This is a genomic window from Streptomyces sp. NPDC059224, assembly GCF_042754285.1.
Classification (GTDB): domain Bacteria; phylum Actinomycetota; class Actinomycetes; order Streptomycetales; family Streptomycetaceae; genus Streptomyces.
Genome location: NZ_JBHZAN010000025.1, coordinates 56,388 through 114,058, shown reverse-complemented (window position 1 = coordinate 114,058; position 57,671 = coordinate 56,388). Strand labels below are relative to the sequence as shown.

Annotated in this window: 53 protein-coding genes (1 of these 53 only partly in view); 46 read left to right on the top strand and 7 right to left on the bottom strand. The window is 69.5% G+C overall.

What is annotated here, in order from left to right; all coding sequences use genetic code 11:
• Positions 1 to 287 precede the first annotated feature (287 nt).
• The 8 genes from ACFXI4_RS27495 to ACFXI4_RS27460 all read left to right on the top strand — a co-directional run bounded on the left by ACFXI4_RS27495 (position 288) and on the right by ACFXI4_RS27460 (position 5,000).
• Positions 288 to 737: a hypothetical protein gene (locus ACFXI4_RS27495; protein WP_384995770.1), complete on the top strand. Its 450-nt coding sequence runs from the start codon at positions 288 to 290 to the stop codon at positions 735 to 737.
• Positions 734 to 1,096, top strand: coding sequence for a hypothetical protein (locus ACFXI4_RS27490; RefSeq protein WP_384995767.1), 363 nt, complete (start codon positions 734 to 736; stop codon positions 1,094 to 1,096). Before ACFXI4_RS27495 ends, ACFXI4_RS27490 begins: the two co-directional genes overlap by 4 nt.
• Entirely contained in the window at positions 1,093 to 1,851 is a 759-nt protein-coding gene (locus tag ACFXI4_RS27485; RefSeq protein ID WP_384995765.1) for a DUF6884 domain-containing protein, read from the top strand. Before ACFXI4_RS27490 ends, ACFXI4_RS27485 begins: the two co-directional genes overlap by 4 nt.
• Before the next feature lie 38 nt (positions 1,852 to 1,889).
• Complete coding sequence (locus ACFXI4_RS27480) at positions 1,890 to 2,780, top strand: hypothetical protein (protein WP_384995762.1); 891 nt, start codon at positions 1,890 to 1,892, stop codon at positions 2,778 to 2,780.
• A gap of 109 nt (positions 2,781 to 2,889) precedes the next feature.
• Positions 2,890 to 3,462, top strand: coding sequence for a hypothetical protein (locus ACFXI4_RS27475; RefSeq protein ID WP_384995759.1), 573 nt, complete (start codon positions 2,890 to 2,892; stop codon positions 3,460 to 3,462).
• 75 nt (positions 3,463 to 3,537) lie between these two features.
• Positions 3,538 to 3,900 carry a hypothetical protein gene (locus ACFXI4_RS27470; protein ID WP_384995757.1) on the top strand — a complete coding sequence of 121 codons (363 nt, stop codon included), beginning with the start codon at positions 3,538 to 3,540 and terminating at the stop codon, positions 3,898 to 3,900.
• A 51-nt stretch (positions 3,901 to 3,951) separates the two neighbouring features.
• A complete protein-coding gene (locus ACFXI4_RS27465; protein ID WP_384995754.1) occupies positions 3,952 to 4,509 on the top strand; it encodes a hypothetical protein in 558 nt (185 codons plus the stop codon).
• Positions 4,506 to 5,000 (top strand): hypothetical protein, encoded by a 495-nt coding sequence (locus ACFXI4_RS27460; RefSeq protein WP_384995752.1) that lies wholly within the window; start codon positions 4,506 to 4,508, stop codon positions 4,998 to 5,000. Before ACFXI4_RS27465 ends, ACFXI4_RS27460 begins: the two co-directional genes overlap by 4 nt.
• Here the strand turns inward: ACFXI4_RS27460 and ACFXI4_RS27455 are convergent.
• A complete protein-coding gene (locus tag ACFXI4_RS27455; protein WP_384995749.1) occupies positions 4,927 to 5,436 on the bottom strand; it encodes a hypothetical protein in 510 nt (169 codons plus the stop codon). The genes ACFXI4_RS27460 and ACFXI4_RS27455 overlap by 74 nt on opposite strands.
• A gap of 75 nt (positions 5,437 to 5,511) precedes the next feature.
• Here ACFXI4_RS27455 and ACFXI4_RS27450 point away from each other — a divergent pair, with 75 nt between their 5' ends.
• From ACFXI4_RS27450 to ACFXI4_RS27435, 4 genes are all read left to right on the top strand, one after another.
• On the top strand, positions 5,512 to 6,273 hold the full coding sequence (locus ACFXI4_RS27450) for a hypothetical protein (RefSeq protein WP_384995746.1): 762 nt from the start codon (positions 5,512 to 5,514) through the stop codon (positions 6,271 to 6,273).
• A 63-nt stretch (positions 6,274 to 6,336) separates the two neighbouring features.
• Positions 6,337 to 6,903 carry a hypothetical protein gene (locus ACFXI4_RS27445; protein WP_384995744.1) on the top strand — a complete coding sequence of 189 codons (567 nt, stop codon included), beginning with the start codon at positions 6,337 to 6,339 and terminating at the stop codon, positions 6,901 to 6,903.
• Between the two features lie 85 nt (positions 6,904 to 6,988).
• Positions 6,989 to 7,543, top strand: a complete 555-nt coding sequence (locus tag ACFXI4_RS27440) for a hypothetical protein (RefSeq protein ID WP_384995741.1) — start codon at positions 6,989 to 6,991, stop codon at positions 7,541 to 7,543.
• A gap of 152 nt (positions 7,544 to 7,695) precedes the next feature.
• Positions 7,696 to 8,208 carry a hypothetical protein gene (locus ACFXI4_RS27435; RefSeq protein ID WP_384995738.1) on the top strand — a complete coding sequence of 171 codons (513 nt, stop codon included), beginning with the start codon at positions 7,696 to 7,698 and terminating at the stop codon, positions 8,206 to 8,208.
• 53 nt (positions 8,209 to 8,261) lie between these two features.
• On the opposite strand, the gene ACFXI4_RS27430 is transcribed toward ACFXI4_RS27435, so the two are convergent.
• Positions 8,262 to 12,353, bottom strand: coding sequence for a CHAT domain-containing protein (locus tag ACFXI4_RS27430; RefSeq protein WP_384995735.1), 4,092 nt, complete (start codon positions 12,351 to 12,353; stop codon positions 8,262 to 8,264).
• A gap of 37 nt (positions 12,354 to 12,390) precedes the next feature.
• Entirely contained in the window at positions 12,391 to 13,290 is a 900-nt protein-coding gene (locus ACFXI4_RS27425) for a hypothetical protein (protein WP_384995732.1), read from the bottom strand.
• 782 nt (positions 13,291 to 14,072) lie between these two features.
• Here ACFXI4_RS27425 and ACFXI4_RS27420 point away from each other — a divergent pair.
• The 8 genes from ACFXI4_RS27420 to ACFXI4_RS27385 all read left to right on the top strand — a co-directional run bounded on the left by ACFXI4_RS27420 (position 14,073) and on the right by ACFXI4_RS27385 (position 20,455).
• A complete protein-coding gene (locus ACFXI4_RS27420; protein WP_384995730.1) occupies positions 14,073 to 14,270 on the top strand; it encodes a hypothetical protein in 198 nt (65 codons plus the stop codon).
• Positions 14,271 to 14,613: 343 nt separating this feature from the next.
• Positions 14,614 to 15,567: an SAV_2336 N-terminal domain-related protein gene (locus tag ACFXI4_RS27415; protein ID WP_384995729.1), complete on the top strand. Its 954-nt coding sequence runs from the start codon at positions 14,614 to 14,616 to the stop codon at positions 15,565 to 15,567.
• A 329-nt stretch (positions 15,568 to 15,896) separates the two neighbouring features.
• On the top strand, positions 15,897 to 17,657 hold the full coding sequence (locus ACFXI4_RS27410; protein ID WP_384995726.1) for a hypothetical protein: 1,761 nt from the start codon (positions 15,897 to 15,899) through the stop codon (positions 17,655 to 17,657).
• A gap of 102 nt (positions 17,658 to 17,759) precedes the next feature.
• Positions 17,760 to 18,221: a hypothetical protein gene (locus ACFXI4_RS27405; protein WP_384995724.1), complete on the top strand. Its 462-nt coding sequence runs from the start codon at positions 17,760 to 17,762 to the stop codon at positions 18,219 to 18,221.
• A 76-nt stretch (positions 18,222 to 18,297) separates the two neighbouring features.
• Positions 18,298 to 18,552: a hypothetical protein gene (locus tag ACFXI4_RS27400; RefSeq protein ID WP_384995722.1), complete on the top strand. Its 255-nt coding sequence runs from the start codon at positions 18,298 to 18,300 to the stop codon at positions 18,550 to 18,552.
• Positions 18,553 to 18,830: 278 nt separating this feature from the next.
• Complete coding sequence (locus ACFXI4_RS27395; RefSeq protein ID WP_384995719.1) at positions 18,831 to 19,457, top strand: TetR/AcrR family transcriptional regulator; 627 nt, start codon at positions 18,831 to 18,833, stop codon at positions 19,455 to 19,457.
• Positions 19,458 to 19,506: 49 nt separating this feature from the next.
• The gene (locus tag ACFXI4_RS27390; RefSeq protein WP_365129096.1) at positions 19,507 to 19,896 is read left to right on the top strand and encodes a hypothetical protein; all 390 of its coding nucleotides are present in this window, start codon (positions 19,507 to 19,509) and stop codon (positions 19,894 to 19,896) included.
• A 109-nt stretch (positions 19,897 to 20,005) separates the two neighbouring features.
• Positions 20,006 to 20,455 (top strand): hypothetical protein, encoded by a 450-nt coding sequence (locus ACFXI4_RS27385; protein ID WP_384995717.1) that lies wholly within the window; start codon positions 20,006 to 20,008, stop codon positions 20,453 to 20,455.
• 22 nt (positions 20,456 to 20,477) lie between these two features.
• On the opposite strand, the gene ACFXI4_RS27380 is transcribed toward ACFXI4_RS27385, so the two are convergent.
• Positions 20,478 to 20,600 (bottom strand): hypothetical protein, encoded by a 123-nt coding sequence (locus ACFXI4_RS27380; RefSeq protein ID WP_384995715.1) that lies wholly within the window; start codon positions 20,598 to 20,600, stop codon positions 20,478 to 20,480.
• A 168-nt stretch (positions 20,601 to 20,768) separates the two neighbouring features.
• Between ACFXI4_RS27380 and ACFXI4_RS27375 the strand changes: the two genes are divergently transcribed.
• From ACFXI4_RS27375 to ACFXI4_RS27360, 4 genes are read left to right on the top strand one after another with little or no spacing between them, the layout of a single operon-like run.
• Positions 20,769 to 21,938 carry a site-specific integrase gene (locus tag ACFXI4_RS27375; RefSeq protein ID WP_384995712.1) on the top strand — a complete coding sequence of 390 codons (1,170 nt, stop codon included), beginning with the start codon at positions 20,769 to 20,771 and terminating at the stop codon, positions 21,936 to 21,938.
• 45 nt (positions 21,939 to 21,983) lie between these two features.
• The gene (locus ACFXI4_RS27370; protein WP_384995709.1) at positions 21,984 to 23,330 is read left to right on the top strand and encodes a site-specific integrase; all 1,347 of its coding nucleotides are present in this window, start codon (positions 21,984 to 21,986) and stop codon (positions 23,328 to 23,330) included.
• Positions 23,284 to 24,051, top strand: a complete 768-nt coding sequence (locus ACFXI4_RS27365; protein ID WP_384995706.1) for a hypothetical protein — start codon at positions 23,284 to 23,286, stop codon at positions 24,049 to 24,051. Before ACFXI4_RS27370 ends, ACFXI4_RS27365 begins: the two co-directional genes overlap by 47 nt.
• Positions 24,048 to 24,464 (top strand): hypothetical protein, encoded by a 417-nt coding sequence (locus ACFXI4_RS27360; protein ID WP_384995703.1) that lies wholly within the window; start codon positions 24,048 to 24,050, stop codon positions 24,462 to 24,464. The genes ACFXI4_RS27365 and ACFXI4_RS27360 overlap by 4 nt, the downstream gene beginning before the upstream one ends.
• On the opposite strand, the gene ACFXI4_RS27355 is transcribed toward ACFXI4_RS27360, so the two are convergent.
• Positions 24,461 to 25,111: a hypothetical protein gene (locus ACFXI4_RS27355; RefSeq protein ID WP_384995701.1), complete on the bottom strand. Its 651-nt coding sequence runs from the start codon at positions 25,109 to 25,111 to the stop codon at positions 24,461 to 24,463. The genes ACFXI4_RS27360 and ACFXI4_RS27355 overlap by 4 nt on opposite strands.
• Before the next feature lie 574 nt (positions 25,112 to 25,685).
• Here ACFXI4_RS27355 and ACFXI4_RS27350 point away from each other — a divergent pair.
• Both ACFXI4_RS27350 and ACFXI4_RS27345 read left to right on the top strand, forming a co-directional pair.
• Positions 25,686 to 26,666 (top strand): hypothetical protein, encoded by a 981-nt coding sequence (locus ACFXI4_RS27350; RefSeq protein ID WP_384995699.1) that lies wholly within the window; start codon positions 25,686 to 25,688, stop codon positions 26,664 to 26,666.
• A gap of 248 nt (positions 26,667 to 26,914) precedes the next feature.
• Positions 26,915 to 27,082 (top strand): hypothetical protein, encoded by a 168-nt coding sequence (locus ACFXI4_RS27345; RefSeq protein ID WP_384995697.1) that lies wholly within the window; start codon positions 26,915 to 26,917, stop codon positions 27,080 to 27,082.
• Between the two features lie 99 nt (positions 27,083 to 27,181).
• Here ACFXI4_RS27345 and ACFXI4_RS27340 read toward each other — a convergent pair whose 3' ends face one another.
• The gene (locus ACFXI4_RS27340) at positions 27,182 to 27,991 is read right to left on the bottom strand and encodes a helix-turn-helix domain-containing protein (RefSeq protein ID WP_384995694.1); all 810 of its coding nucleotides are present in this window, start codon (positions 27,989 to 27,991) and stop codon (positions 27,182 to 27,184) included.
• A gap of 149 nt (positions 27,992 to 28,140) precedes the next feature.
• Here ACFXI4_RS27340 and ACFXI4_RS27335 point away from each other — a divergent pair, with 149 nt between their 5' ends.
• The 15 genes from ACFXI4_RS27335 to ACFXI4_RS27265 all read left to right on the top strand — a co-directional run bounded on the left by ACFXI4_RS27335 (position 28,141) and on the right by ACFXI4_RS27265 (position 44,116).
• Positions 28,141 to 29,013: a helix-turn-helix domain-containing protein gene (locus ACFXI4_RS27335; protein WP_384995692.1), complete on the top strand. Its 873-nt coding sequence runs from the start codon at positions 28,141 to 28,143 to the stop codon at positions 29,011 to 29,013.
• 717 nt (positions 29,014 to 29,730) lie between these two features.
• Positions 29,731 to 30,234 carry a hypothetical protein gene (locus ACFXI4_RS27330; RefSeq protein WP_384995689.1) on the top strand — a complete coding sequence of 168 codons (504 nt, stop codon included), beginning with the start codon at positions 29,731 to 29,733 and terminating at the stop codon, positions 30,232 to 30,234.
• 518 nt (positions 30,235 to 30,752) lie between these two features.
• On the top strand, positions 30,753 to 31,328 hold the full coding sequence (locus ACFXI4_RS27325; RefSeq protein ID WP_384995686.1) for a hypothetical protein: 576 nt from the start codon (positions 30,753 to 30,755) through the stop codon (positions 31,326 to 31,328).
• A complete protein-coding gene (locus tag ACFXI4_RS27320; RefSeq protein WP_384995684.1) occupies positions 31,283 to 32,242 on the top strand; it encodes an ATP-binding protein in 960 nt (319 codons plus the stop codon). The genes ACFXI4_RS27325 and ACFXI4_RS27320 overlap by 46 nt, the downstream gene beginning before the upstream one ends.
• A 19-nt stretch (positions 32,243 to 32,261) precedes the next feature.
• Complete coding sequence (locus tag ACFXI4_RS27315; RefSeq protein ID WP_384995682.1) at positions 32,262 to 32,948, top strand: flagella basal body P-ring formation protein FlgA; 687 nt, start codon at positions 32,262 to 32,264, stop codon at positions 32,946 to 32,948.
• On the top strand, positions 32,948 to 33,769 hold the full coding sequence (locus tag ACFXI4_RS27310; protein WP_384995679.1) for a hypothetical protein: 822 nt from the start codon (positions 32,948 to 32,950) through the stop codon (positions 33,767 to 33,769). The genes ACFXI4_RS27315 and ACFXI4_RS27310 overlap by 1 nt, the downstream gene beginning before the upstream one ends.
• The gene (locus ACFXI4_RS27305) at positions 33,766 to 35,331 is read left to right on the top strand and encodes a CpaF family protein (RefSeq protein WP_384995677.1); all 1,566 of its coding nucleotides are present in this window, start codon (positions 33,766 to 33,768) and stop codon (positions 35,329 to 35,331) included. Before ACFXI4_RS27310 ends, ACFXI4_RS27305 begins: the two co-directional genes overlap by 4 nt.
• The gene (locus tag ACFXI4_RS27300) at positions 35,328 to 36,257 is read left to right on the top strand and encodes a type II secretion system F family protein (RefSeq protein ID WP_384995674.1); all 930 of its coding nucleotides are present in this window, start codon (positions 35,328 to 35,330) and stop codon (positions 36,255 to 36,257) included. The genes ACFXI4_RS27305 and ACFXI4_RS27300 overlap by 4 nt, the downstream gene beginning before the upstream one ends.
• Positions 36,254 to 37,153: a type II secretion system F family protein gene (locus tag ACFXI4_RS27295; RefSeq protein WP_384995672.1), complete on the top strand. Its 900-nt coding sequence runs from the start codon at positions 36,254 to 36,256 to the stop codon at positions 37,151 to 37,153. Before ACFXI4_RS27300 ends, ACFXI4_RS27295 begins: the two co-directional genes overlap by 4 nt.
• Positions 37,154 to 37,180: 27 nt before the next feature.
• On the top strand, positions 37,181 to 37,378 hold the full coding sequence (locus ACFXI4_RS27290; protein ID WP_384995670.1) for a hypothetical protein: 198 nt from the start codon (positions 37,181 to 37,183) through the stop codon (positions 37,376 to 37,378).
• A 71-nt stretch (positions 37,379 to 37,449) separates the two neighbouring features.
• Complete coding sequence (locus tag ACFXI4_RS27285) at positions 37,450 to 37,797, top strand: TadE/TadG family type IV pilus assembly protein (protein ID WP_384995667.1); 348 nt, start codon at positions 37,450 to 37,452, stop codon at positions 37,795 to 37,797.
• A complete protein-coding gene (locus ACFXI4_RS27280) occupies positions 37,794 to 38,231 on the top strand; it encodes a TadE/TadG family type IV pilus assembly protein (RefSeq protein ID WP_384995665.1) in 438 nt (145 codons plus the stop codon). Before ACFXI4_RS27285 ends, ACFXI4_RS27280 begins: the two co-directional genes overlap by 4 nt.
• 12 nt (positions 38,232 to 38,243) lie before the next feature.
• Positions 38,244 to 38,681, top strand: a complete 438-nt coding sequence (locus ACFXI4_RS27275) for a hypothetical protein (protein WP_384995662.1) — start codon at positions 38,244 to 38,246, stop codon at positions 38,679 to 38,681.
• A gap of 5 nt (positions 38,682 to 38,686) precedes the next feature.
• Positions 38,687 to 42,505, top strand: a complete 3,819-nt coding sequence (locus ACFXI4_RS27270) for a LysM peptidoglycan-binding domain-containing protein (RefSeq protein WP_384995660.1) — start codon at positions 38,687 to 38,689, stop codon at positions 42,503 to 42,505.
• Between the two features lie 195 nt (positions 42,506 to 42,700).
• Positions 42,701 to 44,116, top strand: a complete 1,416-nt coding sequence (locus tag ACFXI4_RS27265; protein ID WP_384995657.1) for a DUF2637 domain-containing protein — start codon at positions 42,701 to 42,703, stop codon at positions 44,114 to 44,116.
• A 541-nt stretch (positions 44,117 to 44,657) separates the two neighbouring features.
• On the opposite strand, the gene ACFXI4_RS27260 is transcribed toward ACFXI4_RS27265, so the two are convergent.
• The gene (locus tag ACFXI4_RS27260) at positions 44,658 to 47,501 is read right to left on the bottom strand and encodes an amino acid adenylation domain-containing protein (protein ID WP_384995654.1); all 2,844 of its coding nucleotides are present in this window, start codon (positions 47,499 to 47,501) and stop codon (positions 44,658 to 44,660) included.
• A gap of 571 nt (positions 47,502 to 48,072) precedes the next feature.
• Between ACFXI4_RS27260 and ACFXI4_RS27255 the strand changes: the two genes are divergently transcribed.
• From ACFXI4_RS27255 to ACFXI4_RS27235, 5 genes are all read left to right on the top strand, one after another.
• Positions 48,073 to 48,285 (top strand): MbtH family protein, encoded by a 213-nt coding sequence (locus ACFXI4_RS27255; protein WP_384995651.1) that lies wholly within the window; start codon positions 48,073 to 48,075, stop codon positions 48,283 to 48,285.
• 125 nt (positions 48,286 to 48,410) lie between these two features.
• On the top strand, positions 48,411 to 49,430 hold the full coding sequence (locus ACFXI4_RS27250) for a class I SAM-dependent methyltransferase (protein WP_384995648.1): 1,020 nt from the start codon (positions 48,411 to 48,413) through the stop codon (positions 49,428 to 49,430).
• Positions 49,431 to 49,432: 2 nt separating this feature from the next.
• A complete protein-coding gene (locus ACFXI4_RS27245) occupies positions 49,433 to 52,087 on the top strand; it encodes an amino acid adenylation domain-containing protein (protein WP_384995921.1) in 2,655 nt (884 codons plus the stop codon).
• A gap of 3 nt (positions 52,088 to 52,090) precedes the next feature.
• Positions 52,091 to 53,338, top strand: coding sequence for a condensation domain-containing protein (locus ACFXI4_RS27240; protein ID WP_384995646.1), 1,248 nt, complete (start codon positions 52,091 to 52,093; stop codon positions 53,336 to 53,338).
• Between the two features lie 36 nt (positions 53,339 to 53,374).
• On the top strand, positions 53,375 to 57,671 hold the 5' portion of the coding sequence (locus ACFXI4_RS27235) for an amino acid adenylation domain-containing protein (protein ID WP_384995643.1). Its footprint extends 3,164 nt past the window's final position; 4,297 of the gene's 7,461 nt are visible here — the first part of the coding sequence; its start codon is at positions 53,375 to 53,377; the stop codon falls past the right edge of the window.

The window sequence follows — 57,671 nt, the reverse complement described above, 5'->3', positions numbered from 1 at the left end:
AACCGTCCTGGGCAGGCCGGGCACGTACCGTCGCGGCTGATACTGCCCCCATCCGCAGGTGTGCGCCGGGATAGCGCTCGTCTCTCGCGGCCAGTTCCCCACCGCGATGGCGTCGGCCAGTTCAGGTCTTCTCACCCGCGTCCCGTGCCGGGAATCCCCTTGGCCCCAGCACCGCGGCGGATGCGCCCCACCACCGTCCTGCCGCCCAACTGCCCCTCTCCTTTCAGGATGCTGCGCCGCGCCGTCGCCGCGCCGCCGCCTCACCCGACTCCGGAGGCGCCCACACCATGACCACCGACAGTCCGCACGTCGCCTACCTGGCCCCTTCCGATCCTGCCCGCCCCGAGCCCGGCCGAGACAACGACGGCGAGGCCGACCGCTTCGAGGACTCGGTCCTGACCGCCTACCTCTTCCACCTGACGGCCAAGGGACACCGTGTCCTGCGGCACCGCGTCGTCACGGATCCCGTCCTGGCGTCCACCGACCTCTTCGACGCGACTGCCGGAGAGGTGGTGATGGCCTGTCACCGATCGCACTACCGCGCGCTCATCGCCGCGTACGGAGTGATCAGCGACTGCGCGCGATTCTTCTCCCCGGCCCGCCGCGCACTGCTGTTCACCGCCGAGCCGGGCTCGGTCGCCAAGGAGTTCCTGTCCCACCACAAGATCATCGCGATCTGGCCCGAGGGCGAGTCCTTCGTCCGCGCGGATCCGGCAGCCGAGACAGGCGGAGCGTGAACCGCCAGAGCTTCGGGCCGCCGTCGACGAGAGCCGAGGAACGCGCCTGGCGCGCGGCCGGTCTCCTCGTCGATGTGGCCGGGCGCGTACTGCCGGCCACGGCGCCGCCCTGCGGCTTCTGCGACGGCGAGGACATCGGCGACACCTGCCCGGCGTCCCTGACCTGCCCCACGTGCAAGGCCACGCCCCGACAAAGGTGCCGCCGGCCGAGCGGCCACACCGCCGAGCAGTGGCACCGCAGCCGCGTCCGCGCCGCCGACCTGGAAGACCAGCGCCGCGAGGAAGACGGCGACACCACCCTGCCCACCCGCTGGGCCGACACCCCGACGGCTCCGACCCCATCACGAGGAACACGATGACCATCGACCACCCCCGCAACAGCGCCACGGCCACGCCAGGCGCCGCGGACCGGCCGCGTACGGCCGGATCCTTCACACCCCGCATCACCCCCGCCCAGCGCCGCGCCCTCCTCGCCGGGGCCAGGGACCCGATCGGGCTGCTACCCAAGTCCGTCAACCTGCGGACCCTGGCGTCCCTCGCCGACATCGGCTACGTCGGCCTGGACCAGAGCCGCGACGTCCTTCGTGGACAGGAGGCGACGCGGGACGCGCTGGACGTCTGGGGCGGTGCTCTGACCGAGGACGGCTGGCAGCGGGCCCGCGCCGAGGGCGCGGGCCGGTTCCGAATCGTCGTCGTCGGCTGCGGAAAGGCCAAGCAGGACCGCCGCGTGACCGCCGGCGCGATGTACGTCGGCACCTTCCACGGCTCCTGCCGGGAGACGGCCAAAGCCCTGCTCCAGGACGGCGGCCGCCAGTACATCCTCTCCGCCGCCCACGGGCTCCTCGACCTGTCCACGCAGATCGACCCGTACGACATCACCGTGGGCGATCCCGGCAGCGTCAGCGCGGACTTCGTGCAGGCGCAGGTTCGGGAACGCGGCATCGAGTCGGCGGAGGTGACGGTGCTGGCCGGCAGCAAGTACGTGGCCCTCGCCCGGCACTCCTGGCCGGACCTTCAGGCGCCGCTCGCCGGAGCCGGCGGGATCGGGGAGATGAAGCAACGTCTCTCCCAGATCCGTCTCGCCGCGCGGGCCGAAGCCGGGCAGGAGCGGTGAGCGCGCCGCTCGGGCCCGCTCCGGCTCGGTGGGAGGCCATGGCTGCCGGCAGCGCCGAGGGCTGGGCTCAGCGGTGGAGCCGCGGTGTGCCGACGTGGGTCCATACGTCGCAGGGCGGCTTCGACCGGCGCCGCTACGAGGTGGTCGAGCTGGCGGAGGCGCCCGCCCGGGAGTACATCCAGGCCAACCACTACCTGTCGGGGTGGCCGCCGGCAGTCCACCGGTTCGGGCTGGTGGACCTCGAGCCCGCAGGGGGCGACGACGGCCAGGTGGTCGACGGCCAACTGCTGGTGGGTGTCGTCGTCCTGGGCGTCCCGATGAGCCGCCGTGCTTTGACCAGGGTTTTCCCGTCGCTGGAGCCGTATACGGAGGCACTGGAAATGTCGAGGGTGTGCCTGTCCCCCTCGGTGGCGAGCAACGGGGAGAGCTTCACGGTCGCGGGGGCTCTGCGTCTGGCCGCGGGCCACGGTGTGCGGGGAGTGGTCACCTACGCGGACCCCGTCGCCCGGCTTCGGACCCTGCCGGACGGGCGCATGGCCGGCTCGCCCCGAGGGCACCTAGGGGTCATCTACCAGGCCCTTTCCGCAACTTATACGGGCCGCAGCACGGCGAGGACGATCGTCGTGCTGCCGGACGGCCAGGTGCTCCCGGCGCGGTCGATCGCCAAGTTCGTTGCCGGAGACCGTGGTGCCGACGGGTTCGAGCGGCGCATCGCGGCGCTGGGCGCATCGCCGCGCCCTGCGGGGTCCGACCGGCGCGCCTGGCTGCGCACCGCACTGGAGCAGATCGGGGCCAGGCGCCAGCGGCACCCGGGGACCCACAGGTACGCCCTGCCCGTTGGCCGTACGCGGGCCGAGCGGTCGAGGGCGGTCTTCGGCATGCCCGCACTCCCCTACCCGAAGTGGGCAGATGCCTTTCCCCGCGTCTAGCGTGTTGCGTATTCCAGTATCAATATGTAGTGTGGTGTTCGTGATCGAGCGGCGTGCCGCTGCTCTCACGGCCACCACCATCTTGGAAACCTCACCCAGAGGAACGACCGTGGACACGTCCATCCCCGACCGCAAGGCTGCGCGCTTCACCGCAGCCGCGGAATCCGGCGTCAACATGACCCCCGCACGTGAGTGCACCCTCGCGGACCGCGCCGCATGGGCCGACGCGGCGCTGGAGGCCTACAACAGGCAGGCTCCCAAGGCTCTGTTGCCCGTTCCCGAGCTGGCCGAGCGCGTACGGCTCGGCGTCCTCGCGGCCGAGGCCATGGCCCAGATCGCCTTCAACCTGCCCGGCGACCAGGTCGTGGACGACCAGGAAAGCGCCGATCGCGTAATCGGTGATCTGGTCGCTCAGGTCTTCTGCCTGACGGACGGCCGGGTCACCGCCCATGAACTCCACCAGGCCGCCGAGGGACTTCGCAGCGAGGCGTACCCCGTGAAGCTCGATGTCCTGTGCGCCGTCGCCGCCGCCGGGGCTGAGCGCGAGGCCGCCATGCTCGCGGCGCTCCTGGACGCGGCCGAGTCCTTCGGGTGCGACGTCCCCGGCATGGTCGAAAGCGCTCGCGACTACTTCGAAGAGCTCAAGGCCGAGGACGAGGAGGCCGAGGCGGCGCGCGCCTGAGCCCCGCCCGGGAGCGAGGAGTTCGGCCCCGGTGGCCGCGCTCGCTCCCGGCCGGGTCGCCACGGAGCACACCTGATGAAACTGATCGTCCCCGCCTTCGACCAGCGCTACCGCATGTCCGCCACGGACTACAACTGGACCAACCCGGACGAGATCCTCACCATCGGCACCGACGAGGCCTTCGTCGGCCTCGACAGCCGCCGTTACACCACGCACGGCCGGGTCGCCGCACTCGACGTCACCCGAGCCGAGGTCACCGCCAAGATCATCAGCCTCCTCGCCCGGGACGGCTCCTACGTACCCGGACGTGAGCGGCAGAGCACCGAGACCCGCAGGCGTATGGGCGAAGTCTTCGGCCTGGCACGCGGCTTCGAGACCGGCACCGTCATCGTCCTTCACCGCGGTCGGCCCCGCCGCCACGCCGCACCCCCGAACTGACCCGCCCGGCGCGGAACATCCGCCAGCGCCCACCGCCACAGGAAGAGCCCCATGGACACCATGCCCCCGGACACCCATGCCCAGCAGCACTGGTACCTCGCCACCCTCGGTCACGAGGCGCTGTTGCGAGAGCTCGCACCGCTGGAGCTCCCCGCCTCCGCCACCCAGGATCCGCTCGCCCTCGCCGCACGGTGCCTGATCGCCGACCCGATCGGCTACCCCGAAGCCCACCAGGCCGCTGAACGGGTTCTGGCCCCGCTGCACGCCGCCCGGACGTTCACCACCACCGTCCCGGACGAGGACAACTCCTTGGAGCACACCGGCGTCGTGCCGGTCCTTGAGCAGCGCCAAGCCGGAGCCGTCACCGGGTGGTACGCCGAGCTCCTCCTCTTCGAGCACAGCACGCTGCTCAACAAGGCTGCCTACCGCCTGTCCCGGATGCCCGGAGACCCGACCTGGATCATCGACAGTGACTTCCAGCCCAGCGGCCACGCCGGGACGCTGCGGCCCTTCGGCTCCCGGCGGCCGGGCCGCAAGCGGACCCTCCTGCCGCCGTTCGTCGCCGAGCTCGACCGCCTCATCGCGCAGGGGCCGGGGAGCGCGACGTGACCCTGTTCGGCATCCCGCCCGCCGGAATGCGCCGCGCCATGGCGCCCGAAAGCGGGCGGGACCACGCCCACGCCATCGCCGAGGCCGCACACGCCTGGTGGACGGCCAACCGCGGAGGCTCCAGCGACCGGGCCATCGCGGTCGGCACCCTAGCCGCCCTCGCCCTCTCCGCGCCCTCACGGCCGGACGGCCCCGACTACGGCCCGCTCCTTCTCCCCCTCGACGACGAACAGGTCGTCGACACGTTGCGAGCCGGCTGGAACTCGTTCTGGACCTACGACCCGGACCTGACCGAGGCCGCCCGCCCGCTCCACGACTGGCTCTCCCACCCCAACGTGCAGCATCTGCGGCAAGGAGAAACCCTGCGGCACCTCCCGCACCACAGGCCGGCCGTGGTGCCCGGACTGCCAGCGCCGCTCAGCACCATGCTCGGTCTGCCGAGGTGTTGCAGCGGTCGTCTCCGGGACCCTCGACCAGCCTCTTTGCGCTGACTGCACAGCCCCTGAGGTCTGGCACACCTGTCCCACCTGCAGCGATCCCGACTACCCACACCCCGGCCAGTGCGCCCGCTGTCTCATCAACCGGCGCCTGGGCGAGCTGCTGGGGCCCCCGTCCGATGCACTCCACCCTGGCCTCGAAGCCCTCCGGCACAACATCGCCACCACCGAGCACCCCATCACCGCCAGGCGGTGGCTGAACAAGCCGTCCGTCTCCCCGGTCCTGTCCGACCTCGCGTCCGGCCGGCGAGCCCTGACCCACGAGGCCCTCGACGAACTGCCCGACAGCCCACCCCTCGCCCACCTCCGCCAAGTCCTCGTCGGCGTCGGCGCCCTGCCTGAGCGCGACGAGTACATGGTCCGCCTCGAACGCTTCCTCACCGGCCTCCTCGCATCCCAGCCGGACCCCGAACATCGCAAAGTTCTGCACCGGTACACGGTCTGGCACCTGGTCCGGCGGCTTCGTCAACGTAACAACGGCCGCCCTCTTACCCCGCAGCAGTTCATGTCCGCACGTCAACGCACCCACGCGGCCGTCGCCTTCCTGAACTGGCTCACAGCCCACAACCTCACCCTGGCCACCTGCCGGCAGGCCGACCTCGACCAGTGGCTCACCGACGACTTGGCCACCTACCGCCAAACGGCCGGGCACTTCATCCGCTGGGCCCGCACCAACAAACTCGCCACCGTCCACGTCCCCGCCGTCCGCTGGAACGGCCCCACCCAGCCACTCGACGACGAACACCGCTGGAACACCGCACGCCGGCTCCTGCACGACGACACCCTCAAGCCAGAAGACCGCCTCGCCGGGCTGCTTCTCCTCCTCTATGCCCAAGCACCGTCGGCGATCCACCGGTTGACCACCGAGGACGTCGAGGCCGGCGCTCGGGAAGTACGTCTCCACCTCGGCAATGCACCCGTTCAGCTGCCCGAGCCCGTCGCCCAGCTGGCCCGCACCGTTGCCGCGAACCGCAAGGGACACGCGACCATCGGCGCCCTGACACCGTCTCCATGGCTCTTCCCCGGCGGCCAGCCCGGACGGCCGATCAGCACCACACAGCTGACGCAACGTCTGAACAACCTCGGCATCCGACCCAACCAGGCCCGCAGCACCGCTCTCTTCCAGCTCGCCACCGAGATCCCCGCCGCGATCCTCGCCCGCACCCTCGGCATCCACACCGACGTCGCCGTCGCCTGGCAGCGACTCTCCGCGGGCGACTGGGCCACCTACGCCGCCGAGATCAGCCAGCGGGCGAGGTCGACGTGACCTTCCCGGAAGGCCACTGAAATGTGCTGGCAGGGAGAAAGAAGCCGCTGAGAAGCTGTCGTCATGATGGACAAAGCTGGCGGGGTTCAAGGTCAGACGGTTCACCCGGGAAAGTACGCGCACGTCGAGCGGGAACGGCGGTTCTTGCTGGCTGAAGCGCCGGCACTGTCAGCGGTGACGGTCACCCGGATGATCACCGACCGGTATTTGGTCGGGACGCGCCTGCGTCTGCGACGCGCACAGCGGTCAGATGGCGGCTGCGAGCTCAAGCTCACCCAGAAGGTGCCGGTCGCTCTGCCGGGCGCGGTTCAGGGGCTGATCACGAATACGTACTTGTCGTCGGCCGAGTACGACGTGCTTGCTTCCCTGCCGGCCGCAGTGCTGTCCAAGACGCGTTTCAGCGTGCCTCCCTTGGGCGTTGACGTCTTCGACGGTCCTCTGCAGGGCCTGGTCCTAGCGGAGGCCGAGTTCACCACCGACGAGGAGGCCCAGTCCTTCGTGCCCCCTCCAGAGTGCGTGGCAGAGGTGACCGACGACGCCCGCTTCACTGGAGGCCGCCTTGTCGAGACCTCCCGCCCAGACCTACTCCGATGGCTGGCTGAGTACGGGCTCCAACCAGCGACTCCCTAGCAGCCGAAGCCTCTCGGACCAGGCATTCGGACAGTTCCAATACCCGACGTCACCATTACCCTCGCACCCCCGGCGGGTGGAAGCGGTGCGCGCCATCGCCGCCAAGTACCAGTTCGACCTCACCGGCGGCCGGATCCGCGCCCGCACCCCCGACGACGACCTTGCCGACCGGATCCGGGCGGGCGTCGGCTCGGTGCCCGTCCCCGCGGGACGCTGCCACGAGATGAACAACGTCCGCGCCGACGGGCACGGCTGCCCGGTGTACAACCGCTGCTTCTCCTGCACCTTCTACACCACCGATTTCACCCACCTCCCCGAGCTGCGCCAACTACGCGCCGGAAAGGCGGAGCAGCTCGCCGCGCTGGAGAGCGCCTACGGCAGCGTGCTCACCGCGGGACCCTTGAGCGCGGCGAACCTGGAACTGCTACGCCAGGAGATCCAGCAGATCGACGAACTCGTCGGCAAATGTGAAGCCGACATCGGCTCCCTGACCCCCGAGGAACGGACCACGGTGGACTCCTGGCTCCACACCAGGGACCGTTTCCTCACCGTCATCCCCGTAGCGGCAGTTCTGGCCGGACGGCAGCGTCTGGACCAGCCGACCGTCGACCCGATCGTCACCGAAGGGACGACCGGATGACGCGCCCGGCCGCTCCGCGCAAGCAGCCAGGCCAGGCGACTATCCCCGCCGCTCGGGTCGAGGTCCTCGATGCCGGCAGGGCGGCCGCCGTTCAACGGCGCCGTGCCGACAGCGAACAGTGCCGACAGCGAGTCCTTAGCGTCCTGGCCGCGATGCGCAAGAGCCGCCAGGCCCTCTCCGACGCGGAGATCACCCGGCGGGCCGCCGTCAACCCTCAGTACCTTCAACGCCACCGCGACCTCAAAGCGGAAGCCGAGACCATCCGCGCCCACCTCGCCCAAGACGCGCCGCGGGCGGCGGCGGCAGCGACCGCCCGCAAAGAAGCGGCCCTCGAAGTCGAGAACCGCATGCTCCTGGAACAGAACGCCGCCCTGCAACGAACCCTTCACGAAGTCCAGAACGAGCTGCGCACGCTACGCGCCCACGAACTGGGCGCCCGCCTCCGTAACGGCCTGGACGCCCGCTCGCCGCGCGACACGGAAATGGAGGAACTGCGCGAGCAACGAGACGCAGCACTCGCAGCCGGCCGCCAAGCAGAGACCGCCATGCAGGCACTCCGCAACGTCAACCAGCGGCTGATGGTCGAAAACAGTCGACTGATCGCCGCAGATGCTCCGGACCCAGCCCGGACAGCCGCGGCCGCCCGCAAGCCGCCCGGCCCTTGAGGAGCCTGCCGCCGACCGGCCTATGACGTTCCTGGCGCCACGCGCCCACCTGGTTAGACTCCCATGTGTAGATGGCTCGCCCACAGTGCCGGCACCCGTGGGTAGCGCGCACGGAGGGCACGCACCATGTGGGTAACCGCCTCGGCGGGGTCCGGCGAGGGCTGCTCGCCGAGCCGTCGGTAGAAGTCTGTGGCCGCCTCGACGGCCACGTCGTCGCTGATCGGCCACAGGGTGCTGATCACGTTTCGGAAGCCGGCCAGCTGGAAGGCACCGGCGAGGTGCAGTGCCTCGTCCGGCAGGTTGACCATTCCCTGGGCAGTGCTGCATGCCGACAGGTAGGCCATCCCGGACCCGCGTGTGCGTAGCCGCGAGATCTCTCGGGCGGGCAGCAACCCGTCGTGCAGCAGGAGGGCGTTGCGCGACGCGTCCAGAGGATCAGCGCTCGCATGGCAGGCGAAGTGGGCCACTCGGACTCCTATAGCGAGCCACCGCATCACCTCGGCACGCGTGGCAGCCGCCCCGTGCACGATCAGGGCGTCGGACATCTCTCCCACGGCCTGGGCCTCCTGTAAGGCCCACGCGAGCGGTTTGGCTCCGGGCGTGTCCGGGACCGCCACGGCGAGCGAGGGGCCTCCGGGTATTTGTTGGCTGCGCGCCTGTTCCAGGGCGCGCAGCGTCGGCGTATAGGAGCATACGGCCAGGTCTGGCAGGAATCCTGCCCCGTCGCGGTCGGATGCGGCGTGCAGGGGGAGGAAGGACAGCAGGCCGGTCGGACACCACCACAGCCGAGGTGGTGCCCCGCCGGCCAGCGTCGTGAGGTCCAGGGCATGCAGCACCGGTCGGGCCACCGCGTGCCACAGCCAGTGCAGGACATCGCGGAGGTCGTCGCCGGCCGACGCCTGCTCCACGGCGTCCACCGAGGCCATCCCCGTGTGGAGCGCCGAGCGCAGGGCCAGGAACTGCTCAGTGACATGCTCCTGGGACACGTCGGGGAGCGGCACCGCGGTGACCCCTGAGGTGGTGACGACGAGGGCGTCGGAGCGGTAGCGGCTGACGTTGAGGATGATCACGGGACCGTCGCCTGCGGCGCGCCGCAGCCGGTCCGCGGCCGGGGCCCGGAAGAAGTCGGCGTATCCAGGAAGGTGCCGGATCTCGGCAAGGATCTGATGGAAGGCGCTGTCGGTCTCGTGACGGAGGTCGGGGCGCTCGGCCGTCGAGGCGCGCACGTACGGCTCCCACGCGGTGTCCCGCCGGTGGAGGATGGCGATGAACCGGCGTGCTATATCGGGGTGTTCGGCTTCGAGACGCCCTTGCTCGTCGCCCATGGCGCGGCTCTCCATGGCCCGGGACAACAGAATGCCGCGGCCTTGCTCGAGGAGTTCCAGGGCGGTGTCCGGGCGGTCGGCCGCGACGGCGCAGGCGGCCGCGTCGGCGACCAGACCGGCTTGGTCGATCAACTGGCGCTGCTGGTCCCGATGATGGCCTCGGCCCGACACGGACTCCGGCAGGAGCTGCACGGCCTTCCGGAACGCCACGAGTGCGGTGTGCCAGTCGCCGTCGTCGGCGGCGAGCCGGCCCCAGCGGTCGGCCGCGCCCATGCGGTCCGAGGGAGTGGCGTCCTGGACGTCGGCCGCCGTGGCCAGCGCGGCGCAGGCGTCGGTCAGGTCGGCACGGTCGCGGCTTTGCTCGTACCGGCGTTTCAGGGCGATGCCCAGAATGGTCCAGCGACGGGCGAAGGAGTGGTGGGCGCGTGCAGTCGACTCGACGGCCTGCCGGGCGATGCAGACCGCCCGGTCGACGTCGCCGATGCCGTCCTCGCGACCTTTGAGGAGCAGTTCGGCCAGGCCGGCCAGATGGTCGGCGCGCTGAGCCCCGTGCGTGCCGGAGCGCTCGACGAGGTCCTCGACGAGGGCGATGGCCTCGCGCAGTGCGGCATGGCCGGTGTCCGGGCTACTGAGGTTGCTGAGGGAGACCGCCAGGTTGTTCCGGGCGGTGGCGCCGACGGCGGTGTCCGGATCAGTGCGTTCGGTGATAGTGCGCTCCGCTGCCACGGCCTCTTCAAGGTGGGCGCGGTCTTTGGTGACGCTCCACAGACGATCGAGACAGTGCGCCCGCTGGCCGAAGAACACAGGGTCGAGATAGCCGTCGGTGTCCTGTATCGCACGCTGGATCCGGTCAGCCTCGTACAGCGAGTCGGAGTCCCCGGTGAGGTCGAATCGCGTGACCAGGCAGGCGGCCAGGTTGTCCTCCGCGGCATCCCGCTCCCTGTCGCCGGGCAGACGGCACGCCTCGCGGCCGACGCGGATCATCCGGTCGATCGTCTCGAGGCCCGCCGCGTAGTGCTCCTGCAGGTGCGAGAGGGCAACCAGCAAGGCGGACAGATGGCGCCGCCGTTCCGTTGCGTCGTCAGCGCACTGGTCCGCGGCACGCTCGAGGAGGGCGACGGCGGCGTCGAGGTCGCCCCGGTTCTTCGCCGCTGCTGCTTCGAACCGTGCCAAGTGGGCGAGGCCGAGATCTCCGGCGAGCAAGGCGCTGGGCCGAGGAGCGGCCTCGGCGGCGTCGCGCAACACCTCGACTCGCCAGTCGTGTTCGGCCGGGCTGTCCCCCGGTACGTCGTCGCGGAGCCGCACCCCCATCGGACTCACCTTGGTCGCCCGTCGCGGAGCGTCGGCAGGATCGTCGAAGGCCGGAGCCGTCACCGGTGGCGCCTTCTCGTTCCGCAGTGCGGCGCGGAAGAGATGGAGGCTCTCCCACCGCCACGCGTCCCCGGTGAGCGGAAGCTCTGCCAGAAGGGTGTCGGCGTGCCGCAGCAACTCCTGCTTCTCCTGTGGCCCGAGTGAACCGGATGCCACTGCGGCAAGGTGCAGCACCAACTCGGCATGGAGATGGCCCGGCGGGGCGATGGACGGCAGCGCCACGAGCATCTGGTGATACAAGGCGCTGCTCTCCGGACAGGGTTCACCGGACGTCTCCTGCCACATCTGGAGAGCGATCCCGAGCCCGAACAGATGGGTACCCAACTTGAGTTCCTGCGTCGTCGCATGGTCCAGCGCGACGCGGAAGGCGGTGATGGCGCGACGCAGTACCGGCAGGAGCGGCGCCGCCGCGTCGCTGTTGCGGGCACGTTCCAGCAGGAGATGGCCGAGCTCATTGTGCCCACTTGCGTACTGCTGCGACTCCGACCCTTGTTGGACGAGAGCGAACCGTCTGCCCAGCGCACCGCCCTCGTTGATCAGCGGGTTGTCCGAGCGGAGTCCGCTGTCGACCAACCCATCGGTCATGTGGCTAATGAAGGACAGCTCCCTTCCCACCATCTGGTCGACGATGGGGTCGGCCCCGGGCGGCAGGAGCCCTGGTGAGCGGCCGACTTCGGTGTTGAGGCTGAGAAGCGCGAAACAGACCAGGGCGATGCGCACCTCGTCCTCACGCGCGGGCTCGTCGACCAGGGTCCTGCGCTGCCAGCAGAACCAGCCGACGAGGCGCGCCTCGTCGCCGCCGATGGCGACCTCCGTGAAGTCGTCGCCGCCGGGCCGCTCCTCGATGACCATTGCCAGAACGTCGGCGGCGTCCCGCACGGCCTCGGGAGCCAGGAGCAGGTCCGCGTCCACGGCTCCTGACCCGTCGCCCTCGCCGAAGGCGAACAGCCGACGCCGCAGCCGCAGGTAGGCAAGTCCGCTCTGGCTGCTCGCCTGCTCGGACTCCTGCACGCGATGCTGGCTCATCGCGATGCGCGTGCACAGAATTCCTGCCTCCAGGGCGAGGAGATCGTCCGATCGGCGCGCTCGGGACATGCAGGCATCCGCGGTGCGGTCGATGTACGACCACGCCTCCTCCGCGGTCTCCGTTTCGTCGAACGAAACGGGCAGCGGCCCCGGTCTGCGATCGGCGACGGTGAGGTAGAGCGAGAAGCAGATACCGGCGAGGATCGTCTCGTTGAACCCTTCATCGCCGGTGAGGAATATCCCCCGGTGCCAACAGAACCAGCCGACGACGCGCAACTCCTCGGCGCCCAGGGTCAATTCCCCGGATGTCCCGCCGTCGGCCCGTTCCTTGACGCTCTGCGCGAGAACCTCCGCCGCTTCCCGCACGGCTTCACGGGACAGCACCTCCTGGGCGGCGGAACGTCCCGGTTCGAACGACTCCACCCGGTTCCTCAACCGTTCCAACGCCGAACGCGCCACGTCAGGCATCCTTCCTCGTGCGGGCTGTGATGCGGGCGCCCACCGTGGAGTCGAGTGGCTGTTGCCCGTCCGCCACGGCAAGGCGCGCTGCCAGGTCGCCGCCGTGGACGTCGACCACGGACTCGATGAGCTCCGAGAAGGCCGCCGCCGTCTGTCGCCCCCGGCGCCAGGCCAGCACGATCAGCACCGGCGCGATCACGGCAGCGGGCCACCACCAGCAGCCCAACACCAGGTACAGCACGCCCCACCCGGCCAGTCCACCGGCCGCGTCGAATGCAGCCCGAGTCGTCGCGCACTCCGCGCGCGTCTCCTCGGGCAGCACGAGCCACAGGCGTGTCCACCCGAAGGAGAGATCGACGTGGTACTCGGCCCAGACCCGCGCCTCGACTCCGGCGAAGCGGTCACCGATCCAGGTCGGGCGGAGGGGGCGGGCCAGCGCGATCCGGTTACGCGCCGCGGCCAGTTCACCAAGGGTGCGCCTCTCCTGGTCCTCCGGGCTGTGCGTACCAGCGTCTAGGGCCAACAGCTGTGTGGCGTACCGCTGTTGAAGGGCGTCCCATCGGGTGCGGCGCCGCTGCACCAGCCAACTGTCCGCGCCACCCCAACCGCCCAGCCAGAGCCATTGCACCGCCGCGCCGAGCGAGCGGGCCGCATAGACCGCCACAGCCGAGATCGCGACCACTCCGGCGAGCAGCAGGACTGTGCCAGCGGAACCCGACTTCTGCACGGACTGCCCCAGGCTCTCCAGGCTCGCCCTGACGCGCGCGCCGTCCAGTGCGTGCCGGTGCCCTGCCGCATGCCCGACCATGAGTGCCGCTGCGTACAGCAGGCCAGGCAGGACGAGCATCGTCAGCCATGTGTCGGCGAACCTCTTCGCCAGCGTGGACAGCACGGCGTCCACGGACTACACCGGCCGGGGTTCGAGCGGGCGCCGCTCCCCGAGGGAGCACATCGGTACGGGATCGCCAGGAGCCCGCACCTCACGCCGCGCGCAACTGCCGCCGGGGCAAGCGTAGATACGGCCCGCACGTGCATGTCCCGCCGCTCCGGACACCGGGACGGGCACCACCCGGGAGGCCATTACGCGGGCGTCGACGCCGAGCCTGCGTGCGAGTGCGGTCAGCTGGTCCCTTACCGCCGCGTCGAACACGGAGCCGGCGATGGCTTCGAGTTCCGCGACAGTGTCCGGCCCGTCGCGCAGAGCCAGTTCACGCAGTGAGAGGTAACGCCGACAAAGCCAGGCACGGTATACGAGCTCTTCGTCCCCCATGCCGTCAGAGATTACCCGGACAACTTCCATGCGTCGCTCGAACCACCTTTTCCCCAGGAGCAGTGGGGATGCCTGTGCCGGGTTGACCGCTTGCCGTCGGCAACGCGAGTGGGAACGCCACCCCGCTTCCGGGGCCCGGCCGTCGCGGTGAGCACTAAACGCGATCGGCCGAGGGGTGGTGCTGTACGGCGCGCGAGTGGGCTGGTCCGTCCGGGAGAACCGCATCGGCTCCGGCGCCGGCTGAACGACCCCGAGCCGACCGCCGGTGATCCTCGCCAGTATCTCGTTCTCGCGCTCTCCAGGTGACATCTCGGCCCCTGCGGATCGCCGATGGGGCCGGGGCCACCGCAGGGCCGCTCGCCCGCACGAGCCAAGGCAGAACACCTGCCGGTCAACGGGTCGCCCCACTGGCCGTGGCCGCCACGGCCTGGGCACTCGGCTCCCAGCGGTGCGCAGAAGGAGGTGAACGCTCCGGGCGCGCCTTCGGCATGGCGGAGGGCGCCGCCTCGTACGCCTACCAGGCCGTGCGCTGGGACGACGGCGGAGCCGACCTCGTCGCCCCCCACGTGCTGCACCGCATCGAGAGCCAGACCCAGGACAGCCTGGCTTAGCCAGCCGCAGGGGCCGGCGCGCGGGAGTGCGCACCGCTCGTGGGCATCGTCGGCGACCAGTGTCGCCGGGAGGGATGAAACCAACGGCGTCCCGGTGGCCGGTACTTGAGGCGGACTCGCCAGTGGATGGGGCGCGCATCACTGTTGCGTAATGAGTTTTCAATGTGTACTGTACTTCCATGAGGGCGGGAAACCGCCCCCGTCCAAGCCAATTCCGAAGGAGCCGCTTCCCGCGGCTCGCCCTGGCCGCACTCCCCCCGGCGGCCGGGGCCGCGAGGCCCGGACCGACTTTCCCTCCGCCCGGTCCGGGCCTCGCCCCCTCACAGAGGCCCAAGGAGACGACGTGACCATACGGACGAACACCGGACCGGCGTACCGCCTCCAGATCATCTTCGATGCCGGACCCACGATGTCGATGTGGCGGCCGCTGCTGCGGAGGCTGCGCCAGTCTCTCGCCCATGACGGCCTTTTCGAGGGTGCGACGGTGTCCGTGCTCACGGCCGATGGCACGGTGCGAGGGCGACAGGTCGAGGACGACCGGCTGGTGACCCTCGTACTCAGCGACTGCTCCGGCCCCCAGTGGTACCCCGGCCCGGCCGGGGAACGCTGGTACGAGACTCTGCGCAGCTGGGCGCGCGTGCGACCGGTGGCGGTGGTACAGCCACTGCCCGAGCGCATGTGGCGGCGCACCGCGCTGCCCGGGACGCCCGGCCGCGTCCACGCCCCGGCCGCCGGATCCGCCAACTCCGGTCTGATCTTCACGGCGTACGACGGCACACCCCATGCGGGAGCGGACAGCATCCCTGTTCCCGTTCTGGAACCCTCCTCCGTCTGGCTGGAGAACTGGTTCACGCTCCTGGGCAGCGGCGGCACCGAGGTCCCGGCGGCGGTCGCCTTCATTCCGCAGGCGCTCCCGGCCGAAGAGACCGCCTCCCCGGCGAGACTCACTGCCGAGGAACTGGTCCTCCGCTTCCGTGCCACCGCCTCCCCCGAAGCGTTCCGTCTCGCGGGCCACCTGGCCGCAGGCGTCCCCCACTTGCCGGTGATGCAGCAGGTGCACCGCTCGGTGGAGACGGCCCCGTGCCCGAGCCACTTGGCCGAGGTGATTCTGAGCGGCCTGCTCCGTGCCATCCCCGGTCCCCCCGGGACCTACTCCTTCCGAGAGGGCGTTGCATCCGTGCTGCTGCGCACGGTGCCGCGTTCCTCGCTCTCCCGCACGGTGGCTCTGCTGCGGCGAGCCGAACCGTCGGCGCGGCGTCCCCTCGTGGCCGCGGAGGTTTCGCGGCGCCTCCGCTAGGCGCGGCTTCCGCGCCCACATATCGACGCCGCCGTTCGCCGCGCCCCGCCCATCCAGCACCGTCTGATGCCGGATGGGCGGTCCGAGATGAACGCCCTGCTCGAGAAAGCGGGCAGCGGCGCCGGCGCGAAGACGCCGGCCGTCGCCACCTGCGCGCCCAACGGGTGGAAGGGCCAGCCCGGGACGCACGTTCGCTGATCACACCGGCCAGGCCCGGACCAACCCCTCTGCGTTGCTTATTTATATTCCAATGTGTACTGTCATTTCATCGCCTGGTGCTCGGCACCCGCGACCTCTCCCCAAACCCTCCGCGTCCAAGTAGGGATGACATGCACTCGAACATGCCCGAGTTGTCGGATTCCGAGCTTCTGGCCATCGCGGCCCGTGCCGCCAAGCGGACCCCGGTCAAGCCCAATGATCTCCTCATCCTCAGCGAGCTCCAGCTGAAGCTGTACCGGGAACTGCATGCCGCTGCCGGTCAGTTGGTCCGGCCGCCGGTCCCGGCGGAAGTCTCCCCGGCATCCTCGGCGCGGGTACGGGGCGCCATCGACAACGTCCTCGCCGAGGAGGAGGAGATGGCCGTCTTCCGGCAGATCTACGACCACTTGGCGAACGCGGCACTGGGCGACCAGCGGGTCGCGGATCAGATGCTGGCGCTGTCCAGCGGTCAGCGCGGCCCGGTCGGCGGGTTCGTCAAGCGCATGCTGCGCTTCGCGGCGGCGGACGCGTACGCGAACACGGTGCAGATGCTCGTAGTTGACTTCCTGAAAGGCGCCGACGAGAAGACGTTGCGCGCGGTGCTGGCCCAACTCGCGGGCATGGAGTGGGCGCTCGATCCGGACGACAAGCATCAGCGGATGATCATTGACCCGCCGGACGTCGTCGTTGACGACGTCGACGCCGAGGTCCGCCGGTTCCGCGCGCTGGGGCTGCACCCCGGTGAAACCACCCCGGGCCGGTGTCTTGCACGCGCGGTCGAGGCGGCCTGGGAAACTCCCGACCATCACCGCATCCGTACGTGGCGGCGCCGGTACGTGGAGGCCCACAGGCAGAGCCTGGACTGGGCCCGGGCGAAAGCGGAGGTGTACCGGCGGGAACGTGAGCGGCTGGCGCCCTACGGGCATCCGGACGGCCTGGAGGCGGCCGTGGTGACGCAGCTGCGGCAGGAAGCCGACCGGGCTTCCTCCGCCCGCCTCTTCCAGATCGGCGACTCCCTCGGCCAGATGGCGCTACGCCGCGTGGTGCGGCGGGCGGAGAAAAGGACGACCCCGTTCGATCCCGCCCACCTCCCCGCCTCGCGCGGGATGCTGTTCCTGGACACCCCCCTCACTCTGCCCAACGGGCGACGCATCGTCGGCTACGTGTGGGGCCCGTGGTCGCCCAAGACGGAGGAAGGCTGGTTCCTTCTGCGGCCCGACCGGCTTCTGGAGCCGGTGGAGGCCGCGTGCGACGACGCCCCCTGGACCTGGGTCACTGCCCTGACGTGCGACGAGTCGCTGCTGAAGCTGCCGTTCTCGCCCTACGAGACCCTGCTGGCGCGCCCCGGCGAGATCCTGGATCCCGAGACCCGACTTCGCGAGCCGGGCAACCCTGAGCGGCACCGGAGCGGATCGGGCCGCCAGGGCGGCCAGGAGCTGATGCTCCGCCACGTGCGGGCCCTGTGGGAGCTGCTGACCCAGCACAAGCGGTCCACGGTTCGGGTCCTGGCCCACCAGGTCCACCAGCTCAAGCCGAGCAAGCGCGATGCCGAACGGCGGCGGGGCATCTCCGACTCCGGCCAGGTCGAGAACTGGTGGGTGGACCCGGACGCGGGCGAGCGCTTCCGGGAGCAGCAGCCGAGCGAGCCGCGCGAGGGCGGAACCGGCCGCACGCTGGCGGTCCGCTACTGGAGGGAAGAGCACGAGCGGCAGCAGTGCCCGAACTCCCACCGGCACGCCGCCCTGGAGACCGAAAAGCGCGGCAGCTGCCCCCACTACGAGATCACCATCCCTGAGCACCCCGTGGGGCCCGCCGACGCGCCGTGGTCCGACCGGCTGCGCCGCGCCCGCATCCGCCCCTCGGCGACGCCCCGGCACGGCACAAACGCCTAACAGTCCCCGTGCGGCACGGGTGGGCCGCGTCCCGCCCGTGTCACAGGTCCCACGGCCCGTGCACCGGGCCGACTTCCCGAACGTCTTCAGCCGAGGAGAGCCATGTCCGACGACCTCCATCCCCGCAGCGTCCAGCACCGCCGCTGTCAGCCACTGCACACCGTCTACGGGCTGGTGGCGCTGCTCGCCGGCTGCGGCTTCCTGATGGAGCAGCCCGTCATGTGGCTGTACGTCGGCCCGCTCGGGACCCTTGTCGTCAAGACGCGCCGGCTCGCCCGGAGCGGGGCCTGCGCCGCACTCCGCAGGCGGGACGCGCGCAAGACCGCCCCGGCTCGCGCCCTCTGGGTGTGGAGCGCTGCCGCGGCCGGTCTGGACGCCGCCCTGGTGGCGGGAGCTTTCGCTGTCTGCACCGTGCTGCTGCACGGCCACGGCTACGAACTCGTCCCACGCGGGAGGGCGGTGGACTACCTGGCCCTCGGCGCAGGGACGGCGTTCGCCGGCGCGCATGCCCTCACTCACCGCATGTCCGCCCGAGCCCTACAGCCGCCGCAGTCAGAGGCGTAGCAGGTCCCCCACGGTCGCGACGTGCCGGGCGATCACCCGGCACGTCCCTCCCCTTCAAGTCCTCGGAGCGACCGTCATGCTGCGCCTCGACCCCGCCACTACGAGCGGCTCGGCCGTGGCGTTCCTGTTCCGCACGTGGTGCTTCCTGCGCGATGCCGGTCCCGGGCGCCGGCCGGAGGCGGCTGAACTGGCCTACGCCGTGGAGGACATGGCCGTCGGCCTCGGCCTGGATCCGCCCGGCCCCCCCCCCATGCGCAAGTCGAGCTGGCTGGCACGGGCGAGGTGTTCACCGTCTTCGGGCTGCGGTACGACCACGCCGACGCGCTGCTGATGGCGGGCGTCATTCCGGGCGAGCATGCCGCTGCCGCTGTTGAACTGGACGGCGACGAGCTCGACTTCTCCCGTTGGCCGACACCGTCCGCGCTGAGTCCGGGGACGCAGCCGCCAGGGCCGCGCGGGTGCAGGTCGATGGCGGGAACGGTCGGATGCCCCACGTCCGACCGTTGCTTATTTGTTCTTCAGTGTGTAATGTGATTGAACGTCGGGTCCGGCGGCACCGCCCCCAGACCTGGACCACTCCCCTTCCTTCCTCCAGCTCAGGAGACGACTGTGCCCACCCATGTCGTGACCCGCACCCCCGACCGCCGCGTGCCCAGCCAGCGCGGCCTCCAGACCCGGCAGAAGCTGATGGACGCGACGACCCAGCTTCTCGCCACCCGGCCCTACCGCGACATCAAGGTGATGGACATCGCCCAGGCGGTGGGCACGTCGCCCGCGACGTTCTACCAGTACTTCCCCGACATCGAGGGCATCGTCCTCGAAGCATCCGGGCTCCTGGCCAAGGAGACGAAAGCGGCCCTCAAGGACTTCAAGGACGGCTCCTGGTCCTCGGACGGACTGCCCGGCGCCGCCCGGATGGTCGACGCCGTACTCGACGGGTGGAGCGGCCACCTTCCGGTCGTGCGCGTGCTGACCGCCGTCGCGGCCGAGGGCGAGCCCCGCTTCGTCAAGGCGTACGCCGCAGCCACCCGGCCCATCGCCCGTGCACTGACGGCAGCCACCCAGACGACCACACCCGACGGCGCAGGCAAGGAACTCGTGCACGCCCTCGTGTCCGGCCTGACCGCCGCCGCCGGACACGAGAACGCCGGAACCGTCCAGGGACTGACCAAGTACCAGAGGCGCCAGGGACTCGCCCGCCTCGTCCACGCCGCCGTGGCCAGCACCACCGCCTAACCCGCGCTCCGACCACCGGACCCTACTCAACCAACACGGGGAAACCACCTTGATCCAGCCAGCCTCCCTCGCCATCGGCTTCGGCCTCGGCGTCCTCAGTGTCCTGATACGCACCCTTGCTCTGCGCATCCGTCCGCGCCGCCACCCGCTCCCCCTCTCGGTCGCCTCGCCGAGCCCCGAGCTCATCGCCGCCCTGTCTGTGGCCGTCGCCGAGCGGTACCCGAACCTCGGAGGGTTCGACTACGCCACCATCAGCGTCTTCGAGTGCAACGCACCGCAGAACACAGTGCACCTCTACCCCGTGCGCGGCCCCCACCGGGGCGCCATGCGCCTGGACCCCACAGACCCGAGCAGTGCCAGCGGCAGGACCGCCCGACTGCTGGCCGAGATGAGCCTGCCCCACGTCGGCGTCCTGGTCATCCCGCTCAGCCCGCGCTGACCCGGCCCACGCCGCCCCGGCTCACTCCCCGGGGCGGCCCCCAACCGGCCGCCTCGACAGACCCGAGAGCGCCGACCAACCACCACTGGCACGAACCGAGGAGAACGCCATGGGCGCCATCGAGAATCACGAAGCCCTGATGTACGGGTACCGCCTGGGAGGCCCGGCCGACAACTGGGAGGGCCTGACGAACGAGCTGGTCCGGTACACCGACGACGTCGACGGCTCATCCTTTCTGATGCCGCGCGTGCCGTGGGAGACAGAGGACATGCGCGAGGAGAACCACCCCGACTACTTCGCTGCCGCCGCGGAGGAGCGACTGGCCGCTAACGGCCTGGGGTCGCTGCTCCTTCGGACGTACTCGATCGGGTGGGAAGAAGACGGACACATCCTGGCGGCCGTCGTCCACCAGCCCAAAAGCGGGCCCCTCACGCTCGACCCCGCGCCGATGAGCGCCGCATCCCAGCACGACGAGGCCCTGAAGCGGGCGTTGTCCGTGCTGGAACTACGGACCCGCGCCACCAAGCCCGAGTGGATCATGGCGAGCTACTACGCGTAGCCCCGGGGTGCGAGGGCTCCCGTCACTCCTCTTCTTCGTCGTCGGCACAGACCGCCGCCCGCTCCAGGTGAGAGCAGAAGTCCCCGATGCCCCCGACGCCCGCCCTGACCATCGCCGAGACCTGACGACCCGCGAGCACAGCCACAATCTCTTCCCCAAGGAATCCCCATGACCTCCATCGGTACCGTTCTCCAGACATCGAGGGGTGTCTCATCTGGGTGAGATCTTGTGCGACCCGTAGCCGTCGGCAGCGGTCTTCCGTTGGCGTGACTGCGTACGTGCGAACGGACTCAGGTCGGTACGGGAGGGATCGGTGCGGCTGTACTTCGCCAACCACCGGGCGGTGTGGCGAGTCGGTGACGTCGCGGGGGTCGATCGGTCCCTGCTGGCGGGGGCTCTTGAGCGGTATCGCCTGCCGGCGGGTACGCCTGTCCTCCTGGACGAAGCGATGCGGCCGGTGGAGCCGGTCTCGTCGTGGTTTCGCAGTCTGGCGCTGGCCCGGCGGGACGCGAAGTCGATGCGGGCCTACGCCTACACGGTGCTGATGCTGCTCGGATTCCTGCTGGCTCGCGGGGCGGACCTGCGCTCGGCCACCGAGATGGACATCCTGCAGTTCCGGCAGTGGCGGCGTGCGGACGCCGAGGACACGCTGGGGGGAACCACCTGGGACCGGGACGCTGCCGCGATCGTCAGCCTCTACAAGCACCTGGTCCGCATCGGCTACGTGCGGGCCAGTCCGTGGCGGTCGTCCCAAGGGGAGTCGCTGGGCAGTGGCTTCAGTACGGACGTGCGGGTGCGGCATCTCGAGCTGGAGCAGTACCTGTTCTTCCGGGACGTCGGGTTCGGTGGGCTGACGCCCGAGTCCGAGCTCGACGAGACGTTCGGCGGGTGGCGCCCGCATCGCAATCGGGCCGCAGTCGAACTCGCGCTGCTGACCGGGATGCGGGCCCAGGAGTGGTCCACGCTGTTGCTGCCCGAGCTCGGCCTGATGGCAGGACACCGCCCGCAAACCGCAGACGTCGATCTGGCGGCCTGCGCGAAGCAGAAGCGGCCTCGGTCGGTCTACGTCCCGGTCGGAGCGATGGAGTTGCTGGACCCCTACCTGATGATCGAGCGGCCGGAGATCGTGGCGAAGGCCCAGCGCACGCTGCGGCGCCGGCACCGGGACCTGTTCGTGGTTCAGCGGCTGGAGGCCGACGACACGAAGGTGCGAGGCGTTCTCGAAGGCCGCACCGTCACCCGATCGATCAAGGACATGGCCCCGGACCTGCGCCGCATCACGGTGCTGGAGACCGGCGGCGGGCTGGAGCCGCTGGCGCTGTTCATCGGTCAGGGCGGGAAGATGCTGACCGCCTCAGGCTGGGACCGGGTGCGTTGGAGGGCCTGGGACCGGCTCAAGGCCTGGTCAGCCCATCAGAATGCCCCGCAGGTGCCGCGGCGTTGCTGGGTCTACCACGATCTCCGGCACATTGTCTTTGCTTAGTTTCCGTGTGGCGATTGGCTCCAACTGGGCTGGTGGCCTGGGTATTTGGGCTTTGCGCTGAGCCGTGTGGTGTTTCTACTGTCAGCGCCCATGATCTTGAGTTTCTTCTCGTCCCGGGGCTGGGAGTCCTGGGACGTCGAGCATCGGCCGTTGATCCCCGAGGGGATGCCCGTGCTCGTCGACGACGACCTGTGCTTCGAGGACGGTCCTGCAGCGCCGCGTCCGACGGCGGTAGCGAACCGGTGGTTACGTGAGCTCCCGGCCAGCGGGGCGCCGGCGCCGAGCTCGTGGGAGAACTACGCGCGGGCCCTCAAGGAGTGGATGGAGTTCCTCGCCGAGCACGGGGTGGGTCTGTTCGACTCGCGGGAGCGGTTGAAGGCCGGGCTCAGCCGGTACGCCGAGCACCGGGCCGCGGGCCCGCTGAAGGCCCGGTTCGCGGCGACGACGTGGGGCCAGCACATGAGCATCCTGTCGTTGTTCTACCGGTGGGCGATCAACGAGGGGTACGCGACGGCAGAGCCGTTCACCTACCGTTCCGCACGGGCCCTGTTCGCCGGGACCGGCCGAGAGGTCAAAGTGAACCTTGCGGTGCGCCGCACGCCGAAGCCGCACGTGACGATCAAGTACCTGGAGCCAGACTTCACCGAGGTGTTCCGCAAGGGCCTGCGCGGGCTGTCCCCGGACGGTTCGCAGGACACCGGGTTCCACGGGCGGGAGCTGACCCGCAACGGGGCCGTCGGGGATCACGCACTGGCCACCGGGATGCGGCTGCAGGAATTCACCTATCTGCTGCCCTGGGAGGTCCCTGCCCTGCCGCCGGAGCCGACCGCGGTTCCGATCCCGTTCCCGGTGCCGGCTGGGATCACCAAGGGCAAGAAGTTCCGCACCACGTGGACTTCTTACGAGGCCCTGGCCGGGCTGCACGACTATGTCGAGCTGGACCGGGCCGCCACGACGGACGGCTCACTCTGGCGGCCGCCACGGCGGTGGGGCGAACCTCTGATGGTGAGCGAGCCGGACGCCCGGGGAGGGCTGATCAACGGGGTCCGGCGGCCCTGGGAGTCGCTGACGCCGGCCGAGCGGCGTCGCTTGGTCGCCCCGGAAGGCGGTTCGTGCCTGCTCGCGGTGAAGAACGGTGGAGGCCCGTTCACCGCCTGGGCCACGGTCTTCGAGCGGACCTCGGACCGGATCCGGGCGCGCTTCGAGCCCCGGTTCCCGCACGTCTGGCCCCATCGATGCCGTCTGGATCATCGAACCGGTCGCCCGGGCCATCGAGCTCGCCGAGCGGCTCTCCCAGCACCCCGAGCTGGCGTTCGCGTCCGTCCCAGGCCGCGAACCGGAAACCTTGTTCACCAGCAAGGACGTGATCGAGGACTTCGTCGACCACGTTAACCGGCGCCGGAACATCACCGGCCTGGACGAGATCCCGCCCCAGCACATCACACCGCACATGTTCCGCAGGACCATGGCGATGCTCACCCGGGACTTCCCCGGCTCGGAGATCGCGGTCGGCATGCAGCTCAAGCACGCCGCCACCCGAGCCCTGGCCAACCGGACCACCGGCGGCTACATGGAGCCCGCCTCGTCCTGGGCCCGTCATCTCGACAACGCCATCGCCGAGCGGAAGTTTCAGCGTGTCAAGGAGCTCTTCGCGGCCGACAGCCGCGGCGAGACCATCGGCTTCGGGCCCGGCGCCGACCGGATGCGCGAGGCCTTCGCCGCAGTACGCGAGAAGGCCGCCGAACTGCGGGCTACGGGCAAAGCCCAGCGCGGCGACCTTCGGGTCGAACACGACCTCCTACAGCGCACCCGGTTCTCAATCCGCTTCGGCAAGCTCAACCACTGCACCATGAACGACGACGACCCAGTCGGGGCCAAGTGCCTCGAGGACGCCGTCGTTCCCGAAGGACACCGCGGCCCTCTCCTCGACCGCTGCCAGCCCTCCCGATGCGCCAACAGCATCCTCGGCCCCGAACACCTACCGATCTGGACGGCTGAACGCAGCTCTCTGAACCGGCTGCGAGCCGATCCCAAGCTCCCCGCTAACCGCCGAGCCCTGCTCGACGCCCAGGTGAACGAGGTGGCCCTGATGCTCAAGAAGGCCAGCCAATGACCGTCTCCGCCAAGACGCAGCAGGCCCTTCGCGACGCCATGGAGCGGCTTCTGTCCGGACGGCCCGAGCACACCGACGGCAAGCTCAGCAAGAACAACCTCTGCCGCGAGGCCGGGGTCAGCCGGGCCACCATGAACCGGGCGACCGAGATACTCACTGAATGGGACGCCCGCACTGCCACCAGCCCAGCTGGCGTCCAACAACGACGGCGCGACACCGAACTTGCCGAACTGCGCAGCAAACTCCGCAAGAGCAACAAAAAATGTCGCGCACCCCAAGACCAAGTTGATGCCGCGGCCACCGTGATCATGACTCTCCTTGCGGAAAATTCCGCCTTACGGGAGCAGGTGTCACAGCGATCAGCCACTGTCGCCCCGTTGCGGGTGCCTGCCGTCTCTCGAACCCGAAACTAGGAGCGCCACCGTCCGAACCTGCCGCGGCGAGGACCGGCATCTGGTTCCTCCCTACGCGTCCGAACGTTGGCCACTTCGATCGAGGCCCCTTCGTAGTGTTCCGCAGGCAATTCGAACGGCGTCAGTCGGAACGAGTCCGCTGTGACGGCTCGAGCTTTCACCACGCGGTTTGCCCCAAGATGCACGGCAACGTGAACCTCTCGCTTACCTGCTTGAGGCAATCGAACCTTGGCAGAGGGAAGCCTGAGCATCGAGCCAGCCTTCAAAATGCAGGGCAACTCAACGGACGTGTCGTCATCTCCGAAGGCGACATATGGACCACCAAAAAGAGTTACTGACGGCTCTAGAACGAACAGCGATCGTCGAGAGTGCACGAAGCCAACTTGGCGGCGCAGGCGAAGACTACGCCTCAGCTTGCGCCAACGATGACCTCGTACGTCGAGCCAGATCGTGAAGCCCACGAGGGATACATCCAGTCGGCCGACGTTCAGCACATCAACTCGCAGGGTCCAGCTCTCGCCGTTCCACTCTCGGATGGCCAGCAGTTGCACTCGCCCACCGGTGAGCCGATGGCTCCACAGCTGCCACGCGAGCCCCGCTCCGCCAGTCACGGCACCGAAGATCGCTAACAGCGTGGTCAAGTCCATGATGCGCGATGGTAACTGCGACAAGCCTGCTTGGTCCGGGGGGTCTCTGATCCGTTACAGCGGCGCTCTTCACGTCTCATGAGACATGCACAGTCTGGAGAAAGTTCGCCCGGCATTTCCAGCCCCACGGCACGCCCGGCCACATCTGCCGCGACCACAACCGGGCGGTCCTGGCCCCGGCCGTCGCCGTCGAGGCCCTCCGCCAGGGCCTCGGTCCCGACCTGACCGACGCCCAGCTCGACCACTGCGCGGAGATCGCCGAGCGCAACCCGCTGTCCGACACCTCCCGCGCCGCCGTCCGTACCGCTCTGGAGCCCGCGCTGTCCGTGCGCAACTCCCCGGCGGCCGTGCATCATCGGCTGTTCACCCTCCCGCCCGGGCACCCGCTGCGCGTCCGCGTCGGCGACACCGAGTACTTCCTGGTCCCCATCCCCATCACCCTGTGACCGGCCCGCCCGCCGCAGAGAGCGGGCGGCCGGAAACCAACACCCCTCACCAGCGCGTCCGGCCCCGGCCGGACGCGTTTTGGCATCATCCCAATCGACCGAGATCCGGTACCTGACAAGGGGAAACCATGCCCGTGCGCCTGCGCCACGCCCTTCCGACCGTGCTCCTGGCCGGCGCGGTCCTGATCTCCGGCTGCGCCGGCTCCGACAGCGAGCCCAAGGCCGACGGGCAGACGACGACCAGCACCCCCGCGGTACGGCCGTCGCCCTCCACGGTGCTGACGGACGGCATCGTGAAGCCCGGGACCCCGTTGCCGGTCGGCGACGGGGCATGGACGGTGACGCTGCAGGGCTTCAAGCGGCTGTCTGCCGGAGCTGTGACCGGCGTGCCGGCCGGCTCGAGCGCGTACACGGTGCGGGTGACCGTGGCCAACAAGCGGGCGCAGATCGCGACAGCGCCGCGGACGGCCGTCATCGCCCGCTACGGCACTCTCGGGCGCACGGCTGCAGAAGCTGCCGACGGCAGCACGGCCTCCGCCGAGGACGAGCCGCAGCAGGTGCGCCCCAACAGGTCCGTCGACAGGGACCTGAAGCTAGTGCTTCCCGACCAGGCCAAGAGTCTGCCTGTCACGGTCACCGTGGAAGCGACCGAGGAGGGGCTGGCCGAGCCGGAGCTGCTGTTCTTCGAAGGCGCCCTGCCGGGCGGTGCCGCCGCCTCCCTGGACCCGCAGGCGCCGCAGGGCGCGCCGGCCGGGCAGTCGGTGACGCCGCTGGGGCAGTGGAACGGCCAGGTGCGCGTGGGCAAGGTGACGGTGAGCGGCGAGGGTGGCTCGCGCACCGGGAGCCTGGAGTTGAGCGTGGTCAACCGGTCCGGCGACCCGATGTCCGGCCTGGGCACCACTCTGCGGATCCTGACCGGCGAGGACCTGCGCCTGGCCGCCACCGTCCGTCCGGTGTACGGGTACCGCGACGCCGCGATCGCCCCGTACCGCACCGCCACGCAGACCGTCTCCTTCCGCGTTCCGGGGACGGCCGTCGGCGGCCCGGTGACGGTCGAGACTGTCGACGCGGGCGGCTCCAAGACCACCTTCGAGGGCGTGCTCGGCTGAAGAAGTCCGCAGGAATTCGGGCAGAGTGCCATCCGGGCGATCTCGGCAGGAGGGTGGCCTGCAGTAGTGCCTGAGAGTCAGGACCTCGGCCTGCATGAGCAGCGTCTTAAGCGACCACGAAGCGCTCACCGTGCTCCTCGCGTCCGGAACGGACCTGAACGGAACGTGCTTCGGGCACTCACTGCTCACCCACGCGCTCGACCTTGAAGGTGACGGCCACCTGCATACGGAACACCCGTGGAACACCGGTGATCTATACGACGTCCTACGAGCCCACGGAACTCGATCCGGCCTCTCGTGACTTTCCCACCCCGAACCGGCTGCTGGAAGATGCTGCCAGGGACCTCCGCCTGCTGGCCGCGCGGGTGCCGTGCATGGACCCCGCCACGCTGCGGGAGGCTGCTGTCAACGAGTGAGGGGTGGCCACGGTCGGCGAAAGGCAGTGAAGGGCCAGGCGAAAATTGGCGACACCCTTCTGTGCCACCTAGCGGTGCTTTGTAGCAATCGCTGGCCCGTCAACGGGCGGAACGGGTGAGGCGTCCACTCATCGCCGCGGCGGCGTCCATCACGGCGGTCACGAACCGGGCGCGGGTGGCTGCGCGCCGCATCGGCGCGTCCTTGACCAGCAGCGCGACGGATCCCGCTACGGCCGAGCCGTACCAGATGGGCGCGGCGATGAGGGTTCGCCCCTGGAGCGGAGACGGCCCGACGGCGTGACCTTCCTCACGGACATAAGCGACGTCGACCTTGTGGTCGCTGACCGAGCCGAGGCAGGCAAGGATCGCCAATCCGGCCGCATCGGCCTCCAGAGGTGCCGACTCAAGAGATCGCAAAGCCATCTGAGGCGACGTATGGATATCGTCAGCATGTGGCCCGTATGCCCTTTCTGCACAGATCCTCATCGACCCGATCAGATGCGGGCGGTAAACCAATGAGGCCTGACCAGTTCTCGACTGTAGTGTGACGATCTCGGCCCTCACCGCGGGAGAGGGCGGGCCGGCCTGGAGGGACTGGGCGGGTGTCGACAAGGGGGGACCGTGCATCGGCAACGCGTCGGTCAGCGCGTAGCGAGCACGCGGCCCGCCCTGTTCGACAACGCCTTCCCAGATCAAAGCCTGCAAATACCGGTGAGTGGTCGCGGCGGGAAGGCCCGCGGACTCAGCGACCAAGGCCAGGGAATGTTCACCCGACCCGAGATTGACCAGCGCCCTGAGCACCGCCATGGTGCGCCCTACGGCACCGCCGGCGCGGTCAGGCAGAGTGGCGACGGGTTGCAGCAACGCGAACTCCCCCTCGCGGTTGTGGAGGACCTTCGCGTCTCCCACAACGCAAATTCGATCCAGTGGGCAATTCTTCCCGGCAGACATCTCCCTCGCCAGGTTCTTAATTTTCCGGTCCTTGAATTTCAGGAGCTAGTACTTCCGGTATATCGCGGGGTCGGCGGGGGTATCGCGCCGCGGGGAAGGGTTGAACCTTGAATCAGAAGGAGGCATTGCAGCAGCTGCTGCAATGGAAGAGGGGAAAGATAGACCCGGTTGAGCTCGGCTGGCCCAAGCGCACCGGCCGTGGCCGGCGCTCGCACGGACTGTCGCAGGCGCAGACTGCCCAGGCATTGTTCGTGACAGAGCGGACCTACGCCGAGTTCGAGCGCGGGAACACCGCCCAGCCGACCACCAAGTTCCTCGACAGCGTGGCCACGGTACTCAAGATGAACGACCCCGAGCGGGCCGCGCTCTACATCTACGCAATCGGCTGGGAGCCCCCGTTCTCCATGGACCCGATGGCGGGAACGAACGTCGATCCGGCGTGGCAGGTGGCGGTCAACGGCGTTTCGGGACAGCCCTGTTACATCAGCGACGTCGCTTGGAACGTGCTCGCCGCGAACGACGACTTCAAGCTCATGTTCCCGCAGCCCGAGGGGAAGGCCCCGGAGTTGCCCGACCGCAACCTGATCCGGTGGATGCTGTTGCGGGAGGACGCGCGCGAGCACCATCTGGTCGACTGGGACACGCGCTGGGCCCCAAAGGTCGCAGCCCAGCTCCGCACAGCGGTCGCCGCGCACTCCGACAACGCCGACCTGCAACTGCTCGACAAAGAGGTCAACGACGACCCGGTGGCGGGACCGATCTACCGTGACCACAGCCTCGCGTACATCCACCCCGACGGCGACGCGCGGCCGATGCGGCACGCCGGTTACGTGACCCCACACGGCAACGAGGACTTCCGCACTCGCTGTTGCGAACGGCACGCACCATCCCAGCTAGGCACCGTCACCATGTGTGCGGCCCAGCCGTTCGGAAGCCCGGGCGCCCGGTTGTTCCTTCTGCCGTTCGCGCCCCACCTCTGACCTCGCGCCGCGGCCGCCCAGGCGGAGAGATATCCTCCGGGCGGCCCCGGCGCGCACCACGCATGCCCATGGCAACCACTGACCTGGACAAGATCGCCCGGGCGTCTTCATCTGGCAGCCCGCCACAAACCGCTCATGGCCCTGGGCGGCCTCCAGGAGTACGTCGCGTACATCGCCGGCTCCGCGGACCAGCCGCTGTTGGAGTGGCCGGCGTCGAGGCGGCGCGCATCCGATCAAGGGAGGCAGCAACCCCAGCCTCGGTCTCCCCGAGTGACACGCCACCACTCCCAGCCCCGAGTGCCGCCACATCAAGTGGGACTTGACTGCCTCGGACCTGTTGAGGCTGATGGCCCACGCGGCGCGCATCGCCTGGGACCGCTCCTCGGCCAGCACGTCCGTACCCTGACCGCTCACACGGCTACCCCGGGACCTTGCCGACTTCCGGCTGCCGGAACAGCAGTGCTCCATTCATTCCGGTCATTGAAATGTGAAACTCCGTGTGGCGCGATGGACTTGCCCTGCATCCCTCCCGGCCGGTCAACTACCGACGGCGGGGCCCCGTCCACGCACGGGAGCGTCGCGCAGGCACCGAGGGCACTCCCACGCCCGTTGACGTGCGCGGTCGAGCAGCACGCGTTGCTGAACTCGACTCCGGATGCCGCCGCTGGCCCCCGGCGGCGGCATCCGTTCGCAGCCGATTTGCTCCAGGGAGGGTTCATGAGTCCCGCCGTCCCCGAGTTCCTCGCGCCTCGCGTCGAGGCTCTCCGTCATATCCTCCGCGTCGGCCGGCACGAGGTGGCCCTGACACTCGCCTGGGCCATCAGCGAGGAACTCGCCGAGAGCCACGGGCCCCTGCACACTTACACCCGCCACGCCTTCGAACTCGTCGCCTTCTGCGCCCAGCTCGCCGGGCATCCCGCCTTGGCCACGGAGGTGTCGGTGGACACCGCTACGGCGTGGCAGCAAGTCCTGGACGCGGAACACCACCACATCCGCAGGCAAGCCCGCAACGGCGCGGCCTCCTGGCTCACCGTCGCCAATGCATCCGACGCCGTCAGGACCGGAAGGGCTCTCCTTGCTCTGCTGCAGTCGGTTTTCGGAAAGGACCACTCTTCCACACCCTTCGTCGAACGCCGACTTGACGCAATTACCGGCGTCGACGGGGAGGTCGCCAGAATGGCCCTGCGAGCTTCAGGCCCCGCCCTGATGATCAAACCCTAGTTCCCCGATCAAGGCGTTCCTGGGCCTCCTGCGCCAAGGGCATATACCGGAAGTGCGGCTACAGGAAAAAACGAAACCTGGCTGCACCTGATCTTTCTGGCCAGAATCAGGCTCGGACTGATCACGTTGTGGGAGACGCGGCGTCCGTGACCGCGAGGGGAAATCGCGTTGCGACAAAATCAAGCGGTACTCGTTTCGACCGGGTCCGCACCAAGGCCACGCCCGACCGCCCCCTGGTCGAGCGTCGGATGGATGACCAAGCCGATTCAAGCTCCGGAGCGAAGCGGCCTCCTTTACACGCTGACACCTAGTCATCCGAGGCTCACTCACGGCACGACGATCTCGGCGCAGACGGGAGCCAAGCAACGGCCCTGTGACGTGGCCATAGGCTCACCGGGTCCTGGCCTGTCGTGGCTCTCCAGAGGCGGCGAAGGGCGGTAGGGGCTCACCTCGCCGCCTACTGCCCGCCCTTGAGCGCACGCCAGTGCCCGAACCCGACTCTTGAAGAGGATCTGCCGATGGCTACGACCACCCACCGCCGCACTCATGTCCTGCGACTCGCAGGTGCCATCTTCACGTGCACCGTGGCAGCCAGCGTTCTGGCCGGCTGCGGCTCCGACACACCCAAGAGGACGGCCTCCTCGCCCTCCGCCACTGCCTCCTCGACGCCGTCCAGCGATCCGGACCAGGCAGCGAAGGACAAGGTCCTCGCCGCGTACACGAACATGCGCGAGATCCAGATCAAGATGGCCACGGACGGAGATCTGCACACCCAGGACCTGGCCGAGTACGCCAGGGGTGATGCCGCCACCGCCCTCAAGAAGTCGGTCCTGCGCAACGAGTCACTGGGCATTAAGTTCACCGGCCGTCCTGGCATGGAGCCTCAGGTCACCGCCGTAGACACCAAGGGCAAGACCGCAACGGTCACCGACTGCTTCGACGCGACCAATTGGAAGCCCGTCTACAAGGACTCCGGTAAGGAGCTCAAGCTCGCGGAGCAGCGACTGAAGTACCCCGTCACGTCCCAAGCCACGCTGGAGGGCGACACATGGTTCGTCACGAAGATCACAGCCGATCGCACAAAGGGCTGCTGATCCGTTCTGCCCGCGTAGCGGGCGTTCTCGCGGTACTGACCGCCCTGACGCCGACTGGCCTCGCGTACGCGGGCGATGACGCCTACCACTGCTCCGACGTGGACGTGTGCGTCGACGCCGGAACGCCCGGCAAGCCCGGTGAAGGCGGAAGCGGCAGCACCGGCGGAGGAAGCGGCGGGGTCGAAGGCAGCGGGAGCGGAAACGGCATCTGCAAGCTCACCGACGACACCGAGATCCCCTGCCTGCCCGGGTACAACCCGGCCGACCGCTGCTTCTACCAGCTCATGGATCCCCAGCCCCCGTCCGGCCCGGGGCACACCGACATGAACGGGGCGGACACCTCGGGTCCCGGCGCCTTCTACATGAGGGACTGCATCGTCAACGACGTCGGCGGCATCGTCTGGCTGACAGAGCCGCCCGCCGGTCTCCTCCCCGACCCCGAGGTCCTGGCGCGTCAGGCCCGGGACAAGATGACGCTACTGGGTGCGGACATCGGCAGCTCGCCCGGTCCGGACGCCCCTGGTCTCGTCGGCATGCCCGTCTGGCTGTGGAACAACAAGAGCGACACCACCTGGGGTCCCAACAGCGCGACGGCCGCGGTTCCGGGGCTGTCGGTGACGGCCACGGCACACGTCAACAAGATCACCTACTCCATGGGGGACGGCGGCTCGGTCACGTGCACGACCGCGGGCACCAAGTACTCCAAGGCCTTCGGGGGCAAGTCCTCGCCGGACTGCGGCTACCGCTACACCAAGGTCTCCGCCGGCCAGCCGAGCGGGAAGTTCACCGTCACCGCGACCAGCTCCTGGGAAGTCACCTGGCAGGCGTCGAACGGTGCCAGTGGGACGCTGCCCGACGAGATCCGTACGTCCAACACCACAGCGCGCGTCGGCGAGCTGCAGGTTGTCAACTAGCGCAAGGAAGACCATCACAATGCCGCGAACCAAGCAGCCGACGGCACCCTCCGAGCCGGGCTCCGCGCCTGTGCTGCTGCCGATCACCAACGACGCCCCACGCCGGCGCCGACGCCCGGTGGTCGTCGGCGCCGGCCTGGCGCTCGCCGCCGCGGGCGCCCTGGTGTCGGTGTGGCTGGTCGACGAAGCCGGTGACAAGGTCTCGGTCGTTGCCACCCGGCACCCCATTGCGGCGGGCGAGAGCATCAAGGCGTCGGACCTGGTGGCCACCGAGATATCCCACGGCACCGAGCTGCGCTCCCTGCCCGCTTCCCACGCCTCCGACATCATTGGCAAGCAGGCCGTATCCGACCTGCCGGCCGGCGTGCTGGTCACCGAGGACTCGGTGAGCGACGGATCCAGCGTGACCAAAGGCAAGTCGGTGGTGGGCATTCTCGCCAAGCCCGGCCAGTTGCCCATCCAGAAGCTGCGCACCGGTGATGCGGTCGCCATCGTCCACACCCCGCAGGACGGCAGCGCCTCAGCCTCCTCCAGCAAGGCCGGCTCCATTCCGGACAGTCTTCCTGCCGTCGTGTCCCGCGTTGGCGCGCCCGACGCCAACGGCGCCATGGTCGTCGACGTTGCCGCGCCCGAGGTGAACAGCACGTCGCTCGCCGCCTGGTCAGCGAGCGGTGACGTGGCCATCGTCCTGAAGGCGACGGCCTGATGGCGGTCATCGCACTGGTATCGGGAAAGTCCAGCGGCGTCACCTGCTCGGCGCTCGCGCTCGCCCTCTCGTCGCCGAAGCCCTCCCTGCTGGTCGAGGCCGACCCCGCCGGCGGCACGATCCGGGCCGGCTACCTGGGCGGAGAAGGCAGCGCAGCCACCGGACTCCACCGCCTGGCGGCCGCGGACCGACAGGGCACCCTCGCACGGGAGTTCTCCCATCATTTCGTCAGCCTGGACCGCGACAACACCGGCCAGCGCATGCTCCTGCCCGGACTGACCGACCCCACGCAGGCCGCATCCCTCAACCGCACCTGGGACCCCATCTCCCGACTGCTCGGCGTGATGGACCAGACCGGCCACGACGTGATCATCGACGCGGGCCGCATACTCACCGAGTCCGAGACCCAGCTGTCCACCACCCGCTACCCGACGCCGCTGCTGCACCGCGCCGACGCCGTCCTCCTGGTGGTCCGCACCACCCAGGCCTCGATCACGGCTGCCGCACCCGCCATCCGGGTCCTGAGGGAGGAACTGGCCCACCACGGCACGGGCCCCGACGCGCTCGGGCTGCTGCTGATCGAAGAGGGATCCTTCAACTCCAGCCAGGTGCAGCAGCACCTGAAGGCACCAGTCGTCGGCATGCTCGCGTGGGATCCCGACAGCGCCGACGTCTTCACGCACGGGGCCTACAAGAAGATGCCGCGCACCCTTCTGCGGTCCGCGCGCACGGCCCACCAAGCGATCAATGAACTGGTGACCAGGCGGCGCGTGCAGCTGCAGCCGGCCGGAATGCAGGCGGTCACCGGGAGGGCATCATGACCGACACCAGGCTAGAGACTACGGCCCCCGACTACACCGCCCTCTTCGCCCAGGCGCTCCAGGAAAGCACCACGCAGGACGCGCCGGTGCTTCGCCCCGTGCCCGCACAGGTGTCTCCGGCCGGCCTCCCTCAGGGAATCGTCCGGGTGCCCGACGCCACAGCGCCGACCGCGCTCCCGGTCGGTCACGAAGTGCTCGCCGAACTGCGTTCACAGGCCAGCATGAAAATCGGCGAAGCCGCCGGTGCCGACGCCTCCATGACCGAGCAGGACCGCCGACAGCGCGGACGGTCGATCATCAGGCAGGTCGTCTCGGAATGGGCGACGAAGTACGCGGCTGGCGGCTCGGACCTGACGCCCCAGCAGGAGCGTGCCGTACGCGAAGCAGTCTTCGACGAACTGTTCCGCGCCGGCCGTCTCCAGCCTCTCCTGGACGACCCGAACATCGAGAACATCATCATCTACGGCGACAAGGTGCGCGTCGACTACGCCGACCGTCCCACGCGCACCTGGGACCCGATCGCGAAGACCGACCGCGACCTGATCAACCTCATCAACCACCTGGCGCGCATGCAGGGGCAGGGCGAACGGGCGCTGACGCCGGCCACGCCGAACCTGAACCTCCGGCTGGCCGACGGATCGCGTCTGGCTGCCTCTGCGTACGTCACGCCGCGGCCGAGCATCGTCATCCGGCGCCACCGCACCCGCGGTCAGGGCCTGAACGACCTGGCGCGCTGGGGCACGATCGACGCATCGCTCGCACACTTCCTGACCGCCGCGGTCAGGGGCCGCAAGAACATCATCGTGGTCGGCTCCCAGGGCGTAGGCAAAACATCCCTGCTCCGCGCCATGGCCCGGGAGATCCCGAGCACCGAGCGCGTGGGCACGCTGGAGTCGGAGTACGAGCTCCACCTCCACGAGGACCCCGAGGGTCCGGAGGTCGTCGCCTACGAAGGACGCGAGTCCAACGGTGAGCGCGGCGCGGACGGCAAGCTCCAGGGCGAGCTGACCCTGTCCGACCTCTTCCCGCAGCTCCTGCGTATGTCGCTGCGGCGCGTGATCGTCGGCGAGGTCCGCTCCAAAGAGGTCGTGCCGATGCTGCATGCCATGAACGAGGGCGAGGGCGGGTCGATGGCCACCCTGCACGCCCGCAGCCCTCAGTTGTCGATCGAGCGCTTGGCCACCCTGTGTCTGGAAGCCGGGATCGGCATGACCGAGGTCCTGGCCTACCGGCTCATTGCCCAGGCCGTCGACTTCGTTGTCTACGTACGGCTTGTCGACGAGACCGAGCTCGTCGACCGGGGCGGCAAGCCGGGTCGCAAACACCGGTTCGTCAGCCACGTCATGGAGATCACCGGCATCGGCGAGGGCGGTCGCCCCTCTCACCAGATGGTCTTCGCTCCCCGCGAGCAGGACGGGCGCCGTGAACCGAGGGCCGTGCCCCACGGGAACATCTCCCAGAGCTGCCTGGAAGACCTCGTCCGGGCCGGGCTGGACCGCAGCGTCCTGCAGCGGCCGTGGGGCAGCTGGGGCGCGCCGCTGGAAACGGTGATACCGCTGTGACGCTTACCCTCGACTCCCTGCTCGCCGCGCTCGGCGGTCTCGCCGCCGTCGGCGGACTCGCCCTGGCGGTCGCCGGCGGCGTCGGCTGGGCACCCTCGACGACGGTGCGCCGTCGCAGCCGCCTGAAGCGCAAGATCCGGGCCCTCTTCGTCAAGGACACCCGTACCTCGACCTCGTGGTGGGCCCGGGGCCAGACACGCCTGGTCGGCTCTGCTGTGGCGGGCCTTGGCGTGTGGCTGTTCACCGGCTGGCTGATGGGCGGCCTGGTCACCGTCGCCGTCGTCATCGGCCTGCCCTGGCTGCTGAACACCTCCGGTTCCGGCAAGGCCCAGATCGACAAGCTGGAGGCGATCGAGGAGTGGGGGCGGCGCATGTCCGACATCCACACCGTCGGCGTCAGCCTTGAGGCCACCATCCAGCGCAGCCTGGAGACCGTCCCGGGCGCCATCCGAGAGGAGGTGCGCCTCCTCGTCTCCCGCCAGCAGGCCGGATGGGTGCCCCAGGACGCCTATCGTGCCTTCGCCGACGACCTGAACGACGCGATGGTCGACGAGGTCGCCGCTCTGCTGATCCTGCACGTCGAGGACCGGGGCAGCGGGCTGAGCAAGGCTCTGCGTGAACTTGCCGAAGCCCTCCAGCACGAAGTCCTCTCACGGCGCGAGGTCGAGGCCGACCGGCAAAAGCCCCGTACCAACGACCGCTGGGTGACCATCTTCTGCCTGGCGATCTTCGGGATCACAGCGTTCTCCGGCGCCTACGTCGAGCCCTACGACGCCCTTGCCGGGCATCTCGTCCTGACCTTCGTCGCCGTTGCCTTCGTCCTGGTCAAGATCTGGATGCGACGCATGTCGATCCTCGAACCCGCGCCCCGGTTCCTTTCGCCGGCCGACCGCTCCGGCGGCCAGATCGCCAAGGAGGCGCCGTGATCTTTTCCCCCTTTGCCATCGTCGGCGGCGCCGTCACAGGCTTCGGCCTGGTCATCGCCGCCCGCGGCATCCTGCCCGGTCGGCCGGACCTCGGTGACGTGCTGTCCCGCATGGATGCCACCCGGCTCGAGAATCTCGACCGCAACCGGGACAGCCAGCCCAACTCCCTCATGGAGAAGGCCGGCGCCCTCCTCCTGCGGACGGTCGGGGAAGGCACTCTGCGCCTGCCCCGCCAGCAGCTGGAGCTCGTGGGCCGGTCTCCCGCCGCGCACCTGGGGCGCAAGATCGGCCTCGCGCTGTACGGACTGCTGCTGCCCGTGCTGGCGGTGGGCCTAGCCAACCTGGCTGGCTACCCCTTCCCCGTGGCGGTCCCGGCGATGGCGAGCCTCGGCCTCGCGATCGTGTTCTGGCTGCTGCCGGACCTGCAGCTCAAGCAGCAGGCTGTGGAGGCCAAGGACGACTTCCGGTACGCCGTCAAGGCGTACCTGCGCCTCGTCCAGCTCGAACGCGCCGCGGACGCCGCCCCCACCCAGGCCCTGAAACGGGCCGCGGAAGTCGGCGAGGGCTGGGTTTTCGCGAAGATCCGGGACACCATCACCCGCGCCGAGCTCGAAGGCATCAGCCCGTGGGAGGGTCTCAAGCGGCTCTCACTCGAACTCGGCGTCCCCGAACTCGGAGCACCGGCCGACACAATCGCGATCGCCGGTGAGGAGGGCGCGGCCGTCGGCGACACTCTCGGCGCGCAGGCCAAGTCGCTCTCCGGCGCTCTTGTCACCACCTCGAAGGCGCAGGCCAACATGGCCTCCGAAAAAATGGTGATGCCTGTCGCGATGCTCGTCCTGATCATGACCGTATACATCGGCTATCCCGCGATCGCGCGGATCATGGCCAGCTAACTCCCCAAGAAGACAAGGAAATCCACGATGGGCAACGACCCCAACCTCACCTTTCTGGGGACCTTTTTCAGCGCCCAGATCGAGCGGCTGCGCAACGTCCGCGACGACCGAGGCGCGATCTCGATCGAGACGATGATGATCGTCGCGGGCCTCGTCGTCGTCGCCGCGATCGCCGCCGGCGTCATCCTCACCAAGGTCAACGAGAAGGCAGACGAGATCAAGTGATCTGCCTTCGCCGGACTCTGCGTCGTTGGTCCTGCGCGCTCGTCGAGCGCAACGCGCGGGACCGCGGAGCGGTGTCTCTGGAGATGCTCATCGTCTTCCCTGTCGTGCTGCTGATCATCCTGCTGGTCGTACACGTCGGCCTGTGGTGGCACGCGCGCAACGTGGCGATGTCCGCCGCGCAGCTGGGAGTTGAGTCCGCCCGGGTACGAGGGGCGTCCGCAGGGACCGGCACCGCCGAGGCCCGGGAGTTCCTCTCCAGGGCCGGCGGCAGCGTCTCCGGCACATCCGTGAGCGGGAGCAAGGGAGCGACGGTGACCATCCGTGTCACCGGCTACGTCGCCACCATGATCCCCGGCCTGAACCTGAAGATCGACCAGCACGCCGACGCGGCCGCCGAGCGCATCACGGAGGCCCGGTGACCATCGCCGAACGACTCCGCGATGACCGCGGCGCACTGTCGCTGGAAGCGGTCATCCTCTTTCCTGCCCTCATTCTGGTGCTGCTGCTGGTTGTCGCGTTCGGCCGGATCGGGTCCGCCGACAACGCCGTCGACACCGCGGCTCGCAACGCAGCGCGCGCAGCGTCGCTGGAACGCACCGGCGGTGTCGCCAGTACCGCCGGATCGGAAATGGCGCGCAGCGTGCTCAGCCAGCAGGGACTGCAGTGCATGTCCACTTCGATCTCCGTCTCCACCGGCGGGTTCGCCGCGCCGATCGGTGAGCCCGCCTCGACCACCGCCACGGTGACCTGTGTGGTGCGCCTCTCGGATATCGGATTGCCCGGGCTGCCCGGTTCCAAGACTCTGACCAGCAGCTTTACCTCATCAATCGACTCCTACCGCCAGCGCGGCTGACAGGACCACCGCATGCCACCCGCCCGCTTCGCCCTCACCCACCGGATCCGTCGCGCCCTGCGCAACGACCGGGGTGGGATGAGTGTGTTCGCCCTCGTGACCGTCGTGGCGCTCTTCGCCGTGGCCGCGCTCGTCTACGACGGCGCCGGCAGGCTGCGAGCGCTCACCCACGCCGAGGGCGTCGCGCACGAGGCAGCCCGAGCTGGCGGCCAGGCGGTCGATGCGGGTAAGGCGATCTCCGGCGAGGGCATCCGCGTCGACCGCAACGCGGCCGTCGCCACGGCACGGACCTACCTGAGCCACGCAGGGGTCAGCGGCACGGTGAGCGTGAGCGAGGACGGCGGGTCCCTGGAGGTCACAGTGACCGAGTCTTACCGCGCCGTATTCCTCGGCGGGGCCAGCGGCTCCGTCACCGGCCACGGCAGCGCCAACCTCGTCTACAGGGGGTGACGATCATGAGAAACCGCAGTGCCGCCGCCCTGGTCCGTGCGTTCCTCGCCCTCGTGGCCCTGATCGTGCTCCTGGCGGGCGTGCCCGCCGTCCTGCTCGGAATCGGGGTCCTGCCCGACCACGTCCCCGGCCTCGACGAAATCACCACCGCGCTCACCAGCCCCGACTCCGGCCAGCTGTTCCTGGGCGCCATCACCCTCATCGGCTGGTACGGCTGGCTGAGCTTCGTGGTCTCGGTCGTCCTGGAGGCGGGCGCCGCGCTACGCAACGTTCGGGCGCCCCGGATCCGCCTGCTGGGCGGATCCCAGCAACTCGCCGGCGCCCTCGTCGGCGGCATCCTCGTCCTGCTGCCGACCGGCACCGCGATGGCAACCCCCGCCACTGTGGCCACGGCCAGCGTGACCGCCCTCGCCCACTCCGCGACGGCCACCACTGCCAAGGCCGCGTCCTCTTCTTCCGCGGCCTGGAGCGGCCCCGTCCACCACGTTCAAGAAGGCGACACCCTTTGGGACATCGCGGAGAAGCGCCTGGGTGCCGGAATCGAGTGGCACCGGATCATCGACGCCAACGAAGGCGTACGCCAGGCGGACGGCTCCCTCGTCACCGCCGACACCATCGTCCTGCAACCTGGGTGGACCCTGCGCCTGCCCACCGACGCCTCCCCCGACCCGACCGCCGACCAGGGCGGGGCACGGGCACAGACCATCGGCTTCAAGGCCGCGGCCCAGACCCACACCGTGCGCGCGGGCGAGACACTGACCGGCATCGCCGAGGACGAGCTCGGCAACGCCGACGCCTACCCCCGGATCGTCGAGGCGAACAAGGGAGTCAAGCAGGACGACGGGCGCGCCCTCGAAGACCCCGACGAGATCTATCCCGGCTGGAAGCTGCAGATCCCCACCGCAACCGGCAGCGACCGGAGCGACTCGAAGCCGGACGAGGCGCAGCCGCCACAGGAACAGCCCACCGACCAGGACAAGGCCGAGGAGCGGCCCGGCGCCAAGCAGACTCAGCCACCCGTCCAAGACGATTCGGGCCCGGCCGCTGACAAGGGGGAGAAGGGCGACCAGGCCCACGGCGGCCAGGGCGCGGACAAGGACCAGCAGGACGGTGGGCAGCCGACCGCCCGCCCCGACACCCCGAGCCAGCCGCCGGCCGCGCAGAGCCCGGCGCCCGACCGCGAGCGGGAGCAGCACGGCACGCCCACCCAGGTGCCCGAGGCGCACGACACGGAGGAGTCCGGCGACAGCGCCGACACGAGCGTGCGGACGATCACCGCGGCCGGGAGCATCCTGGCCGCGGCCGTCCTCGCGGTCGTCGCCACCCGACGGGCGCACCAGCAGCGCCGACGGCGCCCCAAGCGGCGCATCCCGATGCCTTCCGGTGTGACCGCCGACTTCGAGAAGCAGCTGCGCGTGGCGTCCGACATCACCGGCACCGCGCGCGCCGACCGCGCCCTGTGTACCCTGGCCGCGAACTGCCGCCAGAACGGCCGGCCTCTGCCCGAGGTCGAGGCGATGCGCATCACCGCGCGCGGCATCGAGCTCCACCTGGCCGCCGTCACCCCGCCCGTCGCTCCGTTCACCGAGCACGAGGACAACCCAACGGTGTGGGTGTGCCCCGCCCGCGGCGCGGCCCTCCTCAACGAAGACGAGGCCGCCGACATCACGGTGCCCTACCCCGCCCTGGTCAGTCTCGGCGAGACCGGGGACGGCGACGCGGTCCTGGTCAACCTGGAGGCCATCGGCCTGCTGCGTCTGACCGGCAGCGCGGCCGACGTCCGCGCGGTCATGCTCGCCCTTGCCGTCGAGCTCGCCTCCTCCCAGCTGGCGCCCGACACCCAGGTCCTCCTCGCCGGCGCCGGAAGCGACCTGCATCACCTCTACCCCGACCAGATCGAGCACCACGCTGATCTCGGCCCCGCCACCAGCGACCTCCAGGCGCACGACGCCTTCCAGCGCCAGGCCCTGACCGACGGCGGCCACGACCACCTGCGGGCCGCCCGGCTGGTCGAGGACGGCGGCGACACCTGGATCCCCCGCATCCTCATAGCCACCGCCCCGCCCACCGGCGCGGCGGCCGCCGAGCTCAAGGACCTCCTCGCCTCCCGGCCCCGCACCTCGGTCGCGGTCGTAACCGCCGCAGGCGGCGAACTCGACCTGCCCGGCGCCTGGACCCTGCCCGCCCAGCCCGGCACCCTCGTCGAACTGCCCGACCTGGACCTCGCGGTCAAGCTCCAGCACCTGGACGCCGACTCCTACGACCGGCTCGTCCAACTGATCGCCACCTCCAGCCGCACCGACGACGTCCCCCCGCCGGCGTGGACCGGTCACACCGGCCCGGCCGATACCAACGGTCCCCGCTCCACCTTCACCGTCGGCGAGGACTCCGCGCTCGCTCCGGAGACCTCTGCCGTTCCCGCGGTGACCACGGTCACCGCCCAGGGCAGCGGCCTGGCGACCGCTGTGCCGAGCTTCACCGGCTTCTCCGCCGGCCGGACGCCCGACAACGCCCTGACCGGCAGCGGCGACGACTGGCAGGAGGAGGACGGCAGCGCCCTTTCCCCCGCGGTCGCGGGCTCCCCCGCCCCCGACGAGCCAGCCGACGACACCGACAGCAACTCCGCTGGCGAGCCCACCGGCTGGGAGACGCCCGAGCCCGCTGAGGAAGACGGCCTCGAGGAGGCGTCCGCGCTGGGTGCCGAGGTGTGGGACACCGCCGAGCCGAAGCAGGACTTCGAAAAAGTCCTCGACGAAGTGCTCGGCGAGCGCGATGACGACTCGCCGCTTCAGCCCGACGAAGAAGAGGTCGGCTCTGGTCTGTCCGCCGACGCGCTCGGCCACGGCCCGGACGAGGAGGAGACGCAGGAAGGGGACTCGGCCATGACCGGCGACCAGGACGAGGACGAGTCCGGCCTGACCGCGGCCGCGCTCGGCGAGACCATGGCATCCGCGAGAGCGGCCGAATCGCGGATTGTCCCCCGTCCCAGCGCCGCGACCTCCACCGTGCTGGCCGCGCTGGCCACCCCGCCGGCCGAGCCCGAAGACCCCCAGGTCCAGGTCCTCGGCCCGGTGACACTGGCCGGCGCGCAGGGCCGGGTGGGCAGCAACCGGCGCAACCACCTTCTGGAGATCGCCGCCTGGCTCGTGCTGCACCCGGGCCTGGGCCGCCAGGACCTCGACAACGCGATCTGGCCCGGGCTGCGCAAAACCTCCAGCACCCGCAACACCGCGATGTCGCGGCTGCGTTCCTGGCTCGGCCCCAACCCTCACGTCCCCGCCGACGACCCCCGGAGGGCCTATCTTCCCGCGGTCACCGACGGCATCTACCGGCTCGGCCCCGCCGTCACCTCCGACTGGGACCGCTTCAAAGAGCTGTACCAGCAGGGCATGCACCACGACGGGCAGGACGCCGACGTCGCCCTAGCCCACGCCCTGGCTCTCGTGCGCGGCCGGCCCTTCGCGGACATCGATCCCTCCAAGTACTCCTGGGCGGAAGCCGACATCCAGGAGATGATCAGCGCGATCGTGGACGTCGCCCACGAGCTCGCCGAACGCCGCCGCCATGTCCGCGACTACCGGGCCGCAGCCCAGGCTGTCACCAAGGGCATGCTCGTGGACTCCCAGAGCGAGTTGCTCTACCGGGACCTCTTCACTGTCTGCCACGAGATGGGCGACCGTGAGGGCCTGGAGCGCGCCGCCGCCCAACTTGCACGGATCAATGCCGAGGAAGGTGTCGGCTCCTCGCCTGAGACTCGTGGCCTTCTACGCACGCTCCTCAAGGGCGAGAGGAACAAGCCCACTTTGGGGGCCGCGGCCTCATGACCGCGAACTGCTGGAAATTACCGGCCGCCGGTTTCACTCCGCTCCGCTCGATCACACCTGTAGAGAGCGAGGGGCCTCTTCGGCCGACCATCCGACGAAGGAGACCGCGCGCATGATCCGCCGCCGACAGCACGCCGCCGTCCAGCCCGTCGGGCCCACCACCGCAGCGGGCCACGCCGGGGAAGGAGGCCGCCGATGACTACCGTTCCGTGGGCGCTGCCTGCCGCCCTCACTGCGACCGGGATCGGCGCCGCGGCCGCTGTCGCCATGGTGCTCGGCAACCGGCGCAGAACCGCCGAACAGAACCTAACCGCCGAGGAGCGCACCCAGCTTGCGCTCCAGCACCGCAACGCCTGGCAGCGCCGCCTCGCCGTGATCGCGCTTGGCGTCGGCTGCCTGATGATGTTCGTACTCGCCGGCATCGCCGCCTGGCTCTCATTCGGGGCACAGCGCGATTACGCCCACGTCCACAACGGCGGCGACTGGGACGCGGCGACAGGTTTCGCGCTGCTCTTGGACGCTGGCGCCCTCAGCCTCAGCTTGATCCGCTTCTTCGAGGCCCTGACCGTGCGCTCCAGCGCGATCACTCGGATCCTGCTGCTCGGGTTCGTCTCCGCGTCGGCGGCGATGAACCTGCTCGACGCTCCCGAGACTGGCAGCGGCTCCGCACTCCTCGCGATCGTTCCCCCGCTTGTATACGCGGTCCTGCTCGAAATGCTGCTCTTCAAGATTGAGCAGGTGATCATGGGTCGGCAGGAGCGCCGCAAGACCGACAGGGAGCGGGCCTACAGCCTGCTGCTGTGGCTGCCTTGGCCGATAGGCGCGCCGGTCAAGATGTGGAAGGCGTGGCGGACCGAGCTCCTGGCGACCGTCGACAACGTCCGCGTGATCGGCTCCCAGCGCCCCCGCCCGTACCCCGCCGCAGCCGAGGTGACCGTGGAACGCGCCGACTCCGTCGTAGACGCCCCTGCAGCCGGCGCTGCGTCGGTCAACGCCCTGCCGCCCCCCGCGCTTCAGACCACCGCCGGGAAGGCCGAGGAGCCCCCATCGGCTCATCCCGCTGCCTCGGCATCCGCGCCGGCCATCACACCGCAGCAACGGGAGGCGGCCACGGAGGAGGCCCGGGGGCCGACGGCGCTAGCCGAGCCGGGTCCTGTGGCAGTTCCCGAAGCGGCGGCAGAGCCTGCCGCGGCCGTCGCGATGGGCTCGACCGCCAGTCTGCCCGGCGAAGAAGAGTCGCAGTCCACTCGTGAAGATGCCTCCGGCAACAAGGAGGAGCCCGAGGACCAGGAGCCAAATCTCGAGAACATCACCTCTCCGGACGAGGAAAGCCGCGAAGAAACTCGAACGCGGCTGAGCACCGACATCGACCTCTCGGTACTGCCGAAGAACCTCTCCCAGCGGCAGCGAGCCGAGCGGATCTACGTCGCCCACCAGGCCGCCGGCCTTGCCCTGTCGCAGGCCGACCTGGGCAATTGGGCCGGGTACAAGAACCCGAACTCCGGTGGCAACGAGTATCGCCGCCTGGAGAAAGAGCACGGCCCCATCATCGTGCGCGTGGGCGCCACCCACGTCGACCTGAAATGGTCTCACCAACCAGTAACCGTCTGACCGTCCGGCTCACCCACCACCCCAGCCGGCACGATCCCGGGCCCGGAAGGGTGAACTGGAGTCGGTCAGGCTGATCGGCCGCCGACAGCCAGACGCCAATCCGGCCGAAATAGCCCTCTCACATCTTCTGATCATTAAGCTTTCAGGAGCGCGCTGGCCGTCGCGTCCCCCGTGCGCGACGGCCAGGGCCGTTTTCGTGAATAGCCGTGCCGATCTTTGTCCGCCGCCTCCTGGTCGACGGGATTGAACCGTGAGTGGCAGGGCACACAATCCCGTGCGCGGGTGGTCGAGCGCGATCCCGGCAGTGCCTCGCTTCGTGAAGCGGCCCGCAAACCTTCCGCCGCCCGTGCCCACGCATCCGAACTGCGTGCCCGTTCCCACGCCGCGGCTTTGGAAGAGGCTGATCCGGTTCACCCGGCGGAGATGATTGCAAAAACACCGGATCGTCGCTGGCGGGTTGCCACAGGTTGCCCCGACGTCAACCAGCACGAGCAGCCCAGAACGATGCCCGCCACGTGTGTGGAGATCGCCTCGGTAGGACTCAGCGGGTGACGCTGTTCTGCTTGAGGACGGTCGCGAGTGAACGCACCGTCGGGTTGCTGTAGAGGGCGCGGAGCGGTATAGCGGGAATGTCTCGATTGCGGGCCTCAGCGGCGAGTTGTACTGCGGACAGGGAATTTCCGCCCAGTTCAAAGAAGTTTTCGTCGAGCCCGACAGGCACACCAAGGATGTCCTGCCAGAGGGCCGCCAGGCGGGCAGCCAGCCCGGATGCCTTCCTGTCAGCGGTGACAGTGCGGGTTTCTATCGCTGGGCGCGGTAGGCGGCGGGCGTCGAGCTTGCCGTTGACGGTCAGAGGGAGTGAGTCGAGTGCGGTGATGGTATTGGGCACCATGAACGCGGGCAGAAGCCTGGCTGCGCGCTGCCGGACAGGGGCGGTATCGACATCTGCTTCGGTGGTCAGGACTACGTAGGCGTCGATGCGTGTGCGTGCGACACTGCTGTCCAGGTCACCACCGAGGACCACGGCGCAGGAGGTGACGCAGGGGTCTTCGAGCAGGACGTTGCGGATCTCGTCCAGCTCGATTCGAAACCCTCGGAGCTTGACCTGGTTGTCCAGACGCCCAAGGTGCTCCAGCCGCCCGTCGGGAAGTAGACGGCCGCGGTCACCGCTGCGGTACATCCGGCCGTCGGCGAAGGGGTCGGTGACGAATCGCTCGGCTGTCAGCTCAAGCCGGTTCCAGTATGTGAGCGCTACTCCTTCACCTCCGACATGGATCTCTCCGGGTGCTCCGGGCGGCAGGATGCGGCCGCGCCGGTCGAGGACGTACACGTGCCATCCGGGAAGGGGCGGGCCTACTGATCTGGTTGCGCTGAGTACTTCGTCGCGGCCGATGGCTTGTGCCGTCACGTGGACCGTGGTCTCGGTGATGCCGAACATGTTGACCAGCCGGCACTGTGACTCGGGGTAACGGTCGAGCCAGTTGCGGAGGCTGCCGGTGTCCAGGGGCTCGCCGCCGAAGACGACCAGCCGCACCGGGAGCTTCGTGTTTTGTTCCTGGTCCGCGGCGGCCAGTTGGGCGAAGGCGGACGGGGTCTGGCTGAGCACGGTCACCTGCTCCTGCACGAGGAGGCGGTGGAACTGTTCTGGTGAGCGGGAGTCCCAGTAGGGCACGACGACCACGCGGGCCCCGGTCAGCAGGGCACCCCAGATCTCCCAGACGGAGAAGTCGAATGCACCGGAGTGGAAGAACGTCCACACGTCGTCGCAGGTCAGTGCGAAGTCCGACCGCGTTGCGTTCATGAGGGCGATGACGTTGCGGTGCGGTATGACGACGCCCTTGGGCCGGCCGGTGGAGCCTGAGGTGTAGATGATGTACGCCGGTGATTCCGGGCCGCGTTGCGGAACCGGGAGGTCGGGAGCCGCGGCTCCGGCTGCATGGAGTGCATCGGGCCTCACCAGGCTGGACGATACGCCAGCGATCTCGATCAGCTCGGTGATGATGGTGGCGAGTCCGGCGTCCTCGATGGTCTGGGCGAGGCGTGCGGCCGGGTAGGCGGGGTCCATGGGCACGTAGACGGCATCGGCGAGCAGGACGGCCAGGAGACAGACGATGAAGTCGGCTGACCGCTCCAGACAGATGCCGACGTGGTCTCCGGGTGCAACGCCGTGGGCCCGCAACCCGGCCGCCAACTGCGTCGCCCTGGTGTGGACCTGCTGGTAGGTGAGCCGGGTTGTGCCGTGGGTGACGGCGATCGCGTCGGGAGTCAGCGCCGCCTGTTGGGTGAAGACACAGTCGATCCTGGCGGGCTCCCACGGCAGGGCGGTTCGTGACCGGCCGAGTTCGGCGACGGCTTCCCGCTCCGCGGCGTCCAGGAGGTCCGCATCGTCGGGGACGGTGTCCGCAGGCTGCTGCGAGATCCAGGCGTGAACCCGGGCGACCTGGCCGGCGAAACGCTGGGCAGCGGTCTCGCCCACCATGTCCGGCTGACGGTGTACTTCGAGCTGCAGAGTCCCGTCCTGAGCACGCCGGGGGACCAGGGTGAGCGGGAAAGGAGCGGTCTGGCAGGGCAGGTACCCCTCGGGGACCTCTGGGAGGACCCCCACCAGCACACGCCCGTACGCTCGGGAGATCGGTACTCCGCCTTGGTCGCTGCTGTAGCGCAGGGCAGGATCCGTGAGGAGTTGCCGCGCCCGGTCCAGCAGATCGCCGATGCGCCGGTCGCCGGTGAGGTCGGCGGGAAAGAGCGCACCGAATTCAAAGGATCCCAGGACGTCTTCGGGCCGGTCGGGATCAACTGAAAGTGCAGCGACCATTGGCCTTTGCTGATCCTCGTATCGCCCGAGAACGATCGCTGCCGCGACCAAGAGCCCAGCCTGTATGTCCTCGACCGTGTGATCGAGGCGAACCCCGGGCGCAGTGCCGACGGAGCCGGTCGCGATACCGCGGGGAACGGGCGCACCCCAGGCGGGGACAGTGCCGAAGTCGGCGTTCTGGAGGCCATCGCTGTCACCTTCTTTGCCCGCTGCCGGCCATGAGGGGTGAGCTGTAGCGATACGGGATACCTCGTGGCCGCGGGCCAGGGCTTCCGTAGCCGTCCGAAGCGACGGTGCGTCGAGGACGGCGCGGTGACTGACGAGGATGAGATCGCTGACCTGGTCGGCATAACGCAACAGCAACACGCGGACTGGCGGGTATTCAGGCGCCTGTGATTCCAGGGGGCGGCGCAACTCGGTGTGCAGTCGCCGTCGTGCGACCGGGGAATCGGACACAAACGGGACGTCGTCGCACCAGAATCCCTGCGCCGCGACACTCTTAGGGCCGCGCAGCTCCGCGATGCGGCCAACCAGCGTGCTGACCGACTCCGCGACGCCGGCCACGCTCACGCTCCCAGGCAACCGAACGTGCCATGCGTGACAGTGCATGGGGGCCGCGTTCTCGTTTACGGGCAGCGGCGATGTGGTGCCAGTGAACACGGCCGAATCCCCCGAGGTATGCCGGAATCTCACCAGTGCGCGAACAGATAAAGCCTTTGTAAATCCTGTGGATCTCAAGCCAGTCGAAGCGGGCCTCAGGCGCAATTCCACCACCTAAAGAGAGCCCCGTCGATCATCTCCGCACATCACAGGCACGTCAACGGAATATTTCGCGTCACACATACTCGGCTGCAAACCGAAACATGCGCGCCCGATTCCATCCCCTTGGACAGCTTCAGTGACGATCGGAATCGTATTGAATCCGGACGTACGCGACCTGATGCATGATGAGAAACCAGCCACGATATCTCCTCGTGTGAGCCAGGTCACATTGATCGGTTGGCGTCGCAATGCGCAAGATCGAACGTCCGCCAAGTACAGCCCGCGCCATAGAGATTTGCGTCAAACACGGGCGCGGCCCCAGTGCAGTAGCTGCTCCATCATCTGAGGAATCCTGTAGTCGGAGTGCAGAAGGGCATCGGTGTCGACCAATCCGTTTGACAGTGGCCGGTCGGGGGCATTCTTCGTGCTTGTCAACGACCAGAACCAGCATTCACTCTGGCCTGCCGAATTACCCATTCCCGACGGATGGTCGGAAGTGACCAGCGGTACCCGGCAGGAGTGCCTGAACTACGTCGATTCGCATTGGACCGATATGCGTCCGGCCGGGCTGATTGAAGCGCGGTCTGGCTGACGGCTCACAACGCCGGTGCCAGGCGCCACAACGCGCGGCCCGGTGCACAGCCGGCTCATCCATAGTCCTGGCAGCCAAAAGCGGGGGAGTCAGCTCCAGTGTCAAGTCCCTCTACAGATACCTCCGTGCCCGCAGGGGCCGGGTATTTGCCGTCCGCCTCGCTCGACGAGTACATGTCCCATACCGCCGCGGAGCACCCGGCCCTGCACGGCCTGATCGACTCCGCACGGGCGCGGTCCCCCCGTCTGCTGAAGGCGCTGGTGTCCGTCACGAACGAGTTCGACTCCGATGAGACCGGCCGCGGTGACTCCTACCGGCGTGCGCAGCGGGACGCTTCCGTGCGCTGGACCGGAGCCCGGCAGCTTCTGCAGTTGGCAACGCGTACCGACTCGCCCGGTGACGTGATTCTCCTCGATGTTCTCGGCGGTGACGGCACCATCGCGCGCGCGGTTGCCGACCGGGCCGACAATCCCCTGGCGAAGCTCTACATCATCACCGGTGACATCTCCGGTGAGATGGTGGCCCGGGCCCTGGCCCTTGGTCTGCCCGCGGTACGGCAGTCCGCGGAGGCGCTCCTGCTCAGGGACGCCTCGATCGACGCGACGCTTCTCGCGTACGGCACGCACCACATCGCCCCTGCCGACCGCCCGCAAGCCGTCCGCGAAGCGGTGCGCGTGGTGAAGCCGGGCGGAAAGGTCGTCCTCCACGACTTCGACACGGCCAGTCCGATGGCCCGGTTCTTCACCGAGGTCGTCCACCCGCACTCCGCCGCCGGTCACGGCTACGCCCACTTCTCACGTGCCGAACTGTCTGCGCTCTTCGCTGAGTTGCCGGTCAGCGCCAGCGTCCTGGACGTCTACGACCCTCTCATCGTCGAGGCGGACGACCGCGAGACGGCCTGCGCCCGCATGTGCCGGTACATCGCCGACATGTACGGCGTGCAAGAAGTGTTTGCCGCCCACCGTGACACCGCTGCCTCGTGGGCCTTCCTCGAGGAGATCTTCGACCACTCACGTTATGCCGCCGAACTCGTCGACGCCCCACCCGGGGTTCCGCACCGGCCGTTCCTGTACGAGTCGGGCGGTCGCTGGTTCGCCGAAGTGCCGCGTATGGCGATCGTCGCCGTCGCAGAGAAGCGAGCGTGACGATGCAGCCGATCTACGTCCCCGACCTGGTGCGCGCGGCCGACGCAGTACCCGAGGGAACTCCCGCCGTCCTCAGCACCGACGGCGAGTTGTCCTACCGCGAGCTGTGGGACCAGATCGCCGCGGTCGCCCGGCAGCTGCGCAGCGTCGGTGTCGAACCGGGCGACCACGTAGGCCTCTACCTGCCGCGTTCCGCCGGCTACGTGAGCGCGCTCATCGCGGTCATGACCATCGGCGCCGTCGCCGTGCCCATGGACCCCGAGTTCCCTGGTGAACGCTTGCAGCAGGTGGCCGCCGCTGCCAAGCCGCGGGTGATCCTCTGTGACGGGGACAGCCATCTCGCCGCCCTCGGCCCCGCACCGTGGCTGGCAGTGGACACGCGGTACCGCCAGGGGGACGCGGATGTCCTGGCCGCCGCCACCTGGCGCGGACGCCCTGCCGGAGAGCAGACCGCGATGATCCTGTTCACCTCCGGCTCCACCGGCCGGCCCAAGGGCGTCCGTCTCCACCACGCCGGGCTGTCCAACCGCCTGGAGTGGGGACACCGCCACTACCGTCTGACGGACGACGACCGCGTTCTGCACAAGGCTTCCTGTGCCTTCGACGCGGCCATCCACGAGATCTTCTCGCCCCTGATCGCCGGCGGCACCCTGGTCATCGCCCCGCCGGGCCTGCAGTTCGACAGCCTCGGCATTGTCCGCCTCATCCAGGAGGCCGACGTCACCACTGCCCACTTCGTCCCCTCCGTCCTGCGCTATGTCGTCGACGAACCCGAACTCGCCTACTGCACCTCGCTGCGGCGCGTCTTGTGCGGCGGCGAAGCGCTCGACATGACACTCGTCCGGCGATTCCGAGATCTGCTGCCCGCCAAGCTGTACAACGGCTACGGCCCCACCGAGACCTCGGTGAACGCCACCTACTGGGACTGCAGTGAACCGTTCGATGGGGACATCGCGCCGGTTGGGCGCCCCATCGACAACGTGGTCTGCCACATCCTCGGCGAGGACCTGGCCGAGGTGCCCGCGGGGGAGACCGGGGAACTGTGGATCTCCGGCATCGCCGTGGGCGGGGGCTACCTCGATGACGAAGCCTTGACCGCGGAACGTTTCCGGCCCGACCCCTTCGCCGCCGACGGCACCCTGATGTACCGCACCGGCGACAGGATCCGGCAGGCCGATGCCGGCTACCTGGAGTTCCGCGGCCGGATCGACGACCAGATCAAGATCCGCGGCGTCCGGGTGGAACCCGAAGAGGTCGGCGCGGTCCTCCGCCACCACCCCATGGTCCACGATGCTGCCGTCATCGGTGTCCCCGACGGCAGCGACGGCGTGCGCCTGGTCGCCTACGTCGCAGCCAAGCGCGCCCACTCGCCTCTCGTCGATGGCCTGAGCCGGATCGAGCTGCCCAACGGCCTGGCCGTGGCCACGCCGGCGCCCGACGAGGCGCTGTTCCTGTACCGGCAGATCTTCGACGAGGACGAGTACGCCCGCTTCGGGCTGCACATCGGCGAGGACGCGGTCATCGTCGACGTCGGCGCCAACATCGGACTGTTCTCCCTGTGGGCAGCCCGCCAGGCCGACGGCGTCCGTGTGGTCGCCGTCGAGCCGAACCCGGACACCCTGCCCTACCTGCGGGCGAACCTGGAGCTGAACGCGGTGGCCGCCGACATCGTTGCGATGGCGGTCACCGACCGTCGCGGCACTGCGACCCTCACCTCGTTCCCTCAGCTCAGCTACCTCTCCGGGCTGGGCGCGGACCGTGAGAAAGCCGCTGCGGATCTCGTGGAGTCACACTTTCGCACCACCGCGGCCGCCACCGGGACGACCGGCTCGGCAGACGAGGCCGAACTCGCCCTGCTCCACCACGACACCGAGCGCCGCCTCGCCGCCACCTTGCACCAGGTCGAGACCACCGACCTGTCCAGCATCTTCGACCGCTTCGCACTCGACCACGTCGACCTGCTGAAGATCAACACTGAGGGTGCCGAAGCGGACGTGCTGCGCGGTCTGCGCCCTGAGCACTGGCATCGGGTGCGCCAGGTCTGTCTCGAAGTGGAACGCGCCAGCGCCGTGGGCCCGGAGATCCGCAAGATCCTTTACGACGCCGACTTCAGCCTCCACGAGATCGACGACTGGAACGTCGACTCCGCAGCGGATGTCTCCTACGTGTACGCCACCCGCGAGCCCATGGAGACGAACCCGATCGCTGCCAGGTCGGCAGCTTCCGAGACCCCGCCCGGCCCCGGCCTGCTCACGGCACGTGAGATCCGCCGTCACGCGGCAGCGCACCTGCCTTCCGCCATGCAGCCCTCCCAGGTCGTCTTCGTCGAAGAACTGCCCCGGCTGCCCAACGGCAAGGTCGCCAAGCTGGAGCTGCCGCCCCCGCCCGCCGTCTCCGTGCCCACCGCTGCAGACAGCAGCGCAGGCGTTGAAGAGCAGCTCAGGGACCTGTGGCGCGAGATCCTCGGCGTCGACGCGGTCGCAGACGACGACGAGTTCCTCAGCCTGGGAGGACACTCGCTGCTCGCCCTCCGCGTCACTGCCCGCGCCCGCTCCATCATCAGCACCGACATCACCCCGAACGCGTGCCTCAAGGCGCCGACGTTTGCCGCATGGCTCGCCGAGGTCCTTCACAGTGCCCCGGCCGGGAGGGGCTGAGCCATGCACTCCGTGCGGCCCCTGTCGGATATGCAGCAGTCCATGCTGGTCCACGAAATGCTCGAGGACCGGCCCATGTACACCATGCCGCTCTGCTTCCGGATCGCGGGCCCGCTCGACGCGGCGGCGCTGGAGCGGGCCCTGCACCGGGCAGTCCGGCGCCACCCGGTGCTGGCCGCGACGTTCGAGGACGGTTGTGCTCTTCCCCTGAGCCCGTCCGCGCCGTTGCCTCCCCTGACCTGCACTTCCTCGACGCCGGCCGACGGTGACGTGCTGGCTCTGCTCACCGACTGGTGGGACACACCATTCGACCTGACCGTCGAGCCCCCCGTGCGAGCGCGTCTGGTCTCCGGGCCGTCCGCTGACGTCCACCATCTGGCTCTCGCCGTGCACCATGTAGCCGGCGACAGCTGGTCCCTTGCTCTCCTGGCCGACGACCTCGGCCAGGCATACGCCGCACAGTTCGGCGGCAGCGACCTGACCGGGGAGGCGCCGGACTTCTTCGACCACGCCGACCGCGAGAACACCCACCCGGTGGACGCCACCTGGTGGAAGGAACATCTGGACGGTGTGCGCCCCGGGCCGGCACCGCGCACCAGCCCGCCTGGCGAAGCCGAACGCGGCACCTTCCTCGCACAGGACCTGCCCCTCGGCGCAGCCGAGACCCGAGCCGTGCGCCAGCTCTCCCGGTCCTGCCAGGTGTCGCCCGCCGTCGTCCTGTTCACCGTGGTGAGTGCGGCCCTCGCCGGGAGCGGCCCCGACCACGACGTCGTCGTGGGCATGCCCACCGCACTCCGCGACACCCAGGACCTACAGAACACCATCGGCCCTCTGCTCAACACCCTCCCAGTGCGCACGCAGTGGCCAGATCACCTGCCGCCCGCCCAGGTCATCGAGCGGCACGCCCAGTCGATCGACGCCGCCCTGGACCACAAGGACGTCCCCTACTCCCGCATCCTGCGGGCCGCGGCCGTGCACGGCGCCCACGGCGCGACACCGTTGTTCCTGCATCTGGTCAACGTCGACACGGTCGTTCCCCGGCTGCGCCTGCCGGCCCTGCGTACAACGCACGTGCCCGTCCCGCCCCGCTGGGCCAACTTCCCCGCCCTGTGGGAGTTCGGCTGGGGCACCGTCGGCAACATCCATGGCACCCTGCGCGCCTCGGCAGACGCCTTCACCGAGCAGGACGCCCGCCACCTACGGGACGCCTTCCGCGACACCCTGGCCCACTTCACCTCTGACCTCCGCTGACTCCTGCTCCAACCCACCGCCACGAAGGGGAGCCCCGTGTCCTCCACGCCCTCCATGGGCCCCGCGCCCCGTACCTCACAGGAAGAGATCCTCCGCGAGCTGTTCGCCGAAGTGCTGGATAGGCCCAAGACGAGCGCCGACGAGAACTTCTTCGAGGCCGGCGGCGACTCACTGGGCGCCATGAGGCTGATGAGCCGCATCCGGCAGACCGTGGGGCACGGCATACACCTGCGCAAGTTCTTCGAGGCTCCCACCCCGGCCGGCGTCGCCCGGGCCCTGGCCCAGGCCGCGGCCCCGCCCGCGCCGAAGGTCCCGGCTCTGGCCGACACGGTCGTCCCGCCGCAGATCCCGCTGTCACCGGCGCAGCGGCGCCTGTGGTTCCTCGCCCAGTTCGAAGGCCCAAGCCCCCGCTACAACATGCCGATCGGGCTCCGGCTGCAGGGCACGCTCGACACCGCGGCCCTGCAGGCTGCCCTCGGCGACATCGTCGCCCGCCACGAACCGCTACGCACCGTGTTCCCCCAGGAAGACGGCATGCCGTTCCAACACATCCACCCGGCCACCGACGCGCCACCCGTCTTCCACCACCGGCATGTCCGGGCAGCCGAGCTGACGGCGGCGATGCTCGAAGCGACCGGCGAGGCCATCGACATCACCCGCGACGTGCCACTGCGGACCTGGCTGTTCACCCGCACAGACATCCGCGGCCCACAAGTTGCCGAGCACGTCCTGGTGCTGGTGTTCCATCACATCGCCGCCGACGGCTGGTCCGTGGGCCCGCTCCTGCGCGACCTGGAAGGCGCCTACACCGCCCGACTCGACGGCCGGGCACCGGCGTTCGCCCCGCTCCCCGTCACCTACGCGCAGTTCAGCACCTGGCAGCACCAGAGCCAGTCCGGCGACGCCGACGAAGGGGCCCAACGCAAGCAGCTCGCCTTCTGGCGCGACGCCCTCGCAGGACTCCCCGACCGGATCGCCCTGCCTCTGGACCGTCCGCGGCCCGCCGTACCGTCGTACCACGGCGCCGGCATCGACTTCGCCGTCGACAGCGACCTCCACAGCCGCCTGCTCACCGTCGCGCAAGAGCACCAGGCAACCGGCTTCATGGTCCTCCAGGCCGCACTGGCCGCAGTCCTGACCCGCTACGGCGCGGGCGAGGACATCCCGATCGGCTCGCCCGTGGCCGGCCGTTCGGACGATCTCCTCAACGACCTGGTCGGCTTCTTCGTCAACACGCTCGTGCTACGGACCGACACCTCGGGCGATCCCACCTTCGCGGAACTCCTCGACCGCGTCCGCACGACGGACCTGGCCGCCTACGGACATCAGGACGTCCTGTTCGACCAGGTGGTCGAAGAGGTCAACCCGGAGCGCTCACGCGCCGCGAACCCCCTCGTCCAGGTGGCGCTCGCCTTCGTCGGCCAGCCGATAGGCCCGGGCGACCTGCCAGGTCTGCCGCACGCCACCTTGTTCGACGTACCCACCCAGGTGGCCAAGTTCGACCTGGTGTTCAACATCAGGGAGCTCCCGGCCGACGACGGCCGGCCGCAGGGGCTTGCGGGATTCCTTGAATACTCCACGGACCTGTTCGACCAGGAGAGCGCCCAGCGGCTGGTGGGCACGATGCTCCGCGTCCTCGACAAGGCGACCGCCGCCCCCACCCGACGTATCGGTGAGCTCGATCTGGTCGACGCCGAGGATCGCGACCGCACACTCGCGCAAGGCGTGGGGGCCGCAGGCGGTGTTCGCGCCAGCGTCCCGGAGCTCTTCGCCGCCCAGGTCTCCCGCACTCCCGACGCTCCGGCCGTCTTCAGCGCCGGCCAAGAGATCACTTACGCGGACCTCGACGCCCGTTCCACGGCGCTGGCACGCCGCCTCGTGGAGCTGGGGGTCGGTATCGAGGCGGCGGTGGCCGTCCTCATGGAACGCTCTCCCGAGCTGGTCGTGGCCCAGCTGGCCGTCCTGAAGGCGGGCGGCGCGTACGTCCCGTTGGACCGACGCTATCCACCGGCCCGTCTGAGCGCGATCGCCGAAACCACCCAGGCACGGGTCCTCCTCGTGGACGACGCCTCTACGGCGGCCTTCGACCACCGCATGGAGCGCGTCACGGTCCTCCCCGGTCCCGCCGAGGACACCGGTGGGCCTCAGCTGCCGGACACGACCGACCCCGGCCGGCTGGCCTACGTGATGTTCACCTCGGGCTCCACCGGTGTGCCCAAGGGCGTGGCCGTCACCAACGCCGACATCACCGCCCTGGCCACGGACAGCGCATTCCGCGGCCCGGCCCACCGCCGGGTGCTCCTGCATTCCTCACAGGCGTTCGACGCCTCGACCTACGAACTGTGGGCGCCCCTGCTGACCGGCGGCTGCTGCGTCATCGCCCCGCCCGGTGACCTGGACGTCGCGGCCCTCACCGCAGCCATGGAGTCCGGGCAGGTGGGCGCGGTATTCCTCACCTCGGCGCTCTTCGCGCTCCTCGCCGACGAGGCTCCCGCCGTACTCGGCACGCTCCAGGAGATCTGGGCCGGGGGCGAGATCGTGTCTGCGGCAGCGGTACGCAAGCTCCGCGAGCGCTTCCCCACTGTGCGATTCGTGAACGTGTACGGACCCACCGAGGCCACCACCTTCACCACCCGCTGGATGCTCGGCAACGATGACCCGATCCCCGATGCACTGCCCATCGGTCGCCCACTGGACGGCATGCGCACCTATGTGCTCGATGCGCGGCTGCAGCCGGTACCGTTCGGCGGCACCGGGGAGCTGTATGTGGCGGGTGCCGGTCTGGCCCGCGGATACCTTGGGCTGCCGGGGCTGACGGCTGAGCGGTTCGTCGCCGACCCATTCGGGAACCCGGGCGCGCGGATGTATCGCACCGGTGACCTCGCCCGCTGGAACAACCATGGCGAACTGGAGTTCGCCGGCCGTGCCGATGACCAGGTGAAGATCCGTGGTTTCCGTGTCGAACCCGGCGAGGTCCAGGCGGCCGTGGAGGCCGACGCGGCGGTTGCGCGAGCAGCCGTCGTCGTCCGCGAGGACCTGCCCGGCGAAAAACGCCTGGTGGCCTACGTCGTTGCGGCCGACGGTGCCTCAGCAGCTGACACCGGTGCGCTGGGCGACCGTCTGCGGGACCGGCTTCCCACCTATCTGCTCCCCGCTGTCGTCGTGCTGGACGAGTTGCCGCTGACGGTAAACGGGAAGCTGGACCGCGCCGCGCTCCCACAGCCGGAGTGGACGGCCTCCGCCGCGTCGATGCCGGGGCGCACCCCGCGCCAGGAGATCCTGTGCTCCTTGTTCGCCGAGATCCTCGGCAGGCCGGACGTGGGCACCGGCGACGACTTCTTCGCCTTGGGCGGGCACTCCCTGCTCGCCATGCGGCTCATCAGCCGCATCCGCACCGCTCTCGCCACCGACGTGGACTTCGGTGCGTTCTTCAGTGACCCCAGCCCGGCCGGAATGGACCGCCTGCTGACGCTGGCGGGCAGCGATGGCGCGCACCGCCGGCCTCAGCTGGCCGCGGGCGAACGGCCCGAGCAGATTCCGCTGTCCTTCGCCCAGCAGCGCCTGTGGCTCATCAGCCGCATCGACGGGCCGAGCCCCACCTACAACATCCCCCTAGCCCTGCGCCTGAACGGCGTCATCGACGCCGAAGCCCTGCGCCAGGCCGTCGGCGACCTGATGCACCGCCACGAGACGCTCCGTACGGTCTTCCCCGAGTCCGGCGGCGAAGCCCACCAGGTCATCCTCCCCCCAGACGCGGCCACAGCGGTCCTCACGACCGCTGTCGTCAGCCGGGACGCGCTGGACGACGAGATCGGCCGGGCTGCCCGGCACGTCTTCGACATCGGCTCCGACGTACCGCTGCGGTGCACCCTGTTCGAGGTCGCCGACAGCGACGACGAGTACGTCCTGCTCGTCCTGCTGCACCACATCGCCGGTGACGGTCTGTCCATGCGGCCGCTGCTCAGTGACCTGGCCGAGGCCTACGAAGCCCGCAGCAACGGCGCCGCCCCCGCGTTCGGGCCGCTGCCAGTGCAGTACGCCGACTACACGCTGTGGCAGCGCACCCTGCTCGGCGACGACAGCGACGCTCACAGCGTGCAGGCCGGGCAGCTCGCGTTCTGGCGCGAGACCCTCAACGGAGCACCACAGCAGCTCGACCTTCCCTTCGACCGGCCCCGGCGGGCTGTTGCCGCCCACCAGGGCGCCACGGTGGAAGTCACGCTCGGCGCGGACCTGCACCAGCAGGTCCTGGACCTTGCCCGCCGCACCGGCACCACGCTGTTCATGGTGCTGCAGAGCGCGGTCGCCACCATGCTGAAGCGGTCCGGCGCCG

Bases quoted from the DNA above. Each gene is read 5' to 3' on its own strand.
- ACFXI4_RS27495 (WP_384995770.1), top strand. From the start codon at position 288: ATGACCACCGACAGTCCGCACGTCGCCTACCTGGCCCCTTCCGATCCT.
- ACFXI4_RS27485 (WP_384995765.1), top strand. From the start codon at position 1,093: ATGACCATCGACCACCCCCGCAACAGCGCCACGGCCACGCCAGGCGCC.
- ACFXI4_RS27480 (WP_384995762.1), top strand. From the start codon at position 1,890: ATGGCTGCCGGCAGCGCCGAGGGCTGGGCTCAGCGGTGGAGCCGCGGT.
- ACFXI4_RS27470 (WP_384995757.1), top strand. From the start codon at position 3,538: ATGAAACTGATCGTCCCCGCCTTCGACCAGCGCTACCGCATGTCCGCC.
- ACFXI4_RS27465 (WP_384995754.1), top strand. From the start codon at position 3,952: ATGGACACCATGCCCCCGGACACCCATGCCCAGCAGCACTGGTACCTC.
- ACFXI4_RS27450 (WP_384995746.1), top strand. From the start codon at position 5,512: ATGTCCGCACGTCAACGCACCCACGCGGCCGTCGCCTTCCTGAACTGG.
- ACFXI4_RS27445 (WP_384995744.1), top strand. From the start codon at position 6,337: ATGATGGACAAAGCTGGCGGGGTTCAAGGTCAGACGGTTCACCCGGGA.
- ACFXI4_RS27435 (WP_384995738.1), top strand. From the start codon at position 7,696: ATGCGCAAGAGCCGCCAGGCCCTCTCCGACGCGGAGATCACCCGGCGG.
- ACFXI4_RS27410 (WP_384995726.1), top strand. From the start codon at position 15,897: ATGCACTCGAACATGCCCGAGTTGTCGGATTCCGAGCTTCTGGCCATC.
- ACFXI4_RS27405 (WP_384995724.1), top strand. From the start codon at position 17,760: ATGTCCGACGACCTCCATCCCCGCAGCGTCCAGCACCGCCGCTGTCAG.
- ACFXI4_RS27400 (WP_384995722.1), top strand. From the start codon at position 18,298: ATGCTGCGCCTCGACCCCGCCACTACGAGCGGCTCGGCCGTGGCGTTC.
- ACFXI4_RS27385 (WP_384995717.1), top strand. From the start codon at position 20,006: ATGGGCGCCATCGAGAATCACGAAGCCCTGATGTACGGGTACCGCCTG.
- ACFXI4_RS27360 (WP_384995703.1), top strand. From the start codon at position 24,048: ATGACCGTCTCCGCCAAGACGCAGCAGGCCCTTCGCGACGCCATGGAG.
- ACFXI4_RS27355 (WP_384995701.1), bottom strand. From the start codon at position 25,111: ATGGACTTGACCACGCTGTTAGCGATCTTCGGTGCCGTGACTGGCGGA.
- ACFXI4_RS27350 (WP_384995699.1), top strand. From the start codon at position 25,686: ATGCCCGTGCGCCTGCGCCACGCCCTTCCGACCGTGCTCCTGGCCGGC.
- ACFXI4_RS27330 (WP_384995689.1), top strand. From the start codon at position 29,731: ATGAGTCCCGCCGTCCCCGAGTTCCTCGCGCCTCGCGTCGAGGCTCTC.
- ACFXI4_RS27325 (WP_384995686.1), top strand. From the start codon at position 30,753: ATGGCTACGACCACCCACCGCCGCACTCATGTCCTGCGACTCGCAGGT.
- ACFXI4_RS27320 (WP_384995684.1), top strand. From the start codon at position 31,283: ATGGTTCGTCACGAAGATCACAGCCGATCGCACAAAGGGCTGCTGATC.
- ACFXI4_RS27315 (WP_384995682.1), top strand. From the start codon at position 32,262: ATGCCGCGAACCAAGCAGCCGACGGCACCCTCCGAGCCGGGCTCCGCG.
- ACFXI4_RS27310 (WP_384995679.1), top strand. From the start codon at position 32,948: ATGGCGGTCATCGCACTGGTATCGGGAAAGTCCAGCGGCGTCACCTGC.
- ACFXI4_RS27305 (WP_384995677.1), top strand. From the start codon at position 33,766: ATGACCGACACCAGGCTAGAGACTACGGCCCCCGACTACACCGCCCTC.
- ACFXI4_RS27290 (WP_384995670.1), top strand. From the start codon at position 37,181: ATGGGCAACGACCCCAACCTCACCTTTCTGGGGACCTTTTTCAGCGCC.
- ACFXI4_RS27275 (WP_384995662.1), top strand. From the start codon at position 38,244: ATGCCACCCGCCCGCTTCGCCCTCACCCACCGGATCCGTCGCGCCCTG.
- ACFXI4_RS27270 (WP_384995660.1), top strand. From the start codon at position 38,687: ATGAGAAACCGCAGTGCCGCCGCCCTGGTCCGTGCGTTCCTCGCCCTC.
- ACFXI4_RS27265 (WP_384995657.1), top strand. From the start codon at position 42,701: ATGACTACCGTTCCGTGGGCGCTGCCTGCCGCCCTCACTGCGACCGGG.
- ACFXI4_RS27245 (WP_384995921.1), top strand. From the start codon at position 49,433: ATGCAGCCGATCTACGTCCCCGACCTGGTGCGCGCGGCCGACGCAGTA.
- ACFXI4_RS27240 (WP_384995646.1), top strand. From the start codon at position 52,091: ATGCACTCCGTGCGGCCCCTGTCGGATATGCAGCAGTCCATGCTGGTC.